Source organism: Entomomonas asaccharolytica, from assembly GCF_016653615.1.
Taxonomy (GTDB): domain Bacteria; phylum Pseudomonadota; class Gammaproteobacteria; order Pseudomonadales; family Pseudomonadaceae; genus Entomomonas; species Entomomonas asaccharolytica.
In genome coordinates, this window is the sequence record NZ_CP067393.1 from 1,095,759 (window position 1) to 1,153,429 (window position 57,671).

Sequence of the window (57,671 nt, forward strand, 5' to 3'; positions counted from 1 at the left end):
TAAAGTAATGCATGGTGGTGAATTCCCTATTATTGTGGGTATTGTGCTATTTATTATTATGAGCACTTGGAAAAGAGGCCGCGCTTTATTAACAAAAAGTTTGGAGGAAAACAGTTTACCATTACCTGCTTTTATTTCTAGCATACAAATAAATCCACCACACCGAATACAAGGTACAGGGGTATTTTTAACATCACGTTTAGATGTGGTTCCTAACTCGCTATTGCTTAATTTAATCCATAATCAGATTTTGCATGAGCAAATCGTGTTATTAACGGTAATCGTTGATAATTTGCCAAGGGTGCATCCAGATAGGCATTTTAAGGTTGAAGTATTTGGTGAGGGCTTTTATCGCATTGTATTACATTATGGTTTTATGGAAGAGCCTGATATACCAAAGGCATTACAACAGTGCCATTTACCTGAGCTAGATTTTAATAATATGACAACCACCTATTATTTAACCCGAGAAACTATTATTCCTTCAAAAATGGGTATGGCACGTTGGCGTCAAGCATTGTTTTCATTTATGATGAAGAATGCGAGTGCAAGTTTGCGTTATTTTAATTTACCAATGAACCGAGTGATCGAACTTGGTACACAAGTGGAAATATAAGTGATGAAAGATTGGCTAAACACAACACCAAAGGCAGAACTACATTTACATATTGAGGGATCTTTAGAGCCAGAGCTAATGTTTAAATTAGCGCAACGTAATGGAGTCAAGCTACCTTGGAATGATGTAGTAAGTTTACGTAAGGCTTATAACTTTAATAATTTACAAGAGTTCCTTGATCTCTATTATCAAGGCGCCAATGTATTAAAAACAGAGCAAGATTTTTATGATTTAACATGGGCTTATCTACAAAAGTGTAAAGAGCAATGTGTAACCCATGTGGAACCTTTCTTTGATCCTCAAACCCACACGGATCGTGGTGTACCATTGGAAGTAGTTATTACTGGTATTAGTAAGGCGCTGCAAGATGCTAAATCACAATTGGGTATTAGTAGTGGCTTAATTTTATGTTTTTTACGGCATCTATCAGAAGAAGCAGCTTTTAAAACCTTAGCGGAAGCCCTGCCATACCAAGATCATTTTATTGCTGTTGGTTTGGATAGCTCAGAAGTGGGATTTCCTCCCAGTAAGTTTCAGCGTGTGTTTGATAAGGCTCGTAGTGCAGGCTTATTAACTGTTGCCCATGCAGGTGAAGAAGGGCCACCTGAGTATATTTGGCAGGCATTAGATTTATTAAAAGTTAAGCGAATAGATCATGGTGTTAGAGCAATTGAAGATGAGCGTTTAATGCAACGCCTAATTGATGAACAAATACCATTAACAGTCTGTCCACTATCCAATATTAAATTGTGTGTATTTGATGAAATGAAGCAACATATTATTTTAGATATGTTAGATCGCGGTGTGAAGGTAACGGTTAATTCTGATGATCCTGCTTATTTTGGTGGTTATATCAATGAGAATTTCCAAGCGATGTTTGATCATTTAGCAATGACACAGCAGCAAGCAGAACAGTTAATCCAAAATAGTTTTGATGCTCGATTAGTTAAATAGCTTTCAGTTATAAGCTGCCTTAATTGATTATAATTAAGGCATTTTCCATTCTTAAATAAATAGGTTAATTCTTACCATATTTTATATCATCAATCCCTCTATAAGCATTTACGATAATACTATCTACTGTTCAGAGATAGGGTTTTATTTACCATAAATGTAATCAAAATAGTTTATAAAAAAATACTGTAGTTGCTGTGCCTTATTATAACTTAATGATTGATTTAGTTTTACGTGATTAAGATTTATGCTAAGAAAAACATTGGTTTTATGTTATCTTATACAGGTGTTAATGAAGTGATTAGAGTAGATAAAATGACAACTAAAAAGGATGATACAATAACCATTTTTGGTATTAAAAATTGTAATACCATGAAAAAAGCATTTGTTTATTTAGATGAACATCATATCAGTTATCAATTTCATGATTATAAAAAACAAGGAATTGATAAAAAGCATTTACAAGCATGGTGTAAAGAACACGGTTGGGAAAAAGTTATTAATAAAGCAGGGTTAACTTTTAAAAAGTTGACTGATGAGCAGAAAAAAGATTTAACAGAAAGTAAAGCAATAGACTTAATGATTGCACTACCTTCAATGATAAAACGCCCTGTCTTAGATGTAGGTAATAAGACATTATTAGGTTTTAAAGCTGAAGAGTATGATCAAGTATTAAGTTTAAAATAATAGAGATCGAGGATTTTATGTCAAAAACATTATTTAGTATGGCTTTTGGGGTGGGAACGCAGAATCGTAAAGGGGAATGGTTAGAAGTATATTATGCTTTACCAGTGTTTAGTCCTAGCACTGCATTAACTGATGCAATAACACCTATGATAGGCTACCAAGGTGGGAATGAAACAATCAGTATTACGGTAACCCAAGCAGCAGAATTAGCAGCGACATTAAAACAAGTTGATGAAAAACAAGCAGGATTACTAACACGTTTAGCTGAAAGTAATAAGCCGTTAGTAGCGGTATTATTAGCTGAGGATAGCGAGCCTCGTTCAGTACCTGAAGCTTATTTAAAATTACATTTATTATCACATCGCTTAGTTAAACCACATGGTATTAATTTAACGGGTATATTTGGTTTACTACCTAATGTTGCTTGGACCAACCTAGGGGCGATTGATGTTGAGGAATTAGCTGAGCGTCAATTAGAAGAGCGTATCAAAGGTAGAGATTTAAAAGTTACTTCTATTGATAAGTTTCCAAGAATGTCTGATTATGTTATTCCATCAGGGGTTCGTATTGCCAATACAGCACGGGTGCGTTTAGGGGCTTATTTAGGGGAAGGTACCACTGTTATGCATGAAGGTTTTATTAACTTTAATGCAGGTACAGAAGGCCCAAATATGGTAGAAGGACGCATTTCAGCAGGTGTTTTTGTAGGTTCAGGTACAGACTTAGGTGGTGGCTGTTCTACAATGGGTACATTATCAGGTGGTGGCAATATAGTTATCAGTGTGGGTAGAAATTGTTTAATTGGTGCTAATGCAGGTATTGGTATTCCATTAGGTAATAATTGTACTATTGAAGCTGGCTTGTATATTACAGCAGGTACTAAAGTTGCAATGTTATCTGGCATTAATACAGTAATAAATATTGTTAAAGCAAAAGAATTAGCAGGACAAGATGATTTATTATTCCGCCGTAATTCTGAAACAGGACAAGTTGAGTGTAAAAATCAACAACAAAAAATTTCTTTAAATACCGATTTACATGATAATAATTAAATTATAAAAAAATCCCTCGTTTGAGGGATTTTTTTTGATTGCTGCTGAATGTAAGCAACAGGTATATGTTCTGTTAGCCATACCCCATTATCAGCTAAGTAAAAATGGTAACCTTGCTTATACATTTCAGCACTACTAATTTTTAAAATAACTGGTTGTCCATGTCATGTTGCAACACTGTAAGCTGTTTCAGTATCTGTAGATAAGTGCACATATTGTCTTCAAGCTGCCACTAAATCTTGTTGTTTACTATCCATTCCTTAATTGGTCCTATATTTGGTCTAGGCTAACATTAAGTACAATTCTTTGTTTTCTTGTTGTGCTTGTTTGGCTAAGGCTCTTATTTCTTCTAACTTCTGTTGAGCATGAGGTAACCGCCAGTGAATTTCATCATGTTCAGCCCAAATGGCTGCTACAGATCTTAAATCGGTATCTTCTAAGGCTACAATTGCTTTAAAAAAAGCTTCAGGTAGTCTATAAAGAATGGCATCTGAATCTAATTCAATAAATTCTAACTCATGTATTTCTTTAACACGGCTATTACTCAGGCTTGCCCATAAAGCGCTAAGTTCATAATCAGTAACATCATTGAGTGCGATATGAGGATAGCTTTGCTCTAACACGTTGTAGTTAACAGCATCTTCTGGATTTTTAGCAATAAAAATATCTGAAAATTCAGGCATAGTAATCTCGGCTAATTAGAATTTATGGAATAGTGTTTATTATAAAAAAGATATTAAATAAATAAAGGGGTTATAGTTTTAAGCATATATAGCTGGCTACCCTTTAAATATAAAAGGGTAGCAGCAACAAAACGCTATTTTTGCAACAGTATATTGGTTGTTTGATCAAATGATTGGCAAGTTTCTCTATCAACAGCAAAACTTGTCAATAAATTATTGTTTAGGTCATAGTAACTATATTGATAGGTTATACCCTTGTTTATCGTTTGGCGTGTAGTTTGATTTTTACATAACCCAGCAATATTCATATTGGGATTGATTTGAGCAGCCGTAATATTAGGTTTTTTAATAATGGCTTTATTCCATATAATTCGTTCTTTTGGATTGTAGCCAACATCAGTAAGTTGGATGGTTTCACTGCTTAGGGTATTAAGATTTTGTTTAATACTTTTAGCTTCAGCAGTTAATTGTTTATCTAAATCATCCCCTGTAACTTCTTCACCAACAGGCTTTTGGCAGTCTCTTATATCTACTGCAAAATCTTTGACTAGTTTCTTTTCATCTTTTTCATAATATTTTAAGTAAAAACTAATATACTTTTTTGTTAATTCAGAAAAATAGGGATGATTACAAATTAAATTAGTATTGTATTCTTTATCAATAGTTTTGACATCAATCGATGGTTTATTTGCCTTAGCATCAATTGAGATAATTTTCTGCTCAGAATCATAATCAATATTGAAAGCAGTAAGTTGGCTATTTAGTGGTTGTGGGAGGGTGGTTTTTAATTGTTTAAGATCTTTATTTAATTGGCTTTCAAATTGTTTAAAGTTAAGTTCACAAGAGGGTTCTGTGATAACAATATTTTTTAAAAGATCCTTATTAATTCCATAATAAAAGAAACTGACCGTTAAACCTAAATTTATTGCAGATCGTAAAGTAGGGTTGTAACAAATTTCATTAACAACCTTATCTTGTTCATTTTTATTACTTATACGTTGAGGATTTAACACTGTGGCTGTATAGATAAGGATTTGTTTTTGGTGATTGTAGTTAATATCAGTTAACAATAAATCCGTAGAAAGTTGTTTAGGTAAGTTTTGTTTAACTTGATCAACAGTTGTTGTTAGGTCTGGTAGTGTAATTGTTTGAGCAAAACTTAAACAAACAACACTAGATAGCAGTATAGTTGCCAATGGTTTAAGCGAAAACGTCATATTACATCCCAATTGTGAATTTTAATGATGAGCAATTATACTCATAAAACATTAGAGTATCTAAAATTGTTTTGTATACTGTGAAATAGTTAAAGTTTTTGTAGGGAAGGGGAAGTTTTGCAGGGGGAGAGAAATAAAAAGCAGCTAGTTTTAAAGCTATCTGCTTTTTATTTTAAAATAATCAAAGTTGTTAGATTATTTCTTGCCCTTTTTAGCAGCAGGTTTTTTAGCTTGATTAACAGCTTCTTTTAAACCCTTACCTGCTCTGAAACTAGGAACTTTCTTAGCTGGGATAGTCATTGGTTCGCCAGTTCTTAAATTTCTAGCAACACGTGCAGCACGAGCTTTTACTTCAAAAGTACCAAAACCTACTAATACAATAGACTCTTCTTTTTTTAGAGTTTCAGTAATAGTTTCTAATACAGCATTTAATACTTTATTAGCTTCGGTTTGAGTAATCTCAGCTTTGCTAGCAATTGCATTTACAAGTTCAGCTTTGTTCATACATATATTCCTTAATGATGGGAAAAGTTTAAAGCAAATAATACCCTAATAACAGAGTATGGATAAAACTACCTTAACTGCGTTAGATAATCAATACATATAATGCAGATAATTAAAGATTTTATAACTTTGTAAGCCATTTTCAAGGTATTTTTTCAAAAAAGTTGGTTTTTTGCGACTAACTGCTACACAGGAATGGTAACTTACTGATGAAGATCAATTTTTTTAGGGGTATAAATCTTTGAATTCACCCATCTACTACTAATTAATGAGTTTTTAGAAGTGGCTATAAGGTCTATAGCTAAGAATGTAATCGACAAAATAGCCGTTTACCGTACAATACATCCCTTACTTAATTGGTCAACTATGGTTTATGTCATTAACATCTAGTTTATCAGCTCAACAATTAAATCTATCTAGATTACGTATTGCTATTGCTTTCTTTTTCTGTGTGGCAGGGATGTGTTTTAGTAGTTGGGCTGTTCGCACGCCTTTTATTCAGGAAAAATTACAATTAACCAAAATGGACTGGGGATTTTTATTATTATGCCCTGTTTCAAGCTCTTTAACGGCTACATTGCTGTCTAGCTTTCTTATTGGACATTTTTCCAGTAGAAGAACCACCATTATCGCTGCTTATTTAACAATATTTTCTGTATTGTTAATTGGTATAGCTCCTAACGTCTGGGCATTAGCTGGCGCTTTTATCTTATTCGGTGCTGGTATGGGGTTAATCGATATCTCTATGAATGATCAGGCAGCTGCCTTAGAGCGTTTATATCAGCGATCAATTATGTCATCCTTTCATGGTATTTTTAGTGTAGGTGCTATGCTAGGATCGCTATTAGGTGGACTATTAGCAAAGTTTGCTATAACACCTGCTTATCATCTTTTGGTAGTGGCAATTTTACTCGTTATAGGTGTTGTTATGAATCAAAGGTATTTGTTGCATTCAACCGATAATATTACGGATGAAATTAAGGCTGAGATTAAAGTGCCACTAATTGTCTTGCCCAAAGGTAAATTATGGATTCTCGGTTTTATAGCCTCTGCTGCTGTATTTGTGGAAGGTGCAATGGCAGATTGGTCAGCTTTATTTCTTGAAAATATGGGCGCTCAAGAGTGGTTGGCTGCGTTAGGCTTGGCTTTTTTTACGGGAACTATGGCTTTAGGCCGTTTATTTGGTGATCGTTGGGTAGATTATGTGGGTGCGGTTAGAGCAATACAATGGGGAGCTGCTTGTTCAGTACTAGGGTTATTTATTGCTTTAATTAGTTATTTCCCAATTATTGCTATTGTTGGATTTGCTTTATCGGGTATTGGTATGGCAATTATTTTCCCTTGTTTACTGACATTAGCTGCAAAGTTTAAAACTAAAGAAATGTCATCTGCGGCTGCCATAGCCTCAGTAGCCATGATGGGCTATGTGATGATGTTATTAGGCCCGCCAATGATAGGGTTTTTAGCCCATGTTGTAGGCTTGCATTTGGCGTTTATTGCGTTATTGCTATTGAGTATTTTGGTGCTAATTTTAGCAGGATCTGCGAGGACTAATAAAAATTAGCTTACAGGTTATTCTGTTAATTTAGCATAACCTTGATAGCTATTTTTTATTCCTCATCTGTTGCTGCATGATCGGCATCCATATTTAGCTCTTTTATTTTTCTGGTAAGGGTATTACGACCCCAGCCTAACAGGTCAGCGGCCTCGCGTCGGCGGCCAGCAGTATGTTTTAAGGCGGCTTCAATCATGACTTTCTCAAAAGTTGGCATAGCCTCATCCAATAAATTGGTTTGGCCTTGCTTAAGCGCTTGTTCTGCCCATAGTTTTAGATTTTGTTGCCAATTACCTGATGGCGTTTCTGGCTTGGATTGATTAACTACCTCTGGTGGCAAATCATCAATATGTACTTCTCTACCAGATGCCATTACAGTAATCCAACGGCAAATATTTTCGAGTTGACGTACATTGCCAGGCCAAGGAAGATTTTTTAAGTATTCTTCGGTTTCTGGTTTAAGTACTTTTGGTTCTACAGCGAGTTCTTTAGCTGTATGTTGTAGAAAGTGTTTGGTTAGAGCAGGGATATCTTCACGTCGGTTTGATAGGCGAGGTATATGAATGCGAATAACATTGAGTCGATGAAATAAATCTTCTCGAAACTTCCCTTGTTGTACAAGCATTTCAATATTTTGATGGGTAGCCGCAATGATGCGTACATCTACTTTGATAGGTATATGCCCGCCCACCCGATAAAATTCACCATCTGCTAATACCCTCAATAGCCTAGTTTGTGTGTCTGCGGGCATATCCCCGATTTCATCAAGAAATAAAGTACCACCATTAGCTTGCTCAAAACGACCGCGGCGAAGTGTTGCTGCACCAGTAAAAGCGCCTTTCTCATGGCCAAAAAGCTCAGATTCCATTAAGTCTTTAGGAATGGCAGCCATATTTAGTGCGATAAAAGGGGCTTTTGCCCTTGGGCTGTGGCGATGTAGTGCTTGTGCTACAAGCTCTTTACCTGTTCCTGATTCACCGTTGATAAGTACACTAATATTTGATTGGCTTAGTCTACCAATAGCCCTAAAAACTTCTTGCATCGCAGGTGCTTCGCCAATAATTTCAGAGACAGGTTCAATAGGTTCGTTAACTGGGGCTGCTTTGTTTGTCTCTTGGCTATGGATATACGCACGTCTAACTAATGAGATTGCTTCATCCACATCAAAGGGTTTAGGTAGGTATTCAAAAGCACCACTTTGGTAAGAGGCTACTGCACTGTCTAGGTCAGAGTGTGCTGTGATAATAATAACAGGAATATCTGCATAGTTAGCTTTTATATGGCCCAGTAAATCAAAACCACTACTACCAGGCATACGAATATCAGAAATTATAACGTGGGGTCTATTGTATTGTAGGGCATTTAACACAGCATCAACATTATCAAAAGTCTGGGTTTGCATATTTGCTTGTTGTAACGCTTTCTCTAATACCCAGCGTATTGATCGATCATCATCGACAATCCAAACATTTTCAGTGTTATTCATAGTAGTGTTGTTCCTGATTCTAAGGGTAGAAAAATTGAAAATTTAGTGTTGCCTGGTTGGCTATGACATTCGATAGCCCCTTTATGCTGGATAATAATATTTTGGGTAATGGCCAGACCAAGACCTGTACCTTCAGGTCGACCACTGACCATGGGGAAAAACAGTGTGTCTTTAATATGAGAAGGGATACCAGGGCCATTATCTGTGATATCAATATTGATTACTAATCGATGGCGGATTGTTCCAATAGTAAACTGGCGTAACACGCGTGTTTTTAGAATAATTTTTGGATTGGCGATTGTTGTATCTTGTAATGCTTCTAAGGCATTGCGGGTAATATTAAGTAATGCCTGTATAATCTGTTCAGAATCAACAGTTAATTCAGGAATACTGGGATCATAATCTTTAATTAAATGTATATTGCCTTGGCTTTCAACTGAAACAAGTTGATAAACCCGTTCTAATATTTCATGGATATTAGCACTTTGATAGTTAGGCAATTTATTGGAACCTAGCATACGATTGACTAAATTACATAATCTATCAGCTTCTTCTATCAGAATATTAGTGTATTCTTTAAAGGAATCATCTGTTAGGGCTCGTTCTAATAGTTGTGCAGCTCCGCGAATACCACCCAAAGGGTTTTTAATTTCATGAGCTAACCCTCTAATGAGTAATTTATTACCTTCTTGTTGGGAGAGAATAACCTCTTCACGTGACACTCTCAAAATGTCCAATACAATAATTTCTATAAGAAAAAGTGTTTTATTATCTGATGTTATAGGGGTAATAATATAATCAGCCATAATTTCCTGATTATTACTAGTCAATAAACATGCATCATGTTTGGTACAGGCTTGGCCTTTTTCAAGTACTTGTTGTAATGTGAGTGATTCTGTTTTTTCAGAGACAATATCAGTTATTGGAAGATTGACACAGCGTTGAAAGCTAGTTGAAAGCATAACCTCAGCCGCAGGGTTAATGTATTTAATATGTAATTTACTATCTAGTAAAATAACCGTAGTGGTTAAATTATCTAACAGCAATTTATTAAGTGTGGTTGATAGTGGCATATCTAGTTATCTCATTACTTGCATTAAATACTGCAAGAATTAAACCAACAATAAATACGTAATAAATTATCTTTAGTTAGCCAGAATTTCCTATGATTGATGTGGAATAAATTATCATTAATCAAATTATGCACTATTTTTGTGCATTTACAATTTATTATGGTGCAATATAAACTCTTACTGAACTTTGGTATAAAAAAATTAAATATCGAATAATATAATTACTGTGGGTGAGTTTAATTCTATATAATATGGCGGTTTATCCTTTACAAAATATTTGACAAGCTGGAGATAATTATGGAGCTGGTCTCTGGGAAGAAAAAGGCCAATAAGTTTTTTAAACAAATTAGTATGAGCGTTTGTTTGAGCTTCGCTGTATTTGGTAGTTGTTGGGCGCAGACAAATGATCCATGGCAAGGTTTTAACCGAGGTGTTTATAAGTTTAATGATACAGTTGATCGTTATACTTTAAAGCCTATTGCCAAAGGATACCAAAAGATTACGCCAAAGTTTGTACAAACTGGGGTCAGTAATATGGTCGATAACTTAGGCGAAGTTCGAAACTTTGGTAATAATGTATTACAGCTAAAATTGCATGATGCAGGTGTAGATTTAGCACGTTTTGGCTTTAATAGTACTTTTGGTTTGCTAGGTTTCTTTGATGTAGGCTCTAAAATGGGGTTACAGCGTAATGAACAGGATTTTGGTTTAACACTAGCACATTGGGGTGTACCAAGTGGTCCTTATTTAGTGTTACCTTTCTTTGGCCCGAGTACTGTTAGAGACGCTACAGGCAGAGTACCAGATTTCTTTATGGAGATTACACCATATATTAATGATAGGGGTGTTGAATATAGTATCTGGGGTACTGAGATTTTAGATACGCGAGCTCGCTTATTATCCCTTGAAGAGATGATTGTAGGCGATCCTTATATCTTTATACGTAATGCTTATTTAGAAACTCGCGAATATAAAGTCAAAGGTTATGTAGAAGACGATTTCTAGTTAAGCCAAGAACATAAGTAATAAAAAAGGGGCTAATTAAGCCCCTTTTTTATTAGGTACTAATTATTTTTCAAAACGCTTAAACACTAATGTTGCATTAGTACCACCAAAACCAAAGCTATTAGACATAACCTGATTTAATGTTACATTTTCTACAGTAGAGGTTTGAATAGGTAAGTCTGCTACTTCTGGATCTAATGTTTCAATATTAGCAGAACCAGCAATAAAATTACCTTCCATCATCAATAAGCTATAAATAGCTTCTTGTACACCTGCAGCGCCTAGAGAGTGACCTGATAAACTCTTGGTAGAGCTAATAGGAGGCACTTTACCATCTTTAAACATTTCACGAACGGCTTTAATTTCAGCAATATCACCGACAGGTGTTGATGTACCATGGGTATTAAGGTAATCAATAGGGCCTGTTACAGTAGATAATGCTTGTTGCATACAGCGTAGTGCGCCTTCACCACTTGGTGCAACCATGTCATAACCATCAGAAGTTGCGCCATAACCTACTAATTCTGCATAGATTTTAGCACCACGTTTTAAAGCGTGTTCCAGTTCCTCAACAACTAACATACCACCACCACCAGCAATAACGAAACCATCGCGGTTAGCATCATAAGCACGTGAAGCTTTTTCAGGGGTATCATTATATTGGCTAGAAAGTGCACCCATTGCATCAAACAGGAATGATTGTGTCCAATGTTCTTCTTCACCACCACCAGCAAATACCATGTCTTGTTTACCCATTTGGATTTGCTCCATAGCAATACCAATACAATGAGCACTTGTAGCACATGCTGACGAAACAGAGTAGTTAAGGCCTTTAATTTTAAAAGGGGTCGCCAAACAAGCAGATACCGTACTACCCATAGTACGTGTTACGCGATAAGGACCTACACGTTTAATGCCTTTTTCACGAAGTGTGTCTAACGCTTCCATTTGATTAAAGGTAGAAGCACCACCACTACCTGCAATTAAACCAACACGAGGGTTAGAAATTTGCTCTTCGGTTAAATTAGCATCAGCAATAGCTTGCCTCATTGCTAAATAAGAGAAAGCAGCAGCGTCACCCATGAAACGTTTAATTTTACGATCAATAAGCTCTTCTAAATTTAGATCAATTGATCCACAAACATTACTGCGTAACCCCATTTCCGCATATTCTGGATTAAAACGGATACCTGAACGACTAGTGCGAAGACTAGTTGAAACAGTTTCTTTATCGTTGCCTAGGCAAGAGGTTATGCCTAAACCAGTAATCACAACTCGACGCATACGAATAACCCTTAGAAGTTGTCAGTGGAAGTAAATAAGCCAACACGTAAGCTGTCAGCAGTGTAGATTTCTTTTCCATCTACGCTAACACTACCATCTGCGATGGCTAATATCAATGAACGATTAATAGTACGTTTAATATGAATATGGTAGGTTATTTTTTTAGCAGTGGGAACAACTTGACCTGAAAATTTTACCTCACCCGCACCAAGCGCTCTACCACGACCAGGATTGCCTTGCCAACCAAGATAAAAACCAACTAATTGCCATAATGCATCTAAGCCAAGACAGCCAGGCATTACAGGGTCTCCAATAAAATGGCATTGAAAAAACCATAGATCAGAGCGAATATCTAATTCTGCAATGATTTCACCTTTGCCATATTTGCCACCTGTAGCATTGATATTAATAATTCGGTCCATCATCAACATATTGGGCGCAGGTAATTGAGCGTTGCCCGGACCAAACAGCTCTCCTCGACTGCATTTTAGCAAATCTTCATAGGAATAACTGTGTTGTGGTGTCATGTAAACTCCTTAGATCATTTATAATTAAAATGTTTATAGCTACCTACCTAACTATTAGCTATTATGCTTATCTATTGGCACAAAAAGATTATAAATAATCTAGTAATGTAACGAGTAGTGGCTATTGTTTATATATATAAAAGTGGTATTTTACCTTTTAATGATTTAAAAATACAAACATTCTAAAATATTGAATTAATAATTTAATATTAAATGATATTGCATAGTTAGATATTTACTGTAAATAAATAGGTTTGGTATGAGTAGTAAGAGAACTGTAGCAGTGATTGGTGGTGGTAGTTTTGGAACAGCATTGGCTAATTTATTGGCAGAAAATGGCCACAAAGTTTTAATGTGGATGCGTGATGCTCAACAAGCAGAGATTATTCGTACTGAACGGCAAAGCCCTCGTTACTTAAAAGGTATATCTATTCATACAGATGTTGAACCTACTACTGATTTAGCTAAAGTAATTCAACCTGATTTATTGTTTATTGCTTTACCTTCTAGTGCTTTACGTGACGTATTAAAGCCAATCGCTGATGAGTTAAATAATAAAATATTAGTCAGTATGACTAAAGGAATTGAGGCCAATACTTTTTTATTAATGAGTCAGATTCTGCAAGAGCTTGCACCTCAAGCCAAGATAGGTGTGTTATCTGGCCCTAATTTAGCAAGAGAAATAGCTGAACATGCTTTAACCGCTACTGTAATTGCCAGTGAAGATGTGACTGTTTGCCAACAAGTGCAACAAGTGTTACATAGCCGAACTTTTAGGGTTTATGCCAGTAATGATCGCTATGGTGTTGAGTTGGGCGGAGCTTTAAAGAATGTATATGCCATTATGTCTGGTATGACAGTAGCCTTAGGGATGGGGGAAAATACCCGTGCTACATTGATTACTCGCGCTTTAGCAGAGATGACAAGATTTGCAGTAAAACTTGGAGCCAACCCTATGACTTTTTTAGGATTAGCAGGGGTAGGGGATTTATTGGTTACTTGTAATTCTGCTAAAAGTAGAAATTATCAAGTGGGTTATGCTATTGGACAAGGATTATCCTTAGATGAGGCGGTAAGTCGCTTAGGTGAAGTGGCGGAAGGGGTTAATACTTTAAAAGTATTAAAAGCAAAATCCGATGAGTTAGGGATTTATATGCCCTTAGTAACAGGCTTATATGCCATTATATTTGGTGGCATGAGTTTAGAGAAAGTGATTGAAAAACTGATGTTGGCAGAGCCTAAAACAGATGTTGATTTTATTTCAACAGAAGGTTTTTAAAATAAAAGGGTAAATACACCCTTTTATTTTAATTCAAACATATCAGCATCTTGATATGCTGGGAAGGACTCCCGAAATGCTAAAAGTTTACTGCCAGAAAGGGTATAGTTAAAGATACCTGCTTTATCTTGGCAGTTAATTAATTGTTCCCCTAGATAATCTAACAGTTGACTATCACCACTATAGGGGTAGCCTTTGCCATCTTTACCAATACGGTTAACAGCTGCGGTATAGCATAAGTTTTCTATAGCTCTTGCAGGTAGTAAGCGATTCCATTGTTGACGTCGAGCTGAGGGCCAGTTCGCCACATATAACAGTAAATCTGTATTATAAGGATCGCGACTCCAGACTGGGAAACGTAGATCATAACAAATAAGAGGGCGAATTTTCCATCCTTTGTGTTCCACTAAAAGTTGGTGTTCACCAGCAGAGTAATGCATATGTTCATTAGCCATACGAAATAGATGGCGTTTATCATAATGTACCATGGTGCCATCAGGCCTAGCCCAAAATAAGCGGTTAAAGTATTTACCACTGTTGGTACGAATAATTAAACTACCTGTGACAACAGCTTGCAATTGTATAGCAGATTGTCTTAGCCACTGAATAGTTTGACCATCCTCTGACTCGGCTAGTTTTTCTGCATCCATTGAGAAACCTGTAGTGAACATTTCAGGCAAAATAACGAGATCTGTTCCTTTGGCTTGCTCAAATATTTGATCAAAATGAGCTTTGTTGGCTTCTGGGCTTTGCCAAACCAAATCGGTTTGAACTAAAGCAATATTTAAATCTTCTAAACTGCGCATAATCTCTCCGCTGCTTGACGTAGCGTGTCATCTTTTTTAGCAAAACACAGGCGAACTAATCGCAATGATTGAGGAGGTTGTTGATAAAATACAGAAATAGGAATTGCAGCTATACTATGTTTTTTGACAAGCCATTCTACCATTTGTAGATCGTTAAAGTCTGGCTTGATGCGACTATAGTCTAGTAATTGGAAATAAGTACTGGGTGTGGGTGTAAAAGTAAACTGAGAGGCAGTTAACAAACTACAAAATAGGTCTCTTTTTTGTTGGTAAAAATCAGCTAGCTCTATTAAATGATTAGGCTGCTTTGCCATAAAGTCAGCTAAGGCAAATTGAAGGGGGGTAACGGTTGAAAAGCTAACATATTGATGTATTTTGCGAAACTCTGTTGTTAGTTCTGCTGGCGCTACAACATAGCCGATTTTCCAACCTGTTACATGGAAACTTTTGCCAAAAGAGCTGATAACAAAAGACCGCGCGAATAACTCGTCATGGGTTAGCAAACTATGGTGAATAGCTTGGTCAAATACAAGATGCTCATAAACTTCATCACCAATTAGATAAATATCTTTATTACGAATAATAGCAGCTAGTTGTTGCAAATCTTGTGCTGTTAATGTGGCTCCACTAGGGTTATGGGGCGTATTAATGATAATAAGACGAGTTTTGGGGGTAATGGCATCTTGTAGTTGCTGCCAATCTATTGTGAAATGTGGCAATTGCAAAGGAATATGAATGCAACGACCCCCTGCTAGTTTAACGGCAGGCTCATAACTATCATAACAAGGATCAAAGACAATGACTTCTTCACCTGTTTTAATCACTGCTTGAATAGCACAAAATATAGCTTGAGTGGCTCCTGGTGTAATAGTAATTTCAGTATTTTCATTTACTTGCTTATTATAGAAATACTGAATTTTTTTGGCTATCTGCTCCCTTAATGGTTGTATACCAATCATGGGCGCGTATTGATTATGACCTGAGAGTGTATATTCACTAACTGCTTCACGTAATGCTAAAGGGCCATCAAAGTCTGGAAAGCCTTGAGATAGATTAATAGAGCCAGTTTCAGCAGCCAGTTGTGACATCTGGGTGAAGATTGTAGTACCTAAATTAGGCAATTTGCTATAAAAAGACATAATTGATAACTCTATGGTATTTCTTGTGTTTGTTGTTTAGGTGGTAAGGGAGCGAAGTATCCCACAATCAGTAATAAAATACCCACTATAGTAAAAGAAATAATACGTGCTAAGCTACCACTATTGCTTAACTCTATAAAAAATAGTTTTACTACAACCACTGCTATTAGGCAAGCACCGATTAACCAAAGTTCCCTATAGACTTTTTTATGACCAGCAATCATCAATGCTAGAGCTATAGATGTCCAAAGAATAGAGAGACTAGCTTGTACTATCATTGATTGTATTTGATCTTCAAAGTGAAACGGAACATGCGCCCAGTGAAATGCGGTACGGAAAACAATTGCTGTACTCAATGCAAAGAGTGAGATACCTATTATAACTTGGATTATACGTTGCGTAGTTTTTGCTGTGATCTCAAATTCATTAAGGTACTTATGTAACCACCAGATAGAACTGGCTAAAGATAACAGTAGCCCTAGCTCTAATGGGTTTAATAAAGGAATATAAGGGATATTAGGTAGATTTCCTGTACTAAAAGTATTTGCTAACCAGAACCAGCTCAAGGTTAATACCGCAATGGGTAAAGAAGCAATAAAACAATACTCTCTGCTAAAATTATTAATAGGCCAAGGTAGCTTTTGTTTATAACAAATAAATAACAACCAACAACTAGGTATAAACATCCATACTAGCCAATGCCAAGCGTTAGCATTTATTATGGAAGTTGGTGGTAGTAATTGATTTAATGCCAAGGTTAAAACAGCCATTATTAGCCACAGGCCAACCATATGGCAGAGAGTTAAAACATTCTCTGGTAATAGTTCATGTAATCGTTTTAAATTAAAGAAATGTACAGCAAATACCATTCCCCAAGCTAACCAGCCAAATTGGCTAAAAGGAGAGAGGTAATTATTGCTGAAAATGGTGCATGCTATAGGTACAAGTAGTCCAGTAACTAAAGCTAGATCACGCCATTGATAACGTTTAGCTATTAAACCATATAAGAATAGACTAATAGCAGTTGTTAATAATAACCAAGTGGATTGCCAACTTGTATCAGCAACACGTGTTATCTCGCTTATAAAAGCAAAGCCCCACCAACCCACTCCCCAAATTAATAATATTCGCGCAATAGGTTGTGCCGTTTGTTGAAGCATTTTTATTGAAATAGGTTGTTGTATTCGCCATGCGGCAAATAATGCAACCATACTAAGAATAATCGGAGTCAAGAAAGTAATATGACCAAATGCTGGTAAATCTGTGGTTGTAGGTATGTTATTAGCAAATGTTAGGGTAGCGATAACTTGTAAAGCTAAGCTAAAATAGAAAGGTAGTATAAGGTTAAAGCGAACAGCTAATACAAAAATAAATAAACCACTGATAGACCAACAACTTGCTACGATATGCCAAGGTAATACAAATAGAAGAGCAAGGTTGGTAAAAATTAATCCTAATAATAGAATAATGTTTATGTTATAGCGTAATGTTTGATTTTGTGGATTACCATTATCTTCCGTTATAAATAAGCCATTGGTGAGTAATAGTAAGCCAAATATCATACAGGTAATGAGTTGATACCAATCGGCATTGATTGCAGAACCTAAATATTGTGTATTTATTCCTGTAATAAACACAAAACCTGCTAGTAATTGAATGATTAACCCATAATTAAGGAAAAGAGAAGATTTAATTTTTAATCCTAACCACATTGTAACTATGCCTGCAACTGCCCAGCTTACAGCAGTTCCTTGTTGCATAAAGTGCAATGGCGCTACTAAATAGATAAAGCTAAGACCTGTAATACTAAACAGGGTAGTTAAGCTTCGTTCTGCGGTCTCTAAATCTGCATAATATTTTTCTGCTTGATAAAAACTAAATAATAAAGCGATACCTAGCATTAAAGCTCCCAGTGAAGAGCCAGCTAATAATGTTTGGTTGCCTAGGTTAATTTCAGTAATAAAGGCAATGGCGGCAGCAAATTGTAAAAATACTGCAAATAATCGACCAATTTTGCGTTGTTGTCTTAAGCTAACCCAGAAAATTCCAGCGCCTTCTATTGCCCAAGAAGCAGAAGTCCAACTAGCATTAAATGCAAGCGGAATAGTCAGACTGGTAAATACTACACCAAGAGCTAAACAAGTTTCGGTTAATAATGAAATACGTTTGCTAGCAAACTTATAAAAAATAGTAGCTTGTAGTAAATAGAAAATACCCAATATAAAGGAACTAACAGCAAAACCGTATTCAATATGATTGATTAGGGAATACTGTAAGCCTAAGCCGACAATGGGAGTACCAAAGATAACAGTTGCATCAATGTAGTCAGTTTGCCGAACCGACCATTGTAATAGAGCATTACGTTCTTCGGGTGCATGATCAGCATCATAGAGTTTACGACGAGCAAATAATAAGCCTATTACAATATACATAACAAAGAAAATAATAAGGAAAGGCTCAGTACTCCAGAATAAGTTGGGGGTATAAGATTTTATTCCCCAAGCAAAACCTATCCCAAATGTGCCTACAAAACCAATAAGATTTAGCAGACGCCATGTTTTAAACCATGCAATAGACAGAATACCTGCATTCAATAACACAAAATAACTGAATAATGTAATATGACTACCCCCACCTGATGAGGCTAAAAGGGGTGCAGCAAAGCCTCCAAAAGCCGCAGCAGCAGCTAAGCTAAGGGAGTTTTGGAATATAGCGAGTAGGGCGGATGAAAGAGTAATAAGTAACAATAAAACAAAAACAGTATTAGCAGGCAATAGCTTATGTAGATACATGGCGGCATAACAGGTTAAATAAAGTACCGCTACACCAGTACCTTGTAAAATAAGGCCATAGTTGTTCTCAGTATTGCGTAAGCGCCAACCTAAACCAATTAATACTAAACCACCAATGGCAACACCGATGTAACGGCCTTCAATGGGAAAAGTCATCCCTTCTGTGGCATAACGTAATAAGAAGGCAAGTCCAAGAAATAAAATAATAGCACCTATACGTAATATCGTATTACCACCAAATAACCAATTACGGGCCATATCAAATATATCGATGCTATTTTTATTGGCATTGATTGTTGGTGCTGGCTTGCTAACTGGAGGTTGTTGTTTAACTGGCTGTATAGGTGTATTGATAGCTCTATCTTGCGGCAGTTGATTTCTTGGTTGTGGTTTTTGCTGTTTAATAGGTTGCGTTATTTCTTGAGTATTAATAGTGTTTGTAATAGGGGGAATAGCAATATTTTGTTTATTAGTAAGTGGTGTATCTTGGGCAATAGTACTTTCAGTAGATTTTGTTATCGTTGATTCAACAGGTTCACTGGTACTATCTATATTTTGTTGAGTATTTTGTTCTGTAGCAGGATTAGCATTTATTGGTTTTATGGTAATAGGTTGCTCTATAGGTTTTTGAGCAGCAACAATGGCTGAGGCTTGCTCTGTAAAGTTTGTTTGAGAAGCAACAGGTTCATTTTGTTCGTTAATACTACTAAAAGTATGCAGATGTTTATTAATATGGATAAGTTGTTTAGCTGTAGATTGCTGACTTTGCTCTAATTGAGCTTTTAATAATTGTAATTCTTTTGCTTGTTTTTTATTCTGATAGGTCAAATCTTGAAGACGAATGCTATGACCTAGTAGTAACCCAAAGATGGCTCCCATTAATAAAGATGAAAATGATTGGTTTACTGATAAACCAAAAAAACCACCTATCAGCATCAAAATCCACTGCATAACTTTTATTCCTATTATTTTTTAAATAAACGTTTAAATAATAATGATTATTTAGTGGAGTAACATTAATTATTTATTAAAATAAGCCAAATTAATATTCAGTTAAGTATTAGTTTGGTTTTAAATAATTAACTTAAAGAAAAGCTGTATAGCACATTAGTATTCTTTTACAATGAATGTGAATAAGAAATTATAAATAATGTTATATTGACTAATATAACTTTTTACACGCTTGTTTTATGGAGATTAATAAATGATTTACTCAGGTAAAAACATTAAAGTTTTAATGCTCGAAAATAATATTGCTGAGTTGAATTTTGATGCTACAGATTCATCTGTAAATAAGTTTGATACATTAACTTTACAAGAATTGCAGCAAGCAGTCACTGCAATTAAAGCTGAGCAGTCAATTCAAGGATTATTAATAACAAGTAGTAAAGACACTTTTGTAGTGGGCGCGGATATCACAGAGTTTATTCCTTTATTCCGTGAGCCAGTAGCTAAGCAAAAGGAAACCTTTACAGCTGTCCATACATTATTTAATGAAATTGAAGATTTACCCTATCCAACAATTTCTGTTATCAATGGTTTAGCATTAGGTGGTGGCTTAGAAATAGCATTAACAACTGATTTTCGCGTGATGAGCACTACTGCGCAAATAGGTTTTCCTGAAGTTGGTTTAGGTATTTGTCCTGGTTATGGTGGAACTGTACGTTCCACACGTTTGATAGGATTAGCTAATGCGTTAACATGGATGACTACGGGTAAAAATAATAAAGCAGCCGTTGCATTACAATTAGGTGCAGTCAATGCAGTCGCTGAAAATGATCAATTAAAAGAAGTGGCTATAGATTTATTGAGAAAAGCAATTAAAGGTGAAATTGATTATACAAAACATCGCCAAGTCAAGCTTGACCCTGTGCAAGACAATGAAGCTGAACAGCAAGCAGCTTTTAAAGCAGCAGAAGAGGCTAATAGCAAAATGGCTGCGAATTATCCAGCCGTTGGTGAGATTATTAGTCTGTTGAAACAGAATATTAGCTTACCTCGTGATAAGGCTTTGTCGTTAGAAGTGGATAGTTTTATTAAACTGGGACAAACTGATGTGGCTGCAAGTTTAATTGGCCTGTTTATGAATGAGCAGGTGATAAAACGTAAAGCGAAAGCTTATGTAAAGAAAGCTCAACCTGTAAATTATGCGGCAGTGCTGGGCGCAGGTATTATGGGGGGCGGTATTGCTTACCAATCAGCGGCCACTGGTACTCCTATTTTTATGAAAGATATTAATGACCATGCTAATGAATTAGGTATGGCAGAGGCAAATAATATTCTTAGTAAAAATGTTAAACGTGGCAAGTTTACAGAACAACAAAAAAATGAAACATTACAACGTATTCATCCTACGCTTAGTTATGATGGTTTCGATAAAGTAGATGTTGTCATTGAGGCGGTAGTAGAAAGCCCTAAAGTTAAAAAAATGGTATTGCCAGAGGTAGAAGCGAGTCTAAAAGATACGGCCATAGTCACCTCAAATACCTCTACTATTTCTATTAATTTATTGGCAGAATCTGTGAAACGTCCAGAGAATTTCTGTGGTATGCACTTTTTTAATCCTGTGCATGCCATGAAATTAGTGGAAGTCATCCGTGGTGAAAAAACCACTGAAAATACCATTGCTACTATTGTGGCTTATGCACAAAAGATGGGTAAAGCACCTATTGTAGTTAATGATTGTCCAGGATTTTTAGTCAATCGCGTATTGTTCCCTTATTTAGGTGGTTTAGAATCGTTAATTGCGGATGGTGCTGATTTTGTTAAGGTAGATAAGGTAATGGAAGCATTTGGTTGGCCAATGGGACCTGCCTATCTATCTGATGTGATTGGTATGGATACCTGTTGGCACTGCCAAGAAGTATTATCTGATGGCTTTCCTGATCGGATGAAGAAAGAGGGTGAGGATGCCATTGCAGTTCTATATAAAGCAGAGCGATTGGGACAAAAGAATGGTAAAGGATTCTATGTATACAGTAAAGATGATAGTGGTAGACCTAAAAAAGAAGCAGATTCAGTCACTTATGACTTACTTAAACCATTGGTTAAGCAATCAAAAGAAATATCTGACCAAGAAATCTTAGAAAGAATGATGGTACCATTCTGTATGGAAACAGTCCGTAGTTTAGAGGAAGGTATTGTTGAAACAGCAGCAGAAGCAGATATGGCCATACTTTATGGCTTAGGTTTCCCTAGATTTAGAGGGGGCGCTTTACGTTATATTGATACCGTAGGGGTAGCCAACTTTGTGGCTATAGCTGATAAATATAAGAACTTAGGTGCTATTTATCATGCCACTGTTAAGTTACGTGAAATGGCTAAAACAGGCCAACGTTTCTTTGATTAAATATTGAGAGAGTTAGTCCTTTTCGGCTAACTCTCTTATATAGAGGTTAAGATTTTGTTAAGAGATTATTGTTTAGGTGTTGTCATATTAGCTTTTTGTACTGCTTGTAGTACATCTGATGCTAATGTTACAGATAAGCGATCAAGTACTTTAGTTGAAGGGTCTGAAGCGTGGTTTGTTTGGGTTGATAGGCAAGTAGTAAGTGCTGATACTATGGGACATGGCCCTGATTTAGGTTCAGCGGAGTGGTGTGGAGTAATTGAGGCAAAACTATTTAATAGAGCGTCAGGCTTAGAGCCTTGTTCTACTGCATGGAACAGTAAAGCAACCCAAAAATTACAAGCTAAAAAATAATTAATCTATTGTTTAGTGTTTTTTAACTCTTTAGCAGCTTGCTCCAATATATTGATAATTTTTAGCTTATCTTCTGATTGAACATTAATACTGTCTAAATAAATAGAAAAACCTTTTGCTTCATGCTCAATGTAATAGCTTTCTTTATTTAGTTTACTACGTAGTCCAACAACCTCATAAATCCTAATTGGTCTAGAGAAACCTTTTACGGTGATTTCCCCTTTATCACGACAAAGAATAACATCTTTTATTAGGGCGTAAGTTTCTTCAGAAATAAGAATTTCACCAGGCTGAGCAGCGTTTTCAAGGCGGCTAGCTAAATTAACTTCGCGGCCTATAATGGTATAGTCCATACGGGTATTAGCACCAAAATTCCCTACTGTACAAAAGCCCGTATTAATTCCTATGCGTATTTCTAAATGGTTAGTAATACCTTTGGATGTCCAGTAATTACGAACATGTTTCATATGGTTTTGCATTGCTATGGCCATTGAAGTTGCTGCAATTGCATCTTTTTGTGCACCTAGGCTATTTGTGTCACCAAAAAATACCATCATGCTATCACCCACAAACTTATCAATAGTGCCATTATAACTTTGAGCAATATTAGACATTTCCGTCAAATAGTGATTAAGCATTTCAGTGAGCACTTCAGACTCAAGCTCTTCTGATAGTTGTGTAAAATCTTTGATATCTGAGAAAAAAATAGTCAATTTTTTACGCTGTGTTTCAATACGCTCATATTTTTTTATACCAAAAATAGATTCCCATACTTGTGGTGAAATATATTTATTTAGTTTTTGAGCAATAATTTGTTGTTCTTTCTCATTATTTGCAATAATCTGTTTGAGTTTTATTTTCTCCAGTTCTCCTTGGTATATATAGCGGCCACAAACAAATAAATAAAGACCTGTGCAGAATACATTGATAATAATTAAAGTAGTAGGAGGCTGAGGAATAAAAGGTTGTTCAAATAGAATGGTAAAAACGGTAATAAAACAAAATAGTACAAAGATTGCTGCAAGTGTATATCTAGCATTGCTATTTAAGTAAGCATTAAAAATAATAGTGATAATAAACAATAAGGTAATGATATTGTTCTCACCTAATAATAACGCAACTAGGCTAACAACAGCTGCATCTAATAGAATAAGCGCTAGCTGATCTTGACGGTTTTTAGTGCCCGTTAAAGATGATAAATAACCAATGCATGGAGTTATAATTGCTAAACATAGTAAAACAATAAAGGTAGAACGTTCAAAATAGCCAATATATTGTCCTACAATAGCCGTAATAGCTAATGAAAAATAGGCAAAAAAACGTAAGTGATAAAGAGAAATTTTCTGCATTAAGTTATTGTCTTAATAAGGTTAATAATTGTTAATTACTATAAATTATTAAATTATAGGCAATGATGACTATCATTACTACGAATTTATGGTGTTATTGTTATAATTATGTAAAATAAAAGTATATATTTTAAGAAAAAAACAATATTTTTTATTTTGTCATAGTTTTTAATAAGCTTTTTGGATGACTTATTGTTAATAACACACTAAAATACTCCATTTTAATTTAAGAGGGGGCGGAATCCCCATTCTTCATTGTATGTGCTACGAGGAAAATTCATGCAAGTTTCTGTTGAAAACACTTCTGCTATTGCTCGCCGTATGACTATTGAGATTCCTAGTAATCTTATTCAATCAGAAGTAGGAAAACGTTTAAAAAACGCGGTTGGTCATGCGAAAATGAATGGTTTTCGTCCTGGTAAAGTTTCTAAAACTACTGAAAAACGTTATAGAGATTCAATTCTACAAGATATTATGTGGGAAAATTTTGAGCAAGCATTGAAAGATCAGAATATTGCTCCTGCAGGTCAGCCTTCTGCTATAGAGCCAGAAGAGTTTGTACAAGGTAAAGATTTTAAATATGTGGTTGATTTTGATATAGCACCAGCAGAAATTGAGCTTGTTGATCATTCTGATATTGAAGTAACTCGCCCTGTGCATGAATTAACAGATTTAGACGTAGAAGAAATGATTACGGCTTTAAGAAAGCAAGCTTCTACTTTTAAAGAAGTTGATCGTGAAGCAAAAAATGAAGATCGTATTATTATTGATTTCGTTGGAAAGTTAGATGGTGAGCCATTTGAAGGCGGTACAGCGAATGAACAAGCTTTAGTGTTAGGTTCAAAGCAAATGATTCCTGGCTTTGAAGATGCTTTAATAGGTGTTAAACAAGGTGAAGAACGTACTTTTAACGTAACATTCCCTGCTGATTATCATGCTGAAAACTTAAAAGGTAAAGAAGTTGAGTTTACTGTTAAAGTTTCTAAAGTAGAAGAAATTGAGTTAGCTCCTTTAGACGAAGCTTTATTTAAGCGCTATGGTATGGCAGAAGGTGATGTTGAGAAATTTACTGCAGAAGTGCGTAAAAACATGGAGCGTGAATTACGTCAAGCACTTAAAGGTAAATTGAAGAATCAAATATTTGCTGCCTTGTTGAAAAAGTATGATGTAGAGTTACCAAGAGTTTGGATTGATGGTGAAGCGTCAGCATTGCGTGATCAATCGATCAATCAAATGAATGCGCAGTATGGTATGCAATTAAATCCACAAGATTTCCCATTTGATCGCTTCAAAGAAAAAGCTAAAAATCGTATTTTATTAGGTATGATTATTAGAAAAATTATTGAGAAGAATGAAATTAAAGCCGATGAAGTACGTGTCAATGCAATGATTGAGGATATTGCTTCAGTTTATGAAGATCCAAAAGAAGTAATTGCACAGTTAAATGAAGATAAACAAGGTTTAGAAGGTATTCGTTCTGTTGTATTAGAAGAACAAGTGGTTGACTTGTTATTAGGACAAGCCAAAGTAACTGATAAACCAATGGATTATCAAGAGGCAGTTAGACCTAATGAAGAAATGCATCTAGATGTCTAATTGCTAATTTTAAAGATATTTAGTAATAATAAATAGAAAGCCAGCTTTATGCTGGCTTATTACGCCTTTGAAAATAGAGATTGAGGAAAAGTAAAGTGTCAAAATCCATTTTACAACAAATGAGTAATATTGAAGCAGCTGGTGGTCTTGTGCCAATGGTTGTTGAGCAATCTTCGCGTGGCGAGCGAGCTTATGATATCTACTCACGACTACTGAAAGAAAGAATTATTTTTTTAGTAGGGCAAGTTGAAGATTACATGGCTAACTTGATTGTTGCTCAGCTATTATTTCTAGAGGCAGAAAATCCAGATAAGGATATTCATCTTTATATTAACTCTCCTGGTGGGGTGGTAACAGCAGGCATGGCTATCTATGATGTGATGCAGTTTATCAAACCAGATGTGTCTACTACCTGTATTGGTCAGGCTGCTAGCATGGGTGCTTTATTATTAGCAGGTGGTGCAGCTGGTAAGCGTTATGCTTTACCTCATTCTCGTGTGATGATTCATCAACCGCTAGGCGGATTTCAAGGGCAGGCTTCTGATATTGAAATTCATGCTCGTGAAATATTAAGTATCAGAGAGCGCCTAAATGCAGTATTGGCGAAACATACAGGGCAACCTTTAGATATAATAGCGCGTGATACTGATAGAGATAATTTTATGAGTGCACAAGCCTCTGTAGAATATGGGATAATTGATAAAGTATTGACGAGTCGTACAGCTATTTAATAGATTAGTGAATAAATTGACTTGAAAACGGCAAATTTAGCCCCATTTATTCTGTGTAATGTATACGTAACTTGGATTAATTGAATGACTGATATTCATAATAGTGACAATAACGGTAAGCTTCTTTACTGTTCTTTTTGTGGTAAGAGTCAGCATGAGGTTCGTAAGCTGATTGCAGGCCCAGACGTCTTTATTTGTGATGAATGTGTCGGTCTGTGCGATGATATTATTCGTGAAGAAATTCAGGATCAGCAGGTTTCTGGTAATGACGATCAGAAATTGCCGTCACCGAAAGAAATTAGTGGTATTTTAGATCAGTATGTTATTGGTCAAGAACGAGCTAAAAAGATTTTGGCGGTAGCTGTTTATAATCACTATAAACGTTTAAATCGTCGTGATCGTAAAGATGATGAAATTGAATTAGGTAAAAGTAATATCTTATTGATTGGCCCTACGGGGTCTGGCAAGACATTATTAGCCGAAACATTGGCGCGTTTATTAAATGTACCTTTTGCCATAGCTGATGCAACTACGCTAACTGAAGCAGGCTATGTAGGTGAGGATGTTGAAAATATCATCCAAAAGTTGTTACAGCGTTGTGATTATGATATAGAAAAAGCTCAAATGGGTATTGTCTATATTGATGAGATTGATAAGATTTCTCGTAAATCTGATAATCCTTCTATCACCCGTGATGTTTCAGGCGAGGGTGTACAACAAGCTTTACTAAAGTTAATTGAAGGTACTGTTGCTTCTGTTCCTCCACAAGGTGGACGTAAACATCCACAGCAAGAGTTTCTACAAGTAGATACTAAAAATATTTTATTTATCTGTGGTGGCGCTTTTGCTGGCCTTGAAAAAGTGATTCAAAGTCGCTCAGAGCCTGGTGGTATCGGTTTTAGTGCAGATGTTCGTAGTAAAGATACTTCAAAAAAATTAAGCCAAGCTTTAAGTGAAGTAGAACCAGATGATTTAGTTAAATATGGTTTGATTCCAGAGTTTGTAGGGCGTTTACCTGTTATTGCAACGTTAGAAGAGCTTAACGAAGAAGCATTGGTTGAGATTTTAATAGAGCCTAAAAATGCCTTAACCAAGCAATATGAAAAGCTGTTTGAAATGGAAGGCGTTGAGTTAGAGTTTCGTGAAGATGCGTTAAAAGCTATTGCAAAAAAAGCATTAGAGCGAAAAATAGGTGCTCGTGGCCTACGTTCAATATTAGAAGGTATTTTATTAGATACGATGTATGAAATCCCTTCACATCAAAATATCAGTAAGGTCATTATTGATGACAATGTAGTTACTGGTGGTAAACCATTGTTGATGTATACAAATGATGAGCAACCAAAAACAGCAGTATCCGATGCACAGTAATATTAAGCCCTATATTATTTTTTAGTATAGGGTTTAATGTAATAAATTAGTGTTATACTGCTACACGTATTAATTCTTATTCCCTTTACATGCCAGAGTTGACTATGAATATAACACCTGACGTGCCTCTATTACCTTTAAGAGATGTGGTGGTTTATCCTCATATGATAATTCCACTTTTCGTAGGTAGAGAGAAGTCTATTGAAGCATTAGAAATTGCCATGCAAGGGGATAGAAAAATTCTGTTGTTGGCGCAAAAAAATCCTAGTGATGATGAACCTTCTGAGAAGGGACTCTACACTATAGGGACTTATGCTACTATTCTACAAATGCTCCGTTTACCAGATGGTACTGTTAAATTACTAGTAGAGGGTGAGAAGCGAGCTAGCGTTGAATCAATTGATCTTAAAAGTGATTATTGCAAAGCTGCGATCAGTTTAATAGACGAGCAGGTGCTGGAAGGTGAAAAAGTTGAAGTACTTAATCGTACTTTAATCAGTCAATTTGAACATTATGTACAACTTGGTAAAAAAGTACCTTCTGAAGTGCTTTCTTCATTAAATGATATTACTGATACAGGTCGTTTAGTAGATACTATTGCTGTACATATGTCTTTGAAAATAGAACAAAAGCAAGAAATTTTAGAGATTATTGATTTGGCTGATCGTGTGGATCATGTACTTTCACAATTAGACACTGAAATGGAGTTGTTACAGTTAGAGAAACGTATTCGCGCTCGTGTAAAAAAACAAATGGAGCGTAGTCAAAGAGAGTACTACCTTAACGAGCAAATGAAGGCTATTCAAAAAGAGTTAGGTACCTCAGAAGATGGTACTAATGAAATTGATGAGCTTAGCCAACGCATTGAAAAAGCAGGAATGACCAAAGAAGCTTTAGAAAAAGCTCAGGTTGAGTTAAACAAATTACGCCAGATGTCACCAATGTCTGCTGAAGCTACAGTAGTTCGTTCCTATTTAGATGCATTAATCAATGTACCATGGAAAGTTAAAAGTAAAGTAAGATTAGATTTGCCTAAAGCAGAGCAAATTCTAGAAGAAGACCATTATGGTTTAGAGGAAGTTAAAGAGCGTATTTTAGAGTATTTAGCTGTTCAAAAGCGCGTTAAAAAATTAAAGGGCCCTATACTTTGCTTAGTGGGGCCACCTGGTGTTGGTAAAACTTCATTAGCAGGCTCTATAGCAAGAGCAACTAATCGTAAGTTTGTCAGAATGGCATTGGGTGGGGTACGTGATGAGGCTGAAATCAGAGGTCACCGTCGTACTTATATTGGCTCGATGCCTGGTCGTATTATTCAAAAAATGACTAAAGTAGGGGTGAGAAATCCACTATTTTTGCTTGATGAAGTAGATAAAATGTCAAGTGATATGCGTGGCGATCCTGCATCTGCTTTATTAGAGGTATTGGATCCAGAACAAAACCATAACTTCAATGATCATTATCTCGAGGTAGATTATGATTTATCTGATGTAATGTTTGTTTGTACTTCAAACTCTATGAATATTCCACCTGCCTTATTGGATCGGATGGAGATTATCCGTTTACCGGGCTATACTGAAGATGAAAAGGTCAATATTGCGCAGCGTTATTTGGTGCCTAAGCAGTTGGAAGCCAATGGTTTAAAAGATAAGGAAGTGTCTTTTTTAGAGTCGGCACTACGTGATATTATTCGTTATTATACGCGAGAAGCTGGTGTACGTGACTTGGAACGGCAAATCGCTAAAGTTTGTCGGAAAATAGTCAAAAAGAATGTTGCTAAGTCTAAGGTGACCTTAATTAAGGTAAAACCTGTTAGTTTAGAAGAATTACTAGGTGTACGTAAGTACAGTTATGGTAAAGCAGAAGAGCAAGACCAAATTGGCCAAGTAACAGGGCTTGCTTGGACACAAGTAGGTGGTGAGTTATTGACTATTGAAGCTGTGGTTGTGGATGGTAAAAGCCAAACCATTCGAACAGGCTCTTTAGGTGATGTAATGCTTGAATCGATTACTGCTGCTTTGACAGTGGTACGTAGTAGAGCTAATACATTGGGATTAGCTAGTAATTTTTATGAGAAAAAAGATATTCATATCCATATTCCTGAAGGTGCTACACCCAAAGATGGGCCTAGTGCAGGGATAGGTATGTGCACGGCTTTGGTTTCTGCATTAACTGCTATTCCAGTGAAAGCAGATGTGGCAATGACTGGAGAAATTACATTACGAGGGGAAGTACTTGCTATTGGTGGATTGAAAGAGAAACTATTAGCAGCTCGTCGTGGTGGCATTAAAACCGTCATTATACCTCAGGAGAATATGCGAGATCTTAAGGAAATACCAAAGAACATTTTAAGTGACTTACAAATTAAGCCTGTTAAGTGGATTGATGAGGTTTTGCAAGTTGCTTTACAGTATATGCCCGAGCCTTTAGAGGTTGTAGATGGAAATGTAACTACTAAAGACGAAAAGCATGATAAAGCAGATACAAAGCATGTAAGTACCCATTGAAGTTTGCTACTATAAGCATTTAACGAATATGGTATAATGGCTTTGTTTTTTTAAACAAACTTGAGTTAAGAGGGATAGCGTGTGAATAAGTCAGAATTAATAGATGCCTTGGCAACAAAAGCAGGTATTACTAAAACAGCGGCTGGTGTTGCCTTAGATGCAGTTTTAGCATCTGTTACTGAAGCTTTACAAACTGGTGATTCTGTAGCCTTAGTTGGTTTTGGTACGTTTAGTGTAAAAGAGCGTGCTGCTCGTACTGGACGTAATCCTAAAACTAAAGAACCAATTAAAATTGCAGCATCTAAAGTGCCTTCTTTTAAAGCAGGTAAGTCTTTAAAAGATGCTGTAGTTTAATATAAGTAGTTTTGATTTTCAGAAAATCTAAAAGGCGCACTCTGGTTTTAGATGCGCCTTTTTTAGTTAATTCATTGATGAGTTAAATAGCTTAAGCCACTTTCGGAGGGGGCATGCTGCAAGAAATTAGAGATAAGTCACAGGGTTGGATTGCCAAGACAATCATTGGTGTTATCGTGCTTTTACTAGCCTTAACAGGTTTCGAAGCTATCTTTAGAGCAGTCAGTAATGATGGCGAGGTAGCCAGTGTTAATGGTGAAGGTATAGCAACAGCAGAGTTTAATGATACTTATCAGCAGCAACGCTATATTTTAAGTGCTAATGGTCAGTTTGATGGTACACCAGAGGCAGTTAAAGAGTTAAAGAAATTAGTAACAGATAATTTAATTAATTATCGTATACTTGTGCAAGCAGCTACTAATGCTGGCTTTAGTTATTTGCCAGAAGCTTATATTAAGCACGCAATTGAAAATAACCCTTTATATCAAACAAATGGTCAGTTTGATTATAGTCTTTTTGAACAAGATATTAGAAGTTATGGTTATGGATCTGACAAACAGTTTGTAAGAGATCAATTAGACCGTAATTTATTGAGCCAATTACAAAGTGGCATAGTTGATGCCAATTTTGTTACAGACGATAGGACTCAATATTTAGCTAGTTTGTTAGAGCAAACGCGAGATTTCTCTTATAAAGAATTAGAAGCAAACAAAGTAGCTAATATTTCTGATGAAGAAATCAAAAATTGGTATGAAAATCACAAAGATACTCTAAAAACACCAGAGCAAGTAGTTTTAGAGTATATTGAGTTAAATAGAAATAGTTTTCTTGAGCAAACTACAGTATCTGATAAAGAGTTAAATGATCTTTATGCAAAGAAAGTAGTTGAGTTAAATAAAGCAGCGGTAAGACAAAGAATTGCTCATATATTAATTCCTATCACAGCTAATCAAACAGCAGAGCAAGCAAAAACTAAGATTGATGCCATTGAAGCTGAATTAAAGCAAGGTAAAGATTTTGCTGCTGTTGCAAAAGAACAATCACAGGATACAGGAACGGCTGACAAAGGTGGTGATTTAGGTTTTGTTACCACTGAAGATTTACCTGACCCTGAAGCATTTGCTCCAGTATTAACCACACTAACCAAAGTAGGGGACGTTTCTGAGCCTGTTCTTTCGCGTTTTGGTTGGCATATTATTAAACTAACGGATGTTCAAAAAGCTTCTGTTCCTAGTTTTGAATCGTTACGTGAGCAGTTAGCTGGTGAGCTAAAACAGCAAAAGGCGTATGACGCTTATTTAGCAGAACAAAGAAAGTTAGATGCTGCTGCCTATGAAAATTATGATAACTTGGCACAAGTTGCTAAGGACTTTAATTTAACATTAAAAGAAACCAAACCTTTTGGTCGTGAAACAGGTTACGATGTTATTACCACTAACGATAAAGTTATTAAAGCAGCTTTTAGTGATAGTTTATTAAAGAATGAAGAAAATAGTGGGATTATTGAAGTAACACCTAATACTTCTATTATTGTTCATGTTAAACAGCATTTGCAGCCCTCTAATATGACCTTAGAGCAAGCGACACCAGAGATTAAAGTAGCATTACAGAAAGAAAAAACACAGTTAGAAGGTGAGCAATTAGTTGCTGATCTTAAAGCTGGAAAAGTTGCAATTAATGATACTTGGAAAACCTTTAAATCTGTAAAACAACCTTTACAGTTATCTGCAGAAGAGTTCCAAAAGCTATCACTTACTCCTGACATTTTAGAGTCATTATTTGCAATACCTAAGCCTGTAGAGGATAAGCCTAGTATTTATGGTACTACCTTAAAAAATGGTAATTATGCAGTGATTGCTCTGTCTAAGGTAAATGAGTTTGTGGGTAATTTATCTGATGAAGATAAACTACAATACCAAACATTGGCAGCTAATGACTCTGCCAATAAGCTTTGGGAAGAGTATAGGCAATATCTCAAAGATAATGCTGAAATCAAATATTTTGATAATGAAGAGTAAGCAAATCAAATTAAAAGCAGCCACTAAGCTGCTTTTAATGATTATATGAAGTGAGAGCAACAGTGACATTTAATGAAATTGATTGGTGTATTATGGGCATCATCATTATTTCAACAGTGATTAGCTTATGGAGAGGTTTTATCAAGGAAATTTTATCACTGATTATTTGGATAATGGCGGTAGTCGTTGCTTGGTTATATGGTGGTTCTTTTGCTGATTTTCTGACACCTAGTATAGAGATTCCATGGTTACGCGTTGTGATTAGTTGTGGAATTTTATTTATTTTAACCCTCGTAGTAGGAGCTATTATAAATTTTGTATTATCGCGTCTGATTAAAGCAACAGGACTTTCAGGAACAGATCGTTTTCTTGGTATGTTTTTTGGTGCGGCAAGGGGTGGTATAGCCATTGTGATATTTGTTGGTTTATTAATGGATACACCAGCCAGCGAGTCTAATTGGTGGAAAGACTCTGAATTAATACCTCCTTTCTTGGTTGCTGCTAATTGGTCAAAAAATGTTGTTTTAGGTGGTTGGCAATCTGTACCACAGCCAGTTGATATTCCGCTTCAACCAAATACAGATTTACCTGTATCATCATCTTCTGAGTAGCATAGTGAGGGTTTAATTCATGTGTGGCATTGTAGGTATTGTAGGAAAAACAAATGTCAATCAGGCACTGTATGACGCTTTAATTGTTTTACAACACCGTGGACAAGATGCAGCAGGCATTGTAACTTGTAAAGATAATAAATTATTCTTACGCAAAGATAATGGTCTCGTTCGAGATGTATTCCATACTAGACATATGCAACGCTTGGTGGGTAATTATGGCATAGGGCATGTTCGTTATCCTACTGCTGGTTCATCTAGCTCAGCGGAAGCCCAACCTTTTTATGTGAACTCTCCTTATGGTATCACTTTAGCCCATAATGGTAATTTGACGAATGTGGAGCAATTATCAAAAGAGACTTATGCATCAGATTTACGTCATGTTAATACCACCTCTGATTCTGAAGTATTGCTTAATGCTTTTGCCCATGAATTAGCAAAATCTAAAAAATTACATTTAGCACCTGATGATATTTTTGATGCTGTGACAACATTATATCGCCGTTGTAGCGGTGGTTTTGCTGTAGTTTCAATGATTTTAGGTCATGGTATTGTAGCTTTTCGTGATCCTCATGGTATTCGTCCTATCGTATACGGTCATCGTCAGACAGAGTTAGGAATGGAATATATGGTGGCTTCTGAAAGTGTAGCGCTTAACGTATCAGGTTTTACACTGATTCGCGATTTAGCGCCTGGTGAAGCATTATATATCACAGAAGATGGTGACTTATTCACAAAGCAATGTGTAGAAGTTGAGAAATTTACACCTTGTATTTTTGAGTATGTGTATTTAGCACGTCCTGATTCTATTATGGATGGTATTTCTGTCTATAAATCCCGTTTAAAGATGGGTGAAAAGCTAGCAGAGAAAATACTACGAGAACGTCCAAATCATGATATTGATGTCGTTATCCCTATTCCAGATACAAGTAGAACATCTGCTTTAGAGTTAGCCAATCATTTAGGGGTTAAGTTTAGAGAAGGTTTTATGAAAAACCGTTACATTGGACGGACTTTCATTATGCCTGGCCAAGCAGAACGTAAGAAATCGGTAAGACAAAAACTTAATGCTATCGATTTGGAATTTAAAGATAAGAATGTGTTGTTAGTAGATGATTCCATTGTACGAGGAACTACTTGTAAGCAAATTGTTCAAATGGCTAGAGATGCTGGTGCTAAGAAAGTTTATTTTTGTTCAGCAGCTCCTGCGGTGCGCTATCCTAATGTCTATGGTATTGATATGCCTAGCGTTCACGAGTTAATTGCACACAATCGTTCTACTGAAGAAGTGGCAGATTTAATCGGTACAGATTGGTTGATTTATCAAGATTTGGAAGATTTAAAAGATGCTGTACGCTTTGAAGGTTCAGAGGTTCATGATTTTGATTGTGCGGTATTTGATGGACATTATGTAACTGGTGATGTAAGTGCTGAGTATTTAAATCATATTGAAGAAGAGCGTAACGATAAAATGCTTAACCAAAAGAAAGCTGAAACAGCTATTATTGAATTACATAATAACTAGTTATAACGATTGAAATGAGACAGTAGTAGAAATGACTGATAAATGGCAGGCAGGTCGCTTAGATAGCGATTTGCAAGATGTTGGATTAGATACATTAGCAATTAGAGCAGGACAAGCAAGAAGCCCTGAGGGGGAGCATAGTGAGGCTTTATTTTTAACTTCAAGCTATGTTTTTGCTTCAGCAGCTGATGCAGCAGCACGTTTTGCTGGACAGGATGAAGGAAATGTCTATTCACGTTATACTAATCCTACTGTACGTAATTTTGAACAACGCTTAGCGGCTATGGAAGGGGCTGAACAGGCGGTAGCTACTGCGTCTGGCATGTCTGCTATTTTAGCGTTAGTAATGAGTTTGTGTAGTGCAGGCGATCATATCGTTGTTTCGCAAAGTGTCTTTGGCTCCACCATCAATTTATTTGAAAAATATTTTAAACGTTTTGCCATTGAAGTTGATTATGTACCTTTAGCTGATTTAGCAGCTTGGCAAGCCGTATGTAAGCAAAATACTAAATTATTTTTTGCAGAGTCACCTTCTAACCCTTTATCTGAATTAGTCGATATTACTGCTTTAGCAGATTTAGCTCATAGTAAAGGGGTGCTGTTAGCGGTAGATAACAGTTTTTGTACTCCTGCATTGCAACAGCCTATTAAATTGGGTGCTGATATTGTCATGCATTCCGCGACTAAATATATTGATGGCCAAGGCCGTTGTTTAGGTGGAGCGGTGGCAGGTCGTGCAGAGCATATGAAAGAGTTAGTAGGCTTTTTAAGAACAGCTGGGCCGACGATGAGCCCATTTAATGCATGGGTTTTTCTAAAGGGTTTAGAAACGTTGCGACTACGTATGCGCGCCCATAGTGATAATGCTTTATTACTAGCAGAGTGGTTAGTTAAGCAGCCGAATGTAGAAAAAGTTTATTATGCAGGGCTTATAGATCATCCTCAGTACGATTTAGCTAAGCGGCAACAACAAGGTTTTGGTGCTGTGTTAGGGTTTGATGTGGTAGGAGGAAAAGAAGCAGCTTGGCGTTTAATTGATGCTACTAAGCTAATTTCTATTACTGCTAACCTTGGCGATGCTAAAACGACAATTACTCATCCTGCTACTACTACACATGGCAGAGTATCGCCTGAAGCAAGAGCAAAAGCAGGTATTAAGGATGGACTAGTTCGTATAGCTGTAGGGCTTGAAGATATTGAAGATATTAAAACAGACTTAGCTAGAGGTTTGGCTGCTGTTTAACTTTGTTTTGTAGAAGTAAAAAAGCAGGCTTAAAGCCTGCTTTTTTGTTACTTAGTGAGCTTGTTGGTAAAGAAATTCAAGCAAGGCTTTTTGTGCATGTAATCTATTTTCAGCTTGCTGCCAAACCACCGAACGTGGATCATCCAATAAAGTTTCGCTAATCTCCTCGCCACGATGAGCAGGAAGGCAGTGCATAAAGATTACATCAGGGCTAGCTAAATCAAGTAACTGTTCAGTCACTTGGAAACCGTTGAATTTTTCTAATCGCTCTTGTGCTTCATCTTCTTGTCCCATAGAGGCAAATACATCAGTACTTACTAAATGAGCACCAGCTACCGCCTCTTTAGGATCATCAGTAATCTGTACACGACCTTTTGCTAATTCTACAAAGCGTGGATTAGGTTCAAAACCTTTTGGACAAGCTACTTTTAATTGAAAATCAAATTGTACAGCTGCTTCTGCATAGCTGTTACACATATTATTACCATCTCCAATCCATGCCACAGTTTTACCTGCAATATCACCACGCTGTTCGAAATAGGTTTGCATATCTGCTAATAGTTGACAGGGGTGTAAATCGTCGGTTAGGGCATTAATCACAGGCACTCTTGAGTTTTTAGCAAACTCCGTAACATTGTCATGAGCAAAGGTTCTGATCATTACCATATCGACCATACTAGAGATGATAATGGCTGAATCATGAATGGTTTCGCCACGTCCTAACTGAGTATCTCTAGAAGCTAAGAAAATAGCTTGACCACCGAGTTGAATCATACCTGCTTCAAATGAAACACGGGTACGGGTAGATGATTTTTCAAAAATCATCCCAAGAATACGACCATTTAGGGTGTTGTGAGGTATATTGTCACGACGCATTGTTTTTAGTTCTATGGCGCGCTTGATTAACTGCTTTAGTTCGTCTTTTGAGCAATCAAATAGTGACAGAAAGTGCCGTACACTCATAAAAATTTTACCTTGCTGTTAATTTAAGAAATGGAGCTGATTAAATTATAGTCTTTGTAATGATGGTAAAAACTGATGTAAATAGAGAATTATGTCATAAAATCTTTTATAATAAAAGAATAACTATAGGACTTTAGGGTAATGGAGAGGCGAGTTAATTAATCTTTAGCTTGTAATAGTGTATAGTATTATTAGCAAAGATTACCTAATAAGCCAGGTTAATATAAATGGGATTTTTAAAAGATATTGCTGAGCGTAAACAATTTAAACGATATATGTTGGATGCTTGGCAACAATATTCTACGTTAAAGTCTTTAATACGAGAGCCTTTAATTTTAGTAGATATTCGTACAGGACGTATTATTGAGGTTAATGCACCTTTTGAAAGGATATTAGGCTGGTCTATCAAACAAGTAGTAGGCGTGCCAATTGCTGAGTTAGGTATATGGAAAGAATCTGCAAGAAATAAAATAGTTAAATTAATTCTAAAAAAACGTTCCGTTAAGCTAACAGATATTCAGTTAACGAGTATAGATGGCGATATTTTAACGGGTGAATTGTGTGCCAAAATAGTTCGTCTAAATGGAGGATTAGCGGTTTTAGCTACCTTTTATTATAGTCACAGTTTGATGACTGTAGAAAAGTTTTTTAATGTTAATGAAAGAGAGTTTTCCTCTGCATTTGATCCTACCACAGATGTCGTGACTGTTTCTGATTTTAAAACAGCTCAATATATTAAGGGAAATGAAGCACTTAAAAATCTTTTAGGGTATCAACAAGCAGATTTATTGAAGCAAACGGAATTTGATATTGGGGTATGGGCTTCTGTTGAAGAGCGAACAGATTTTCTAAAGAAAGTACAAGAAGAAGGACCTCAGTTACTAGAAACGGCTTTATATCGTCAAGAAGTAGGCTATATGCCTATTAAGTTTGTGGTAGATATTCTAAGTGCGGATAAAAAATATGTGATGATGGTTGGGCATGATGTTACCAATTTGCGTAAAGCAGAGCGTCGTGCTATACATCTGGCTTATCATGATCCTTTAACTAATTTACCTAATCGTAGCTTATTGTATGAGCGTTTAGAGCAGCAAATTAAATTGGTGCAACGTTATAATTTGCATGCTGCTTTGTTGTTCTTAGATTTAGACCATTTTAAAAATATTAATGATTCCATTGGGCATCCTATTGGTGATGCTGTTTTAAAGATCGTAACCACACGTTTAAAAGCTAGTATCCGTACCAATGACACTGTTTCTCGAGTAGGCGGAGATGAGTTTATTATTCTACTTACTCGTTTAGAGGGAGATTTTAATGAGGTAGAAAGGCAAGTATTAATGACTGCTGAGCGGATTAGGGAAATCTTATCTGAACCTATGTTGATTGATGCATACCGTCTACAAATTTCAACCAGTATTGGTGTAACTATTATCCCTGAGCATGGTGTTAATAGTTCTGAACTGATTAAAAGAGCTGATATCGCGTTATACAAAGCTAAAGAACTTGGCAGAAATATGATTGCTACGTTCCGTAGTTCTATGCAGTCAGCTGTAGTGCAGCGTATGCGAATCGAAGCAAAAATGCGCCAAGCTTTGCAAAATAAAGAGTTTAAGCTTTGTTTTCATCCACAAGTTTTCTCAAGAACACATGAAATTACAGGTGCTGAGGCGCTTATACGATGGGTTCAAGGTAAAGATGTCTTTTCACCTAAGCATTTTATTAATATTCTCGAAGAAACTCAGTTGATTATTGAGGTAGGGGAATGGATCATTTTAGAAGCTTGTCGTCTCTATGCAAAATTAATGGACAATAAAGCTATTTCATTATTGGATTTTAAGTTCTGTGTTAATGTAAGCCCTAAACAAATACAGCACGAAGATTTTTATGGACTTATTGAGCGTGCTTTAAAACAATATAATATTCCTAAAAGAGCAATTACTTTAGAAGTAACAGAGGGTATTGTTATTCAGGAAACTAATAATACTATTGAAAAAATGTATGCGTTAAGAAAGTTGGGTGTTAACTTTGCCATTGATGATTTTGGTACAGGATACTCATCATTATCTTATCTAAAGAAATTGCCTATTGATATGTTAAAAATTGATAAAGCTTTTGTTGATACGATCACCACGGATATCCATGATTCAGGCATAGTGAGTGCTATTATTACCATGGCTAATAGTTTAGATTTTGAGGTAATTGCAGAAGGTGTGGAAACAGTTGATCAATTATCAATTTTAGAGGAAAAAGGATGTTACTTATACCAAGGCTATCTATTTAGCAAGCCTTTAACATTCGATTCATTACAGGCTTTGCTCGTAGCGCAAAGTAGTCGACAAATTTGATAATAAATTCTGCCATTTATAAATTGGAAAGAGTACAATAATTGACTTTATTTGAGGTATTTTGATTGGTTGTAGTAAAGGATATATGTTGTCTATTTCAAGGCTCCCCCAGAAAACATCAGGTTTTACACTATTAGAAATATTATTAGTAATTACTATTATCAGTATAGTAGTTGCAGGTATTGCTTTTTGGGTATTAAATTTTACTAGTGTTGGTAGTAAATTACTAAATAAGCAAGATGTTCAAATAGTCGATACTGCTCCTAAAACAGTAGATATTCCTATAAAAAATACAGGGCAAATCGTTATTAATTTAACAGATGAACCTTTGCAAATATTGCCTGTAGATGAAAAATTACTATTTGCTTTTGATAAAGATATAAAAATAGGTACAGAATGGCCTACAGGGAATGCTGGTTTATTAGTAAAAAGTTATGATGGAATTCAAGTAGAATTAATAGGTTATAACTATTTAAAAGCAAATAGGCAAGTGGCTAATAGTGGTTATGCTGCATTAAAAGATTTAGATACTAATTCAGATAATATACTTGATGAGTTTGATATAGATTTTACTAATTTATATGTTTGGTTGGATACTAATCAAAATGGTGTTGTTGATAGGGATGAATTACACAGTCTTCAAAAATTAGGTATTAAGTCTCTTAATATTGCTTCTGTGGTTAATAAAAATATAAGAGTTAATAAAAGTATTATTACGAAACAGGGGCAGTTTATACAAGAGGATGGTTCTAAAGGTAGTTTTGTGGAGATAAACCTTTTCCAAGATCCTTATTACAGAGAGTTTACTGATAAAATAGCTGTTTCTGAAAATGCTAAAAAACTGCCTAATATAAAAGCTTCTGGTTATGTAAGAGATTTACAAGAGGCGGTGACCCTTAATCCTGATTTATATCCTGTAATAGTTGATTATTTCGCTATTGATTTAGCAGATAGAAGATTTAATCAAATGGATCAGATTATATTCGAATGGTCGAAAACATTAAAAAATCCTTACCTAGAGAGTCGTTTGAAAAGTATCTCAACACCAAAATTTGATATTAGATTAGGCAAAGATTTACAGTTTGATAAATATACTGATATAGCATTGGATAATCAGAAAATAGTCGCTGGACTGATGGCAATAGAAGCATTTACAGGACAACGTCAGCTACACTTTTTTAAAACAGAAGTGTTAAATAGTCTCACACAAACGTGGGAATTAAATTTAATCATTAGTTTCGAAAATCAAGTAATAATGAGCCAGACGATTTCGGCTAATCCAGATGGTACTAAAAAACAAGTATTACTTTCTAGTGACATGTTGAGTTTTACACCTGAACAAAGATTAATTATTCGTAAAAAATATGATATGGTTGTGGAGAACTTGTACAAAAAGCTGCAAGAGCTACAAGGGGATACTAAACAAAATATTGCTCAATTAGATGATCCATCTGATCAACAATGGGTAGATAAAAGCCTGCAAGAACAAATTAACACTGGGCAGTATTTTAGAAAGCCACAGAAAGTGATTGATTATCCACGTAGGCGGCATATGTCAGAATGTGTAAAGCCAGGCAATATTATTGATCAGCAAGTTAGAGATTGTGCAGCAGGAAAAATTTCTAAAACTTGGTAATAAGCAACTTACACTAATGGTTAATCTCTTTTAGGAAACTTTACAGGTTAAAGTGTGACAAACCTAATATAGTTTTTATTAATAAAAGAGAGAATGACAATGGCTACTAAATTAGTTGCTGATATTTTGGTGGAAACATTAGAACAAGTAGGTGTTAAGTCGGTTTGGGGAGTTCCAGGGGATTCACTTAATGCCATAACCGAAAACCTTAGAAAACGTAACCAAATCAAGTGGCAAGGAGTGCGTCATGAAGAGGCAGCCGCTTTTGCAGCTAGTGCATATGCTGATGCAACTAATCAATTAGGTGTCTGTGTTGGATCCTGTGGGCCAGGTAATTTACATTTAATTAATGGTTTATTTGAAGCACAACGAATGAATGCGCCTGTATTAGCCATTGCTGCACAAATTCCCAGTAGTGAGTTAGGACTAGGTTATTTTCAAGAAACTCATCCTGAATCTTTATTTAAAGATTGTAGTGATTACTGTGAGTTAATTTCAAGTGCTGAACAATTACCAAGAGTATTAGAAACTGCCATACGATCAGCTTTAACTAGGCGTAGCGTGTCAGTTATTGTTTTGCCTGGTGATGTGGCGTTTAGCGAGGCTCCTGTGCAGAAAGCGCAATGGTCTACACCTATCTTACCGATTGTCGTACCTCCACAACAAGAAATAGAGCAATTAGCGGAATTATTAAATCATACTAAAAATATTACAATTCTTTGTGGTTATGGTTGCCGTAATGCACATAGTCAGGTTGTTGCTTTAGCTAAAAAACTTAAAGCACCTGTAGTACATGCATTAAGAGGTAAGTCATTTGTAGAGTATGATAATCCTTTTGATGTGGGAATGACGGGGCTTATTGGTTTTTCATCTGGTTATCATGCTTTGAAAGAATGTGATTTTTTATTAATGTTGGGTAGTAATTTTCCTTACCGTAATTTTTATCCTGAACATGGTAATGTTGTGCAAATTGATTTAAGAGGGGAGCATTTAGGTAGAAGAACCCCATTGCTTAAAGGTTTGGTGGGTGATATATCATCTACCCTCGATTTATTATTAGCTAAGTTAACTGAGCAAACAGATGATAGTTTTCTGGTGAAAGCGTTAGAGCATTATCAAAAAGCGCGTCAATCATTAGATGAGCTAGCGACGCCTAATGCAGAAGATAGGCCATTACATCCGCAATATTTAGCGGCAAGAGTATCTGAACTAGCTAGTGAAGATGCTATATTTACTGCTGATGTAGGGACGCCTACGGTGTGGGCTGCACGTTACCTAAAAATGAATGGTAAACGTTATTTAACTGGTTCTTTCTCTCATGGTTCAATGGCTAATGCCACACCACAAGCAATGGGTTTACAAGCAGCTTTTCCTAATCGGCAGGTAATAGCTTTGGCAGGTGATGGTGGTTTATCGATGTTATTAGGCGAGTTATCAACCTTAGCATTGGAAAAATTACCTGTAAAAGTAATTGTTTTTAATAATAGATCATTAGGCTTTGTAGCCATGGAGATGAAAGCTGCAGGGTTGATGGATGATGTTACTCATCTTAATAGTCCAAATTTTGCTGCTGTAGCCGAAGCTTGTGGTGTAAAGGGTTTTCAGGTAACATCTTCAAACCAATTGGATAGCACATTGAAAGAGGCTTTCGCGTATAATGGGCCTGTGGTTGTAGATGTGCATACAGAAACACAAGAATTATCGATTCCACCTAAAATTAATTTACAACAAGCTAAAGGATTTAGTCTTTATATGTTAAGGGCTATTTTAAATGGGCGAGGTGATGAAATTAGAGAATTGATAAAAACAAATTTATTTAGAGCGAAATAATTAAAGCTTATCTGTTGTAAAAAGAGAAGGTTATATATGGCTAACAAGCGTCCTTTATATATTCAATATTCAGGTCCAGGCTTACTGGAAACTCCTTTGTTAAATAAATCCAGTGCTTTTACCCGTGAAGAGCGTCGTGATTTTAATTTAACAGGTTTATTACCTTACACGATGGAAACGATCGAGGAGCAAGTAGTACGTGCTTATGATCAATATAATTTGTGTAATAATGATTTAGAGCGTCATATTTATTTGCGTTCTATTCAAGATGATAACGAAACATTATTTTTCCGTTTAGTACAAGATCATCTTGAAGAAATGCTACCTATCATTTATACCCCAACGGTAGGACAAGCATGTCAGGAGTTTTCGAAAATTTATCGTAATCACCGTGGTATCTTTGTTAGCTATCCTGATAAAGATAATATTGATGATATTTTACATAGTGCGACTAAAAAAAATGTCAAAATCATTGTAGTAAGTGATTGTGAACGTATTTTAGGATTAGGTGACCAAGGGGTAGGTGGTATGGGTATCCCCATTGGTAAGCTATCACTTTATACTGCTTGTGGTGGTATTAGCCCTGCTTATACATTACCTATTGTATTAGATGTGGGTACTAATAACCCTGATTTGTTAAATGATCCTATGTATATGGGGTGGCGTCATGAACGTATTTCTGGTGATGAATACTATGAGTTTGTTGATTTATTTATTCAAGCGGTAAAACGTCGTTGGCCTCGTGTTCTACTACAGTTTGAAGACTTTGCGCAGCATACGGCTTTACCTTTATTAGAAAAATACAAAGACCAAGTTTGTTGTTTTAATGATGATATTCAAGGTACAGCAGCGGTTGCAGTAGGAACCTTGTTGGCTGCTTGTAAAGCGAAAGGTGAAAAATTATCAGATCAAGTAGTTACCTTTTTGGGGGCTGGTTCAGCGGGCTGTGGTATTGCAGAGCAAATCGTTCGTGCTATGGTACTAGAGGGATTAACTGAAGAGCTAGCAAGGCAACGAGTATTTATGGTGGATCGTTGGGGTTTGATCACTGATGAAATGACTGAGCTACCAAATTTTCAGCAACGTTTATCACAAAAAAGAGAGCATATTAAAGATTGGCAAGTCGTGGGTGAAGGTAAAGATATTTCTTTATTAGAAACTATACAAAATGCTAAACCGACTATATTAATTGGGGTATCTGCACAGCGTGGTTTATTTACTGAGGAAGTAATTAAAACTATGCATAGCCATTGTGCTAAACCTTTGATTATGCCGTTATCTAATCCTACCTCAAAGGTTGAAGCAACACCTAAAGAAATCTTGACTTGGACAAATGGTGAAGCATTAGTTGCAACAGGTAGCCCTTTTAGCCCAGTACATATTAATGATAAAGAGATCGCTATTGCTCAATGTAATAACTCTTATATTTTCCCTGGTGTGGGTTTAGGTGTTCTAGCTGCACGTGCCAAACGAGTGACTGAGACCATGATGATGGTTGCTGCTGATACTTTAGCTGCTTGCTCGCCTATTGTGCTAACAGGCGAGGGTGCTATTTTACCAGCCATGAGTGATATTCAAGAGGTGAGTAAAAAGATTGCTTTTGCAGTGGCTAAGCAAGCACAAAAAGATGGGGTTGCTTTAGAGATTACTGATGAGCAAATTAAGCAATCAATTGAGATGAATTTCTGGAAACCAGAATATCGTAATTATCGTCGAGCCTCACTGTAAAGATAGGTAATTGAATAAAAAAGGCTCAATGATTTATTGAGCCTTTTTTTATTTATCATTAAATGGTTAGCGTTTTCTTTTTAGTAAGTAAACGCCAATAATGATACATACTATACTTGGTGTAATGGCAGCGAGTAGTGGCGGAAAGTTAAATACTAAACTAGCTGGTCCTAATAAATCATGAACGATTTTAAAGACAAAGCCAATGGTTACACCAATAAAGATACGTTGTCCCATTGTAACACTACGTAGTGGCCCAAAAATAAAGGATATTGCCAACAATACCAAGGCTAATGTTTTAATAGGCTGTAGTAGTTTTTCCCAAAATTTTAGCCAATAGTTATCATTATTTAATTCTTGATCTTCTAAATAATGGATATATTTCCATAAGCCAGCAATTGATAAATTAGAAGGATTGCTGTTAATAGTAGTGAGCAATTCTGGAGTGATATCAATAGGGGTAACTTTTTCTTGAATACTTGCTATATCGCAACTAGGGGTAGGCGTTAACCAAGTTTCAGATGTATGTTGTATATTTTTTGTATGGTCATCATTAAAACAGGTTGTTACACTGTCTTTTAGTTGCCATTCATTATCTTCGAAAATAGCTTGTTTTGCATAACTCGCATATTTTATTTGTTGATTGTCTATATAATAACGAGTTACGCCAAATAAAAGCCCATTAGGTTGTACACTATTGATACGTATGTATTCATGGCCTTGTCGATGCCAAGTACCTTTTAATAAAGTTTGTTCTATAACTTGTTGATCAATATTATAACTAATAGCTAATTCTTTGTTGGCTATCGCTTTAGTTTCCGTTTTTGGAATAATGTATTCACCTATTAATACACTAGCAATCATAATAATAAATACAGGCTTCATTACTGCGTAAACAATGCGTCCTGTAGACATGCCAGCGGCTCGCATAATAGTTAGCTCACTACGGCTGGCCAATGTTCCTAAGCCAATAAGACTTCCAACTAGGGCAGCCATTGGCAGATTATCATATAACCTACGCGGTGCTGTTAGTGCTACATATTGTAAAGCTTGCAGTATGCCATAGTTATTTTTAAAGTCGTTTACTTGGTCAACTAAGGCAAATAAAGAAGCTAGGCAAATAATAATAAAGATAATAATAAGTATACTATTTAAAATACTGCTAGCAATATAGCGTTCTAGGCGATTTCCTATCATATGCCTACTCCTTGAGGTTTACGAAATTTGATTTTAATCGTATCCCAATATAATAGAATTAGAGCAATGCTTAGGAAGATAAAATGAATAACCCAGAAAAACCAGATTGATAACTTGCCCTTATCCATTTGCCCTCTTGCTGCAATGAGTAAGCCTAGGTATAGCATATAAAGGAAAATAGCGGGAATGAGTTTAAAAAACCTGCCCTGCCGAGGATTCACTTTTGCTAAAGGTACGGCGAGCATAGCAATAATTATCACCAATATAGGCATTGAAAACCGCCAATTTAATTCAACACGATCTTCTAATTTATCGCTTTTAATTAATTCAGTAGTTGTTAAAGCATTTGATTTTAGATCAACATTAATTTCAGGTTTCGGTAGTAAGATGCCATATATTTTATATTCTGTAACGCGGTAATCTGCTTGCCCAGGATTACCATCATAGCGATAACCATCTTTTAAAATAAGATAACGGGAATTATCTGGTTGTATTTCAATTTGTCCTGTTTTTGCAGATAGTACATTAATAGTAGTGTGATCATTAGAATCTTTTTTTGTGTCCATTTGAGAAATAAAAATATTATTTAAGTGTTTTTTATCATTAGACATCGATTCAGTATAGGTCACACGATAAGTTTTTGTATTACCATCTGACTTTTCAAAAGATTGGAAATGACCAGGAATTAAGGTACTAAACTCTGTCATTGAATCTTGAGTTTTAACAAGCTCTCTAAATTTGTTCATACCTGCTGGGCCTAAGCTGAAGCACAGCCAAATAACAATCAGAGTAATAATAGCGGTAGGTAACAGGGTATAAGCAAATATTTTACGAATACTAATACCTGAGCTAGTGAGAATTACCATTTCACTATCAAGATACATACGTCCATAGGCTAATAAAATACCTAAGAAAAGACCTAATGGTAAAATTAGGTATAGAAAATCAGGTAATCTGTACCACATGATCCAAAGTAGAATACTAGGGTCTATACCACCTTGAGCCGCATCTTTTAAATAGTTTGTAAAGCGACCACTCATAATAATGATGAGTAACACAGAGCTAATGGCAGATAAGGTCACTAGGATTTCACGAGTAAGATAACGTAAAACAATCAAGCTAAATGACTCCAATAAGTCAAATGATATTTAGGTTAGAAAATACTAATCTCTCATTATCCTAAAAAAACATTGGTTTGTCTTGATAAATTTTAAACAGAACAGCAAGAATAAAAGAAAAATGATTATTAATTATTATGTGAATTAACATTGTTTATCTATAAGTGATGTAACTAGTTAATTTAATAGTATTTAAGTTACTATATATTAACAAAGTTGTATAAAGCGATAAAGCTATCAAGCCTTATCACCTCTTAGTTGTTGTACTTTTTCTTGTAGTAACTGTCGGGTTACATGTTCTGCTGGAATAGCTTTATCAGCTATGATAGTGATAGGTGCTCCGAAACTTCTTAATATTTTTCGTTTGGGATTACGGCTAAATGATGTTTCCCAAAGTCCTTGAATAGCCAAAGGAACGACGGGGACAGGTGTTTCTTTAATAATCTTTTCAATACCTGCCTTGAACTCAGCAATTTCGCCGTCAGTTGTGAGTTTTCCTTCAGGGAAAATACAAACTAGTTGTCCTTTTTGTAACGCTTTGGCTATTTCAATAAAAGCTTTTTCAAAAACTTGTTTATCTTCTCGATAGCCTGCTATTGGGATAGCATTGGCCTTACGAAAAGCAAATTTAACAATAGGCATATTGAAAATTTTATAATGCATTACAAAGCAAATAGGCCGCTTAATAGCTCCACCAATCAATAGTGCATCTACATAAGAAATATGATTAGAAACAATAACACAGCTACCTAGTTCAGGGATATTATCTAATCCTTTATGAGATACCTTATAAACAGAGTGGGAAGTTAGCCACATCATAAAACGTAATGTAAATTCAGGAACGATATTAAAAATATATGCATTAACAGCAATATTCATTAAGCCTACGACTAAAAAAAGTTGAGGTATGCTTAACCCTGCAATGCTAAGTAGTACGATGGCAACTATAGAGGCAAGCACCATAAATAAAGCATTTAATATATTATTGGATGCAATAACTCTGGCACGTTCTTCATTAGCAGAACGAGATTGTATGATGGCATAAAGAGGTACAATATAAAAACCACCAAATAAACCAATACCAAAAATATCTACTAAAATAAACCAAGTTTGTGGTTGTGCAAGCAGTGTAGACCAAGTATTGCTAATACCTCCAACCATTGGAAAGGTATAGGAGTGCCACCAAAGTAAAATACTAAAAACAGTCAGACCAATTGAGCCAAAGGGCACTAAACCAATTTCTATTTTATGACCTGAAAGTTTTTCACAAAGAATTGAGCCTAAAGCAATTGAAACGGAAAACACGATGAGAATAAGGGTGTAAGCGCTAGGATCACCATTCAGTATTTTTTCGGCATAGTTTGGCATTTGGGTAATGTAGATAGTCCCTAAAAACCAGAACCATGAGTTACCTAAAATAGAGCGAGAAACAGCAGGCGTTTGATTAAAACCCAGTTGCATGGTTTTCCATGTTTGAGAGAATACATTGAAACTGACTTTAAGATCAGGCATCGCAGCAGGGCTATGGAGGATTTTTCTACTAGCAAGATAGCCTAAGATAGCAACCACTAGCACACAAAAACTAATATAGTAGGCATAAGGGCCATCACCTGTCATCAAAACGCCTGCTAATAGAGTACCTGTTAAAATAGCTAAAAAAGTACCCATTTCAACTAATGCATTGCCACCAATAAGTTCAGAATCATTTAAATGTTGCGGCAAAATAGAGTATTTAACAGGGCCAAATAATGCAGATTGAACACCCATAGCAAATAAAACAATAAGCATCAGCACAAAACTGCTTAGAAAAAGCCCTACAGCGCCTATTACCATGGTTATTATTTCAGCTATTTTTATTCTTCTAATCAGCAGTGATTTCTCATATTTTTCACCCAATTGTCCACCTAAGGCTGAAAATAAGAAAAAGGGCAGAATAAATACAATGGCACAAATATTAACTAATAAATCTTTATCTATTGAGCCACCATTAAATAAGCCAGTAATAACTTGTTGATCTAAAAAATTACTAAAGGTTAATTTGTAAATAATGGCAAGTACTAGTGCTTGTTTAAATACATTATCATTAAAAGCACCAGCCAATTGACTAATAAAAAAGGGAAGATAACGACGTTCCTTTAACAACGTAAACTGCGAATGTTCAGACATTAAGAATTCCTATCAAATATTGTTCTTCACCTAATTATTGTTACTGAAAAATAATCCTCTGTAAATTAAAACGATAGTTTTAATTATGAGAAGATTTATATACAAACAGTTATGTTTATATGTTTAAAAAGCAGATTATAATTTAATTAATATAATCTAGCTAAGAAAGTTATTATTTAAGGATGTTAGCTAAATTTACTTGGTCATATTATAACAGTATTATTTCGTTGATTATTAGTTTGATTGTGTTAAGGGCTTTAAAAAAAGTATTGAGTTTCAGTATTGTTTTTTTGGTTAAAAGGGTTGTTCGTGGTTATTTTGTTTGAACGCTATCATAAACCTATTTCTGCTGTATTGGTGAATCTGTAATATCATCTTTTGTGCTGGAATCATTTTCATAGGATTTTCTGTTAATTATTTTGCCATCTTCATAAGTGATTTCTTGTCGTAATTTTCCATCTTTACCCCAAATACTCCATACACCTGAAGTTAAGTCGTCTTTAAATACACCCTCAGCATATTTTTGACCATTATCAAACCAGAATGTCCAGACACCATTTTGCTTGTTAGCGATATAATGGCCTTTACTTTCAGGTTGTCCATTCTCATACCAACTTTGCGAGAGACCGTCTAAATGGCCACCTTGGTAGTTAGCTTCAATTGCTTTTTGGCCATTTTCATGCCAGTAATGCCAAATCCCCGTTTCTTGGTTATTATCATAATTTCCTTCAGATTCTAATTGACCATTCTTGTACCAAGTCTTAGAGGGACCCACAAGTAGGTCATTTTTATAAGTTTCTGAAATAGCTTGTTGACCATTCTCATACCAGTATTGCCAAGTGGCTTGTTTTTGACCATTGGTAAATTGGCCTGTGATTTCAGTCTGGCCGTTTTTATACCATTTTTTGAAATCACCAACGGCTTTGCCATTTTCATAGTTTTCTATTACTGATAATTGACCGTTTTCGTACCAATATTGCCAGACACCATCTTTTTTACCTTTTATAAAACTGCCCGTTGCGTGTTTTTGTTGGTTTTTATACCACACACTGGTTTTACCATCTAATAATCCATCAGAAAAATAACCAGTGGCTTGAAGCTCACCATTCTCATACCAAAAATTGTAAATACCGTTTTCTTTGCCATTGTTATAGTTTTTTTCAGAAGATTTTTTACCATTGGCATACCAGAGTACTAAAGGACCATCAATGCTTTTCATACCGATAGTGGTTAGTTCGTTACTATCAATTATGGTAATTGGATAACTCTGTTTTTTGTTAGTGTTGGCAAAAAAGTCTTGTATAACAAAATGGCCTTCAGGTGTTTTTTTAATAAATTTGCGATAGAAACCATTTTTTACTTTTTTATCAGTAGCTTGCCATATTTCATTGTAGTACTGAATAATGGAGTTTTCTTTATATTGAGTAGGGTCTGTGATTGTAATTGCAGTTTCTTCTGCAATAACAAGTGCTAAAGGATTTAATAAAGTTAAGGTTAATATAGGTATTAGCCAATAGCGCATGATATTATCTACCCCCAAAATTTGTTTATAACCTTAACATATCTGTGTTTCGATAGGTAATTAGAAAGAAGTCATAAAATAGAGATTTATTGTATCTTTTGCTTAAACATAGTGGTGTTTTTTACTTGCCCATTCTCATAGAGAATTTCTTGGGTTTTGTTGCCCGTTTTATCCCAATGGCTGAATAGCCCTGATAGTTTGTTATCTTTATAAAAAGACTGCATACTTTGTATGCCATTATCATACCAGTAAGTCCATTTACCTTGTTTTTTGCCTTCTATATATTGCCCTTGTTGACGTATGTTGCCATTATTATGCCAAGCTATGTAATCACCATTTAATACGCCTGCTTTATAATTTTCTTCTGATAATTTATTGCCTAATTTTGACCAGTAGATAAATTTGCCTTCTTTTTGTCCATCTAGGTAATTTTCTTCTGCTTGAATTTTACCATCTGGATACCAAATATAAACTGTACCTTGTGTTTTACCAGATATTTTAGTTTCTTGATGATGTTTCTGCCCATTATCATACCAACTACGCCAAATACCATCAGGTATCCCTTTCTGATAAGCTCCTTCAAATTGTTTGTTGCCATTTTCATACCATAAAATAGAGATACCTTCTATTTTGCCATCAATGTAATAAACTTCTTGCTGTTTCTGACCATTCTCGTACCAAACGGTAGCTTTTCCTTGTGCTTTTCCATTTATTAAGGTGCCTGTACTGTATATTTGACCATTGATATACCAGCGCTTGAAACGGCCATTGATGTTGTTAGGGAAGCCATTAAGTATAGTTGTATCGTCTTTGATAAGATATGGGTTGGTATATTTACTGTCAGTAGCTGTGTAAAAATCTTGTACAGCAATTTGTCCATCAACTAATGTTGCTAGGTATTTCCGATAGAAACCATTATGTATTTTATGGGGTGAAAAGTTACGATTACGGTCATAATAACTAATAATAGAGTTTGTTTGATATTGTTTATTTGCATGTGTTCGATTCGATTCTGCTAAAACATTAGTAGCCATGTTTGAAAATAGTATAATTAGCAGTAAAGTTAATTTATGCATCGTAATATTAATCATATACCCAATAAATTATTCAATAGCACAGTTTATAGTTGTTCCATAAACCTTATCTGAAAAGTTGAAAATATCTTTTTCTGTAACTTGTTGCTTTATTGATTCGTCTTTATTAATGGCAGCAATAAAAATTTTCCAATCTTTTTCAGTAAATGTGTTCACCATATTATTGGTAATACATTCACAATCCTGTGAATTATCTAGTTGGCAATGTTTAAGAGCATAGGCTTTCATCTGTCCTTTATTGTTAACTTTTAGGTCATCAGCCAATACATTAACTGCACAAAAATACAGCAATACTAGATAAAAATGGATTTTCATGGAAAATTCCTGCCATACAAACTGAATTTAAATTATTTTGTTATCGAATAATAGCCAACATTATATAGTTGGCTTAGTACACAATAAAATAGATACAGATTAAATAATTAATTATTCACTGTTGCTACATATTTAATACCATTATTTTGTTGTTTAAGCAGGTTAAGTGCTTTAGGTAGGTTTGCAAAACTTATCACTTCTATTGGTGGTAATGTTAATTCTTTTCTCGCTATTTTTAATAATAGTTGTTCACCTGCTGCGACTAGTTTGCTCCATTGTTTATCTGTACCATACACATGGATTGAAGCCAGTGCTATTTCATGCAGTGAAATGCTTGTGGTAAAAGGTGGGAGTGGTGCTTGTTCGATACGGTCTTGTATACAAACCAGATGTCCATAATAGCCTAATAGATCAGCCAATGATTTTGCACTATTACCATTAACAGTATCATAAATACTAAAGATATTTTGTGAGCCTAGCTGCGCGCGTAATTTACTTTGCCAATTGGTGTCTCGATAATCAAATGCACTAATTACCCCTTTGTTGATAAATTTCTTGTGATGAGCAGGGCTAGCGGTGATATACACTTTTGCCCCAGTATCAATCAGCAGTTGCGTTAAAATACTGCCAACCGCACCGCCAGCACCGTTTACTAAAACATTTTCAGCCTGCGGATTAGGTGTTTTATGTGATGCTTGCCATGCTGTTAAAGCAGGACAGGGAAAAGCAGCAGCTGTTACATTGCTGATTTGATCTGGCACAGCAATCAAGGCTTTAGCACTGACTATAGTGTGGCGGCTAAAACTACCATTAAAGCGTAAATCTGTATGGTAAGTGTAACGTGTTCCTAATTGTATATGTTGAGCATTGCTACCCACTGCAACAACAACTCCCATACCATCCACACCGGGGATTTGGTTTTTTTGCCAAGAGTCACTTAAGCCAGCCATCAATTTCCAGTCTACAGGATTGATACCAATGGCATGATTTTCAATTAATACTTGATCCTCTTTTAAGGAGGGAATAGCCATATTTTGTAAAATAAGATCATCAGGATTGGCACTTAGCTGCCAATGCCAAGCTTCTGTTTCTGTAATCATGTAACTTCCTAATTTTAAATAAAAGGTTGCTGTTTTAAGTTGTTTGATTTGATGGGTAATAATAGTGATATATCGCGATTAAATGGTTAGTAAATTGTAACGAAGTAAGTTAACTACTATTTTCACTGGTTAATTTATGTTAAAAATAAATAAAAGAGTAACCTATTAGTAGAAGTTAGGAAAATATGACAGCTTATAGTAAATCATCGCCATCTATTTGGCAGAAAATTCGAAATTTATTCAATAGAGGCTATGAGAAAGTCGCCGCACAAGAGCTACAAATTGCAAGTGCTATGGGTAGTAAGTTATCAGGCATCGGTTATACGCTTACACGCCTTGTGTTCTTTGTAATCAAATTAGCAGCGATAGTGGTTTTATTTTGGTTAGCCCTGTGGTTATTTATTTTTATGATGGCATGGATAGCCTTTAAATTTATTACATTTAATAGAACAGTTAAGCAGTACCATAAAACTAATGAGTTCTCTGCTGATGATAGTGGTAATAAACGTTCTAATACCTATGATAATAATGGTAATTTACTGGATTGATGGTTTTATCCTTTTCTAAAATAAGTTTGGTTTGGTGGTTATTTATAAAATGTAATTATTTACTCAGTTAATTAAAAAATAAGAGTAACTAGTGTGAAGATATTTATAGTGTTATTAATAATTATAGTAAACTGATAATTATTTTTTGATAGATTTTATAGATGACAGCAACACAAACCTCTGAGTTACCTCCTAATTATCGTTTTTCTGTAGCCCCCATGTTGGATTGGACAGACCGTCATTTTCGCTACTTTATGCGAGGCTTAACAAAACATGCACTACTTTATACAGAAATGATTACTACTGGTGCATTGCTGTATGGCGATGCTGCGAGGTATTTAGCTTATAACCAAGTAGAACATCCCTTGGCTTTACAGCTAGGTGGAAGTGTTGCTAGTGAGTTAGCTATATGTGCCAAAATGGCTGAACAATGGGGCTATGATGAGGTTAATCTTAATGTAGGCTGCCCTAGTGATCGAGTACAAAATAATCTGATTGGCGCTTGCTTAATGGCCCATCCCAAATTAGTGGCTGATTGTTTTAAAGCCATGCAAGATGCTGTAGATATCCCTGTTACTATTAAACATCGTATAGGTATTGATGGTCGAGAAAGTTATAGTGAGTTGCTAGATTTTGTTGGGCAAAGTGTGGAAGCAGGTTGTCAGCGATTTATTGTACATGCTCGTATTGCAATTTTAAAAGGGTTGTCACCAAAACAAAATCGAGATATTCCACCTTTGCGTTATGAAATAGCCGCCCAGCTTAAAAAGGATTTTCCTGATACGATTTTTATCTTAAATGGTGGCATTAATACCATGCAGGAAGTAAACAAGCATTTGCAGAGCTTGGATGGTGTAATGGTGGGGCGTGCGGCTTATCATAATTGTTATGAGTGGGCGCAGGTAGATCAACAGTTATTTGCTAGCAATGAGCCAATTATTTCTCGTGCTGATGCTTTTTTAAGGATGTTGCCCTATATTGAACAACATGTGGCACAGGGTGGCGTGGTGCAACATATTAGTCGCCATTTATTGGGACTTGCGCAAGGTTTTGCTGGCTCAAGGCGCATACGTCAGTTGTTATCGGTGGATATACATAAAGAACAACCTGCTAAAGTGTTTGAACAAGTTATCGGTTATTTACAGTCATCTGCGCTAAATGGTTGAGTATTGAACTAAGATAAGCGAAAATAGCGCACCTTTTTATAAGCTCAAAGAATTATATCTATGTCATTTGCCACTGAACTAAAAAACGAAGTTGAAAAACGCCGTACTTTTGCCATTATTTCTCACCCTGATGCTGGTAAAACTACGATTACTGAAAAGTTATTGCTAATGGGGCAAGCTATTAGTGTGGCTGGTACTGTTAAGGCAAGAAAATCTGATCGTCATGCTACTTCTGATTGGATGGAGATGGAAAAGCAACGGGGTATTTCTATTACTACCTCAGTAATGCAATTTCCTTATCGTGAGCATATGATTAATTTGCTAGATACACCAGGCCATGAAGACTTTTCAGAAGATACCTATCGTACATTAACGGCTGTGGATAGTGCGTTAATGGTGTTAGATGGTGGTAAAGGGGTTGAACCACGTACCATTGCTTTAATGGAAGTATGTCGTTTACGTGATACACCTATTGTTAGTTTTATCAATAAATTAGACCGTGATATTCGTGATCCCATTGAACTATTAGATGAAATTGAGGCTGTTTTAAAGATTAAAGCAGCTCCTATTACGTGGCCTATAGGCTGTTACCGTGACTTTAAGGGTGTTTATCATCTTACTGAAGATAAAATTATTACTTATACTGCTGGTCATGGCCATGAGCGCATTGAAAATAGAGTGATTAATGGCTTAGATACAGAAGAAGCACGGGAACATTTAGGCGATTTATATGACGACTTTAAAGAGCAGTTGGAGTTAGTTCAGGGCGCTTGTCATGAATTTGATAAACAAGCTTTTTTAGAAGGTAAAATGACGCCTGTTTTCTTTGGTACTGCATTGGGTAATTTTGGTGTAGATCAAGTATTAGACGCGGTGGTTGATTGGGCACCTTTACCATTATCACGTATGACTAATGAGCGTGAAGTAATACCAACTGAGGAAAAGTTCACTGGTTTTGTATTTAAAATTCAAGCCAATATGGATCCTAAACATCGTGATCGTATTGCCTTTATGCGTATTTGTTCAGGTCGTTATCAAAAGGGCATGAAAATGTATCATTCCCGTATTGGTAAAGATTTAAAAGTTTCTGATGCGTTGACTTTCTTTTCTTCTGAACGTGAACAGCTAGAAGAAGCATGGGGCGGTGATATTATTGGTTTACATAATCACGGTACTATCCAAATCGGTGATACATTTACCGAAGGTGAAAAACTCAGTTTCACGGGAATTCCACATTTTGCCCCAGAGTTATTTCGTCGCGTACGTTTAAAAGACCCATTAAAATCAAAGCAGCTTCGCCAAGGTTTACAAGAGTTGGCGGAAGAGGGCGCAACCCAAGTTTTCTTCCCTGAGCGCAATAATGATATTATTTTGGGGGCTGTTGGTGTACTTCAGTTTGATGTGGTGGCGAGCCGTTTAAAAGAAGAGTATAAAGTAGAATGCTTGTATGAAGCGGTTAATGTTTGGTCTGCTCGTTGGATTGAATGTGACGATAAGAAAAAACTTGAAGAGTTTAAAGTTAAAGCAACAGATAACCTAGCGATTGATGGTGGTGGACATTTAACTTATTTAGCCCCTACACGTGTTAATTTAAGTTTGATGGAAGAACGTTGGCCAGATATTAACTTCAGGGCGACTAGAGAGCATCATTAGTAAAAAAACAGGCTTTAAGCCTGTTTTTTTATATCTAATAGAGTAAATTACTTACTACGCTTTAACTGGTCTTTTAATTTTGTAGGTACTTGATGAATAATCAATGTATCGTTTGATTCATCGTATTCGATACGTGAACCTAATAGATGTGCTTCAAAGCTGATAGAAAGCCCTTCTGCACGGCCAGTAAAACGTCTAAATTGGTTTAATGTGCGTTTATCAGGTGGAATAGCAGGGGCAAGGCCATAATCTTTATTACGAATATAATCATAGAAAGCACGTGGTGTTTCTTCATTCATTAGTTCTGAGAGTTCATCCAATGAAATTGCTTCGCCTAAACGTGCTTGAGTGCTGGCGTAACTCACTAGTGTATCAGTCTTTTGTTTGGTCTGATCTTCAGAATAATCTTCATCTTCTACATAGTCACTAAAGGCTTTGAGTAAAGTACGTGTTTCACTGGGTGAATCTACACCTTCTTGACAACCAATAAAGTCACGGAAGTAGTCAGAAACCTTCTTGCCATTTTTACCACGAATAAAGGAAATATATTGCTTAGATTGCTTATTATTTTGCCATTCAGATAGGTTGATACGAGCTGCTAAATGTAATTGTGATAGATCAAGGTGTTTAGCTTCTGTTACTTCTAGGCTATCTGTAACTGCTATACCTTTGGTATGGTGCAAAAGGGTAATAGTCAAGTAATCAGTCATCCCTTGCTGATAATGGGCAATCAATACATAGCCACCCATGGAAAGATTTGATTCTTCCATTAATTTTTGTAAGTGTTCTGTTGCTTGCTTACTAAACGCTATAAAATTTTGCTGTTGTTCTAAATAGCCAGTTAGCCAACCACTAAAGGGATAAGCACCTGATTCTTCATGAAAATAACCCCATGCTTTATTAGGTTTAGCGTTATAACTTTCATTTAAATCAGTCAGAAGATTCTCTAAAGCAGAAGATTGTTTTAGTTCATGCTCACTAGCGTGCAAGATGGCAGGTGTGCCATCTGGCTTTTTATCAATTAAATGGACAATGCTATGATAGATAGGCATAGTTTTCTCATTTATGAAAGATTAGGGTGTAAAGGGAATAATATGGGTACAAAGATAATACAAATTATCATAACAAGTATAGTAAAAGGTACCCCAATTTTAATAAAATCTATAAATTTATAACGGCCAGGCCCCACCACTAATGTGTTTACAGGTGATGACACGGGGGTCATAAATGCAGCAGAAGCAGCAATAGCAATAGTCATAGCAAATGGATAAGGGGAGGCGCCAACATCTTGTGCTGCCTTAATGGCAATTGGAGCGAGTAAAATGGCTGTTGCTGTATTGGAAATAAATAAACCAATAATGGCTGTTAAGGCAAATAGTGCACCAATTAATAAATGGGGATTAGAATCACCTACGATACTTAACAGTCCCGATACAGCTAAGTCTACGCCCCCTGTTTTTTGTAAAGCAGCCGCAAAAGGAAACATACCTACGATAAGAATAAGACTTTGCCAATGAATTGATTTATAAGCACTATCCATATCAATACAGTGAAATGCCCCCATTAGTAAACACCCAAGTAAGGCTACAATGACATTGGGGAAAAAACCGCTAATCATTAAACCAA

At 35.7% G+C, this 57,671-nt stretch carries 46 protein-coding genes (2 of these 46 cut by a window edge); 25 read left to right on the forward strand and 21 right to left on the reverse strand.

What is annotated here, in order from left to right; translation table 11 throughout:
• The 4 genes from JHT90_RS04990 to dapD all read left to right on the forward strand — a co-directional run.
• A protein-coding gene (locus JHT90_RS04990; protein ID WP_201094821.1) for a potassium transporter Kup crosses the window boundary here: on the forward strand, nt 1-616 show its final stretch. 1,307 nt of this gene lie to the left of the window's left edge; 616 of the gene's 1,923 nt are visible here — the last part of the coding sequence; the start codon falls outside the window, past its left edge; its stop codon occupies nt 614-616.
• A 3-nt stretch (nt 617-619) separates the two neighbouring features.
• Complete coding sequence (locus tag JHT90_RS04995; protein WP_201094822.1) at nt 620-1,570, forward strand: adenosine deaminase; 951 nt, start codon at nt 620-622, stop codon at nt 1,568-1,570.
• A 315-nt stretch (nt 1,571-1,885) separates the two neighbouring features.
• On the forward strand, nt 1,886-2,257 hold the full coding sequence (locus JHT90_RS05000) for an ArsC family reductase (protein WP_201094823.1): 372 nt from the start codon (nt 1,886-1,888) through the stop codon (nt 2,255-2,257).
• A gap of 17 nt (nt 2,258-2,274) precedes the next feature.
• A complete protein-coding gene (gene dapD / locus JHT90_RS05005) occupies nt 2,275-3,309 on the forward strand; it encodes a 2,3,4,5-tetrahydropyridine-2,6-dicarboxylate N-succinyltransferase (protein ID WP_201094826.1) in 1,035 nt (344 codons plus the stop codon).
• A gap of 281 nt (nt 3,310-3,590) precedes the next feature.
• Here dapD and JHT90_RS05010 read toward each other — a convergent pair whose 3' ends face one another.
• From JHT90_RS05010 to JHT90_RS05020, 3 genes are all read right to left on the reverse strand, one after another.
• Entirely contained in the window at nt 3,591-3,992 is a 402-nt protein-coding gene (locus JHT90_RS05010) for a hypothetical protein (protein WP_201094828.1), read from the reverse strand.
• Between the two features lie 134 nt (nt 3,993-4,126).
• Entirely contained in the window at nt 4,127-5,209 is a 1,083-nt protein-coding gene (locus tag JHT90_RS05015) for a hypothetical protein (RefSeq protein ID WP_201094830.1), read from the reverse strand.
• Nucleotides 5,210-5,404: 195 nt separating this feature from the next.
• On the reverse strand, nt 5,405-5,713 hold the full coding sequence (locus tag JHT90_RS05020; RefSeq protein ID WP_201094832.1) for an HU family DNA-binding protein: 309 nt from the start codon (nt 5,711-5,713) through the stop codon (nt 5,405-5,407).
• 373 nt (nt 5,714-6,086) lie between these two features.
• Between JHT90_RS05020 and JHT90_RS05025 the strand changes: the two genes are divergently transcribed.
• A complete protein-coding gene (locus JHT90_RS05025; protein WP_201094834.1) occupies nt 6,087-7,277 on the forward strand; it encodes an MFS transporter in 1,191 nt (396 codons plus the stop codon).
• Nucleotides 7,278-7,323: 46 nt separating this feature from the next.
• Here JHT90_RS05025 and glnG read toward each other — a convergent pair whose 3' ends face one another.
• Entirely contained in the window at nt 7,324-8,754 is a 1,431-nt protein-coding gene (gene glnG / locus JHT90_RS05030; RefSeq protein WP_201094836.1) for a nitrogen regulation protein NR(I), read from the reverse strand.
• The gene (gene glnL / locus JHT90_RS05035; RefSeq protein ID WP_201094838.1) at nt 8,751-9,827 is read right to left on the reverse strand and encodes a nitrogen regulation protein NR(II); all 1,077 of its coding nucleotides are present in this window, start codon (nt 9,825-9,827) and stop codon (nt 8,751-8,753) included. Before glnL ends, glnG begins: the two co-directional genes overlap by 4 nt.
• Before the next feature lie 351 nt (nt 9,828-10,178).
• On the opposite strand from glnL, the gene JHT90_RS05040 reads away from it, so the two are divergent.
• Complete coding sequence (locus JHT90_RS05040) at nt 10,179-10,832, forward strand: MlaA family lipoprotein (protein WP_236254095.1); 654 nt, start codon at nt 10,179-10,181, stop codon at nt 10,830-10,832.
• A 63-nt stretch (nt 10,833-10,895) separates the two neighbouring features.
• Here the strand turns inward: JHT90_RS05040 and fabB are convergent, their stop codons facing one another.
• The gene (gene fabB / locus JHT90_RS05045) at nt 10,896-12,116 is read right to left on the reverse strand and encodes a beta-ketoacyl-ACP synthase I (RefSeq protein ID WP_201094841.1); all 1,221 of its coding nucleotides are present in this window, start codon (nt 12,114-12,116) and stop codon (nt 10,896-10,898) included.
• An 11-nt stretch (nt 12,117-12,127) separates the two neighbouring features.
• On the reverse strand, nt 12,128-12,643 hold the full coding sequence (gene fabA / locus JHT90_RS05050) for a 3-hydroxyacyl-[acyl-carrier-protein] dehydratase FabA (protein ID WP_201094842.1): 516 nt from the start codon (nt 12,641-12,643) through the stop codon (nt 12,128-12,130).
• 259 nt (nt 12,644-12,902) lie between these two features.
• Between fabA and JHT90_RS05055 the strand changes: the two genes are divergently transcribed.
• Nucleotides 12,903-13,922, forward strand: a complete 1,020-nt coding sequence (locus JHT90_RS05055; RefSeq protein ID WP_201094843.1) for an NAD(P)H-dependent glycerol-3-phosphate dehydrogenase — start codon at nt 12,903-12,905, stop codon at nt 13,920-13,922.
• Between the two features lie 23 nt (nt 13,923-13,945).
• On the opposite strand, the gene JHT90_RS05060 is transcribed toward JHT90_RS05055, so the two are convergent.
• The 3 genes from JHT90_RS05060 to JHT90_RS05070 are packed head-to-tail and all read right to left on the reverse strand — an operon-like array spanning nt 13,946 to nt 19,610.
• A complete protein-coding gene (locus JHT90_RS05060) occupies nt 13,946-14,728 on the reverse strand; it encodes an amidohydrolase (protein ID WP_201094844.1) in 783 nt (260 codons plus the stop codon).
• Complete coding sequence (locus JHT90_RS05065) at nt 14,716-15,867, reverse strand: pyridoxal phosphate-dependent aminotransferase (protein WP_201094845.1); 1,152 nt, start codon at nt 15,865-15,867, stop codon at nt 14,716-14,718. The genes JHT90_RS05060 and JHT90_RS05065 overlap by 13 nt, the downstream gene beginning before the upstream one ends.
• Nucleotides 15,868-15,878: 11 nt before the next feature.
• On the reverse strand, nt 15,879-19,610 hold the full coding sequence (locus JHT90_RS05070; RefSeq protein ID WP_201094847.1) for a DUF2339 domain-containing protein: 3,732 nt from the start codon (nt 19,608-19,610) through the stop codon (nt 15,879-15,881).
• Nucleotides 19,611-19,863: 253 nt separating this feature from the next.
• On the opposite strand from JHT90_RS05070, the gene fadB reads away from it, so the two are divergent.
• Together fadB and JHT90_RS05080 are read left to right on the forward strand one after the other, a co-directional pair.
• Nucleotides 19,864-22,008 carry a fatty acid oxidation complex subunit alpha FadB gene (gene fadB / locus JHT90_RS05075; RefSeq protein WP_201094850.1) on the forward strand — a complete coding sequence of 715 codons (2,145 nt, stop codon included), beginning with the start codon at nt 19,864-19,866 and terminating at the stop codon, nt 22,006-22,008.
• Between the two features lie 54 nt (nt 22,009-22,062).
• Entirely contained in the window at nt 22,063-22,362 is a 300-nt protein-coding gene (locus tag JHT90_RS05080) for a hypothetical protein (RefSeq protein WP_201094852.1), read from the forward strand.
• 5 nt (nt 22,363-22,367) lie between these two features.
• Here the strand turns inward: JHT90_RS05080 and JHT90_RS05085 are convergent, their stop codons facing one another.
• Nucleotides 22,368-23,711, reverse strand: coding sequence for an adenylate/guanylate cyclase domain-containing protein (locus tag JHT90_RS05085; protein WP_201094854.1), 1,344 nt, complete (start codon nt 23,709-23,711; stop codon nt 22,368-22,370).
• 279 nt (nt 23,712-23,990) lie between these two features.
• On the opposite strand from JHT90_RS05085, the gene tig reads away from it, so the two are divergent.
• From tig to JHT90_RS05130, 9 genes are all read left to right on the forward strand, one after another.
• On the forward strand, nt 23,991-25,307 hold the full coding sequence (tig, locus tag JHT90_RS05090; RefSeq protein ID WP_201094856.1) for a trigger factor: 1,317 nt from the start codon (nt 23,991-23,993) through the stop codon (nt 25,305-25,307).
• A 119-nt stretch (nt 25,308-25,426) separates the two neighbouring features.
• On the forward strand, nt 25,427-26,038 hold the full coding sequence (clpP, locus tag JHT90_RS05095; protein ID WP_201095775.1) for an ATP-dependent Clp endopeptidase proteolytic subunit ClpP: 612 nt from the start codon (nt 25,427-25,429) through the stop codon (nt 26,036-26,038).
• 84 nt (nt 26,039-26,122) lie between these two features.
• A complete protein-coding gene (gene clpX, locus JHT90_RS05100; RefSeq protein WP_201094858.1) occupies nt 26,123-27,409 on the forward strand; it encodes an ATP-dependent Clp protease ATP-binding subunit ClpX in 1,287 nt (428 codons plus the stop codon).
• A gap of 104 nt (nt 27,410-27,513) precedes the next feature.
• Nucleotides 27,514-29,913: an endopeptidase La gene (gene lon, locus JHT90_RS05105; RefSeq protein WP_201094859.1), complete on the forward strand. Its 2,400-nt coding sequence runs from the start codon at nt 27,514-27,516 to the stop codon at nt 29,911-29,913.
• Nucleotides 29,914-29,994: 81 nt separating this feature from the next.
• Complete coding sequence (locus JHT90_RS05110; protein WP_201094861.1) at nt 29,995-30,267, forward strand: HU family DNA-binding protein; 273 nt, start codon at nt 29,995-29,997, stop codon at nt 30,265-30,267.
• A 113-nt stretch (nt 30,268-30,380) separates the two neighbouring features.
• Nucleotides 30,381-32,285 carry a SurA N-terminal domain-containing protein gene (locus JHT90_RS05115; protein ID WP_201094863.1) on the forward strand — a complete coding sequence of 635 codons (1,905 nt, stop codon included), beginning with the start codon at nt 30,381-30,383 and terminating at the stop codon, nt 32,283-32,285.
• A gap of 62 nt (nt 32,286-32,347) precedes the next feature.
• Nucleotides 32,348-32,896 (forward strand): CvpA family protein, encoded by a 549-nt coding sequence (locus JHT90_RS05120; protein ID WP_201094864.1) that lies wholly within the window; start codon nt 32,348-32,350, stop codon nt 32,894-32,896.
• 19 nt (nt 32,897-32,915) lie between these two features.
• The gene (gene purF / locus JHT90_RS05125) at nt 32,916-34,421 is read left to right on the forward strand and encodes an amidophosphoribosyltransferase (protein WP_201094865.1); all 1,506 of its coding nucleotides are present in this window, start codon (nt 32,916-32,918) and stop codon (nt 34,419-34,421) included.
• Between the two features lie 31 nt (nt 34,422-34,452).
• Nucleotides 34,453-35,664, forward strand: a complete 1,212-nt coding sequence (locus tag JHT90_RS05130) for an O-succinylhomoserine sulfhydrylase (RefSeq protein WP_201094866.1) — start codon at nt 34,453-34,455, stop codon at nt 35,662-35,664.
• A 51-nt stretch (nt 35,665-35,715) separates the two neighbouring features.
• Here JHT90_RS05130 and argF read toward each other — a convergent pair whose 3' ends face one another.
• Nucleotides 35,716-36,627, reverse strand: coding sequence for an ornithine carbamoyltransferase (gene argF, locus JHT90_RS05135; RefSeq protein WP_201094867.1), 912 nt, complete (start codon nt 36,625-36,627; stop codon nt 35,716-35,718).
• Between the two features lie 227 nt (nt 36,628-36,854).
• On the opposite strand from argF, the gene JHT90_RS05140 reads away from it, so the two are divergent.
• The 4 genes from JHT90_RS05140 to JHT90_RS05155 all read left to right on the forward strand — a co-directional run bounded on the left by JHT90_RS05140 (nt 36,855) and on the right by JHT90_RS05155 (nt 44,166).
• Nucleotides 36,855-38,972 carry an EAL domain-containing protein gene (locus JHT90_RS05140; protein ID WP_201094868.1) on the forward strand — a complete coding sequence of 706 codons (2,118 nt, stop codon included), beginning with the start codon at nt 36,855-36,857 and terminating at the stop codon, nt 38,970-38,972.
• Nucleotides 38,973-39,057: 85 nt separating this feature from the next.
• Entirely contained in the window at nt 39,058-40,608 is a 1,551-nt protein-coding gene (locus JHT90_RS05145; RefSeq protein WP_201094870.1) for a type II secretion system protein, read from the forward strand.
• 99 nt (nt 40,609-40,707) lie between these two features.
• Nucleotides 40,708-42,438, forward strand: coding sequence for a ubiquinone-dependent pyruvate dehydrogenase (poxB, locus tag JHT90_RS05150; protein ID WP_201094872.1), 1,731 nt, complete (start codon nt 40,708-40,710; stop codon nt 42,436-42,438).
• Nucleotides 42,439-42,474: 36 nt separating this feature from the next.
• Nucleotides 42,475-44,166 (forward strand): NAD-dependent malic enzyme, encoded by a 1,692-nt coding sequence (locus tag JHT90_RS05155; protein ID WP_201094874.1) that lies wholly within the window; start codon nt 42,475-42,477, stop codon nt 44,164-44,166.
• Nucleotides 44,167-44,232: 66 nt separating this feature from the next.
• On the opposite strand, the gene lptG is transcribed toward JHT90_RS05155, so the two are convergent.
• The 7 genes from lptG to JHT90_RS05190 form a co-directional block, all read right to left on the reverse strand.
• Complete coding sequence (lptG, locus tag JHT90_RS05160) at nt 44,233-45,363, reverse strand: LPS export ABC transporter permease LptG (RefSeq protein ID WP_201094875.1); 1,131 nt, start codon at nt 45,361-45,363, stop codon at nt 44,233-44,235.
• Nucleotides 45,360-46,481 carry an LPS export ABC transporter permease LptF gene (lptF, locus tag JHT90_RS05165; protein ID WP_201094877.1) on the reverse strand — a complete coding sequence of 374 codons (1,122 nt, stop codon included), beginning with the start codon at nt 46,479-46,481 and terminating at the stop codon, nt 45,360-45,362. The genes lptG and lptF overlap by 4 nt, the downstream gene beginning before the upstream one ends.
• A gap of 237 nt (nt 46,482-46,718) precedes the next feature.
• Nucleotides 46,719-48,647, reverse strand: a complete 1,929-nt coding sequence (locus JHT90_RS05170) for an MFS transporter (protein ID WP_201094878.1) — start codon at nt 48,645-48,647, stop codon at nt 46,719-46,721.
• Between the two features lie 340 nt (nt 48,648-48,987).
• Nucleotides 48,988-50,169 carry a toxin-antitoxin system YwqK family antitoxin gene (locus JHT90_RS05175; protein ID WP_201094879.1) on the reverse strand — a complete coding sequence of 394 codons (1,182 nt, stop codon included), beginning with the start codon at nt 50,167-50,169 and terminating at the stop codon, nt 48,988-48,990.
• Nucleotides 50,170-50,255: 86 nt separating this feature from the next.
• A complete protein-coding gene (locus JHT90_RS05180; RefSeq protein ID WP_201094880.1) occupies nt 50,256-51,203 on the reverse strand; it encodes a toxin-antitoxin system YwqK family antitoxin in 948 nt (315 codons plus the stop codon).
• A 69-nt stretch (nt 51,204-51,272) separates the two neighbouring features.
• Nucleotides 51,273-51,578, reverse strand: a complete 306-nt coding sequence (locus tag JHT90_RS05185) for a hypothetical protein (RefSeq protein WP_201094881.1) — start codon at nt 51,576-51,578, stop codon at nt 51,273-51,275.
• A 107-nt stretch (nt 51,579-51,685) separates the two neighbouring features.
• Nucleotides 51,686-52,678, reverse strand: coding sequence for a zinc-binding dehydrogenase (locus JHT90_RS05190; protein ID WP_201094882.1), 993 nt, complete (start codon nt 52,676-52,678; stop codon nt 51,686-51,688).
• 185 nt (nt 52,679-52,863) lie between these two features.
• Between JHT90_RS05190 and JHT90_RS05195 the strand changes: the two genes are divergently transcribed.
• The 3 genes from JHT90_RS05195 (at nt 52,864) to JHT90_RS05205 (ending at nt 56,045) form a co-directional block, all read left to right on the forward strand.
• Nucleotides 52,864-53,226, forward strand: a complete 363-nt coding sequence (locus JHT90_RS05195) for a hypothetical protein (RefSeq protein ID WP_201094883.1) — start codon at nt 52,864-52,866, stop codon at nt 53,224-53,226.
• A 161-nt stretch (nt 53,227-53,387) separates the two neighbouring features.
• Entirely contained in the window at nt 53,388-54,392 is a 1,005-nt protein-coding gene (gene dusA, locus JHT90_RS05200) for a tRNA dihydrouridine(20/20a) synthase DusA (protein WP_201094885.1), read from the forward strand.
• A 60-nt stretch (nt 54,393-54,452) separates the two neighbouring features.
• Nucleotides 54,453-56,045 carry a peptide chain release factor 3 gene (locus tag JHT90_RS05205; protein WP_201094888.1) on the forward strand — a complete coding sequence of 531 codons (1,593 nt, stop codon included), beginning with the start codon at nt 54,453-54,455 and terminating at the stop codon, nt 56,043-56,045.
• Nucleotides 56,046-56,092: 47 nt separating this feature from the next.
• On the opposite strand, the gene yejK is transcribed toward JHT90_RS05205, so the two are convergent.
• Together yejK and JHT90_RS05215 are read right to left on the reverse strand one after the other, a co-directional pair.
• Nucleotides 56,093-57,097, reverse strand: a complete 1,005-nt coding sequence (gene yejK, locus JHT90_RS05210; RefSeq protein ID WP_201094892.1) for a nucleoid-associated protein YejK — start codon at nt 57,095-57,097, stop codon at nt 56,093-56,095.
• 11 nt (nt 57,098-57,108) lie between these two features.
• Nucleotides 57,109-57,671 carry the 3' end of an SLC13 family permease gene (locus JHT90_RS05215; protein ID WP_201094893.1) on the reverse strand. 1,282 nt of this gene lie beyond the right edge of the window, so the window shows 563 of its 1,845 coding nt (coding positions 1,283-1,845); its start codon lies off the right edge, out of view; its stop codon occupies nt 57,109-57,111.

Bases quoted from the DNA above. Each gene is read 5' to 3' on its own strand.
- JHT90_RS05115 (WP_201094863.1), top strand. From the start codon at position 30,381: ATGCTGCAAGAAATTAGAGATAAGTCACAGGGTTGGATTGCCAAGACA.
- JHT90_RS05055 (WP_201094843.1), top strand. From the start codon at position 12,903: ATGAGTAGTAAGAGAACTGTAGCAGTGATTGGTGGTGGTAGTTTTGGA.
- fadB (WP_201094850.1), top strand. From the start codon at position 19,864: ATGATTTACTCAGGTAAAAACATTAAAGTTTTAATGCTCGAAAATAAT.
- lon (WP_201094859.1), top strand. From the start codon at position 27,514: ATGAATATAACACCTGACGTGCCTCTATTACCTTTAAGAGATGTGGTG.
- JHT90_RS05170 (WP_201094878.1), bottom strand. From the start codon at position 48,647: ATGTCTGAACATTCGCAGTTTACGTTGTTAAAGGAACGTCGTTATCTT.
- yejK (WP_201094892.1), bottom strand. From the start codon at position 57,097: ATGCCTATCTATCATAGCATTGTCCATTTAATTGATAAAAAGCCAGAT.
- JHT90_RS05065 (WP_201094845.1), bottom strand. From the start codon at position 15,867: ATGTCTTTTTATAGCAAATTGCCTAATTTAGGTACTACAATCTTCACC.
- JHT90_RS05205 (WP_201094888.1), top strand. From the start codon at position 54,453: ATGTCATTTGCCACTGAACTAAAAAACGAAGTTGAAAAACGCCGTACT.
- glnG (WP_201094836.1), bottom strand. From the start codon at position 8,754: ATGAATAACACTGAAAATGTTTGGATTGTCGATGATGATCGATCAATA.
- tig (WP_201094856.1), top strand. From the start codon at position 23,991: ATGCAAGTTTCTGTTGAAAACACTTCTGCTATTGCTCGCCGTATGACT.
- poxB (WP_201094872.1), top strand. From the start codon at position 40,708: ATGGCTACTAAATTAGTTGCTGATATTTTGGTGGAAACATTAGAACAA.
- JHT90_RS05155 (WP_201094874.1), top strand. From the start codon at position 42,475: ATGGCTAACAAGCGTCCTTTATATATTCAATATTCAGGTCCAGGCTTA.
- JHT90_RS05025 (WP_201094834.1), top strand. From the start codon at position 6,087: ATGTCATTAACATCTAGTTTATCAGCTCAACAATTAAATCTATCTAGA.
- purF (WP_201094865.1), top strand. From the start codon at position 32,916: ATGTGTGGCATTGTAGGTATTGTAGGAAAAACAAATGTCAATCAGGCA.
- lptG (WP_201094875.1), bottom strand. From the start codon at position 45,363: ATGATAGGAAATCGCCTAGAACGCTATATTGCTAGCAGTATTTTAAAT.
- JHT90_RS05010 (WP_201094828.1), bottom strand. From the start codon at position 3,992: ATGCCTGAATTTTCAGATATTTTTATTGCTAAAAATCCAGAAGATGCT.
- JHT90_RS05145 (WP_201094870.1), top strand. From the start codon at position 39,058: ATGTTGTCTATTTCAAGGCTCCCCCAGAAAACATCAGGTTTTACACTA.
- fabA (WP_201094842.1), bottom strand. From the start codon at position 12,643: ATGACACCACAACACAGTTATTCCTATGAAGATTTGCTAAAATGCAGT.
- JHT90_RS05060 (WP_201094844.1), bottom strand. From the start codon at position 14,728: ATGCGCAGTTTAGAAGATTTAAATATTGCTTTAGTTCAAACCGATTTG.
- JHT90_RS05130 (WP_201094866.1), top strand. From the start codon at position 34,453: ATGACTGATAAATGGCAGGCAGGTCGCTTAGATAGCGATTTGCAAGAT.
- argF (WP_201094867.1), bottom strand. From the start codon at position 36,627: ATGAGTGTACGGCACTTTCTGTCACTATTTGATTGCTCAAAAGACGAA.
- JHT90_RS05185 (WP_201094881.1), bottom strand. From the start codon at position 51,578: ATGAAAATCCATTTTTATCTAGTATTGCTGTATTTTTGTGCAGTTAAT.
- JHT90_RS05195 (WP_201094883.1), top strand. From the start codon at position 52,864: ATGACAGCTTATAGTAAATCATCGCCATCTATTTGGCAGAAAATTCGA.
- dapD (WP_201094826.1), top strand. From the start codon at position 2,275: ATGTCAAAAACATTATTTAGTATGGCTTTTGGGGTGGGAACGCAGAAT.
- JHT90_RS05070 (WP_201094847.1), bottom strand. From the start codon at position 19,610: ATGCAGTGGATTTTGATGCTGATAGGTGGTTTTTTTGGTTTATCAGTA.
- JHT90_RS05175 (WP_201094879.1), bottom strand. From the start codon at position 50,169: ATGCGCTATTGGCTAATACCTATATTAACCTTAACTTTATTAAATCCT.
- JHT90_RS04995 (WP_201094822.1), top strand. From the start codon at position 620: ATGAAAGATTGGCTAAACACAACACCAAAGGCAGAACTACATTTACAT.
- clpX (WP_201094858.1), top strand. From the start codon at position 26,123: ATGACTGATATTCATAATAGTGACAATAACGGTAAGCTTCTTTACTGT.
- dusA (WP_201094885.1), top strand. From the start codon at position 53,388: ATGACAGCAACACAAACCTCTGAGTTACCTCCTAATTATCGTTTTTCT.
- JHT90_RS05180 (WP_201094880.1), bottom strand. From the start codon at position 51,203: ATGGCTACTAATGTTTTAGCAGAATCGAATCGAACACATGCAAATAAA.
- JHT90_RS05085 (WP_201094854.1), bottom strand. From the start codon at position 23,711: ATGCAGAAAATTTCTCTTTATCACTTACGTTTTTTTGCCTATTTTTCA.
- JHT90_RS05015 (WP_201094830.1), bottom strand. From the start codon at position 5,209: ATGACGTTTTCGCTTAAACCATTGGCAACTATACTGCTATCTAGTGTT.
- JHT90_RS05000 (WP_201094823.1), top strand. From the start codon at position 1,886: ATGACAACTAAAAAGGATGATACAATAACCATTTTTGGTATTAAAAAT.
- JHT90_RS05140 (WP_201094868.1), top strand. From the start codon at position 36,855: ATGGGATTTTTAAAAGATATTGCTGAGCGTAAACAATTTAAACGATAT.
- JHT90_RS05020 (WP_201094832.1), bottom strand. From the start codon at position 5,713: ATGAACAAAGCTGAACTTGTAAATGCAATTGCTAGCAAAGCTGAGATT.
- glnL (WP_201094838.1), bottom strand. From the start codon at position 9,827: ATGCCACTATCAACCACACTTAATAAATTGCTGTTAGATAATTTAACC.
- JHT90_RS05190 (WP_201094882.1), bottom strand. From the start codon at position 52,678: ATGATTACAGAAACAGAAGCTTGGCATTGGCAGCTAAGTGCCAATCCT.
- fabB (WP_201094841.1), bottom strand. From the start codon at position 12,116: ATGCGTCGAGTTGTGATTACTGGTTTAGGCATAACCTCTTGCCTAGGC.
- clpP (WP_201095775.1), top strand. From the start codon at position 25,427: ATGAGTAATATTGAAGCAGCTGGTGGTCTTGTGCCAATGGTTGTTGAG.
- JHT90_RS05040 (WP_236254095.1), top strand. From the start codon at position 10,179: ATGAGCGTTTGTTTGAGCTTCGCTGTATTTGGTAGTTGTTGGGCGCAG.